Genomic DNA, 57,671 nt, shown 5'->3' with positions numbered 1-57,671 from the left:
CATAACTTTTGCTAATTCATCCCGCCAGATAAATTTAATCTTCCAAAGATTATTAAGAATTGTTACGATTTTATCGCGAATAGGTGTCAAAAAGTTGACGAGATTATGGGGGTTGTGCTACCATCAAATAAATCGCACCCAAGGGGTTACTATGTCTAGTCGCCAAAATATCGGCTAAAACCCCTATTCCGTCGCGCGAAAAGTTATTCTTCCAGCACAAATAAAAAATCACGATGCACGAGTTTTTCGGAGAGAGGCGATCGCCTTTTTTGACCCCTCTTGACAAAAGCGACATTTTGTGCATAGCCCGTCCTGAGACGGTAGTGGGAGGCGAAAATACTCCTAACTGGTGCTTTAAGTAGGTAAATATATGGATGCTGGATGCGATCGTCTATCAATGGTCCTTTTGGTTAACCTAGATACCCCATCATCAAACAGCCCAGCCCTTCTTGAGGGGTATTGGGGGAACCATTCAGCTCCCATTAGAGCCAAAACCGCTATATAATCTCAATCTCACCTTTTTCTGCCAGCGTCCAATCTGAAGCATTAGTTTTAATCAGTTTAGCCGGTCTAATCAGATTAAACTGCAACGGATTATTCCGGGTATTACCATGACAATCAAACAAAACCTTGCCCGAACTATCGTACACAGCCTTATCCATTTTTTTACTATATTTTGGAAATAGCCAAAACTCCGAACTATTTCCTGTAGTCGCAACAGCTTGGTATGAACCTTTGGTAGCGGCATTCAAAATTAGTGGTTGCGCGGTATTGCTACGGCGCTTATTGTACATTTCATCCGTTTCATCAACTGCTACTGTGGATACATTATGAGACCAGGAATCGTTATTATTATAGTCATTAACAATCTTTTGTATTTCAGGTGGCAATTGGTTTTTAATGGGCTGATTTTGCTCATAAACAGGCGTTGGATTTAGTAAACTTTCGATTTCAGATTCAAGTTTTGCTTTGTCAGATTCGAGCGTTGATTTATCGATTTTTAAGTTAAATATCTGATTTTCTTTGACCTGCAACTCTTTGCGATAAGAGGCGATTTCTTCTTCTTGTTGTTGTTGTTTTCGCTTTAAATCTTCAACCTCCTGCTGCAAATTGCTTGTAGTTGTCTGCCATTGAGTATAATTACTATTTTGCCGAGCCAAATCCTCGACCTGCTGTTTTAGAGATTGATTAGAATTATCTAAATTAGTGACTTGATCATTTAATTCTTGCTTTTGATTTTGTAGGGTTGCAAGTTGTCGTTCATAATCGGATGTCAACTGTGGCGATACTCCCCCTAAATTTTGGTTATATCCGGGAGTCTGATTTGCAGTCGCCGCAATACTATCCAAGGTTCGTTTTAACTCTTGCAGAGATGCGATAATTGCAGCCGAACTAGAATAGTTTTGAAAATATCCTGGAAGTAACCGTGACAATGAATTGTTAATTGAAGATTGAATATCATGAAGTGAAAATGAAGCACTATCCCCTTTTTTATAAAGACCTAATACATTGTCATTGATAATTTTTAAATCTTGTGATGAATTTGAAACCATGTTATTGAGCGTATCTTCAAGAGAGGCTAGGCGCTGGGTAATCTTTGTATATTCATTAGGAGGACGTGAGCTTTTTGTCTGTGGAGATTGAGGAGGTTGTCCATTTGGGGTCTGAGGCTGTCTTCTTGGTGGACTGATTAAACCAGGCTTGTATAAATAGATGAGTATAAAAATTATAACTAGAGTAACTACTATTATAATTATAGTGACTACTATAGTAGCCAAAATTTGCGGTACAGAATTATTGGCGTTGGTATCTTTCGATGGCGGTTCTTGAACTTGCTGAGATGCCGGATTCGTTTCTGATACAGAAGGTGACTGAGTTAATTGTTGGTTGGCAAAGGATTGTTGGATTTGACCCAACTCCATGTTGATGTCCGATAAAGATAATGTCAATGAATCTATATCTATATCGGCAAATTCTAGGGTGGAATTTAATCCACCATTTAAGCTATCAATTAGTTCCAAGATGCCATCAATTATATCGATGTTTGTTTTTATGATGTTCCTAGAAATTTGACTAATATTCAACAGTTGATTATCAGTCTCCCACCTCTCCCAACTCTCTTTAAACTCCGACCACCGACTTGGAAAATCTGCCGGAATAGGGCTAATATCATTCCCCTGAATACCCCTATTATCCATCTCATAGCTACGAGCTTTGAGACTTGATTCAAGATTCTGAATTGTCTGGGTTAGCTCCTCCAAAGTGTTCAAAGGGGCTGAACGAGCGTTGGCGTTTTCTGTAGCAGGAGAGATGGCGGGTCGTTGGCTGCTACCCCTGTCGGGCGGTTGTGATGTGCAGCCACCCAGAAGGCTGATAGATAAAACCGCCACGGAAAGTGTCTTCAAGAGAAGTTTCTGATTATTCATGGGTTGGATTTACTTGATGTTGTCGAGTAAAACTTTCAGGGCCAAAATAAACGGGGGTTCCTTGCGAATATCATCGACATTACCTGTCATATCCAGCAACTTGACATCAAGGGTTCTCTTGGTATCATGCAACAGCCTTTCCCGTTTACTTTCATCTTTATATACTTCTAGAGGCTTAATGCTTTGGATTCTTAAATCAGTTAATGCCTTATGAAAGTCCTCCAGAAAATTTTCTAAGTAAGTCAGTTGCTCAACCTTAAATGTATTGACTGTATCGGGAAGTCTTAGGCGATCTGTCCAATTAATTGGTTCTCCATTGACCAGACAATCTTCGCCAGCAAACGGCTCTTCATCTTCTTCTTCAAGCCCCATTAGCCGTGTTTCTCTTTGATCTAACACCAAACCACAAGCCACTTCTGCCTTGGGTCGATTGCTCAAAACCGTTTTTTCTCGTGTATCGGCGAAACCCGATCCTTTGCTTAACATCCGGCTGAATAAACGATGAGCCTCGCAGTCTGAATCAAACAGCCCCCCAGGTGAAAGCCAGTGGAAAATACGGCAACCATTGCCCCCAATATAAACGGGTGTATTATCTAGGCGATCGTATTTTCCTTCTAAGTGCAGAGCTTGTAAAATTGAGCCGACATAGTAATATAACCCAGAAATCCCGATCGCCGTTCTCTGTAAGATGTATTGCAAGTCCGGATCATCATCTATCAAACCTCGCTGCTTCCTCAGCCATTCTTCCCCTTTACCCGACAGAACCGCATTCAACTTGGCATAAAAGGCTTCCTCTTTGGTTCCCTTGGCGAGGTCGTCAATATTATTCTTAAATTGCTGCTGGACAAATCGGGGTTTCTGTTTGACGAATTGGGAGAAGAGCAAATTCCCCGCCAACAAAACAGAGCATTGGTGAATGAGTTGACGCCCCACCCAAATGGAGATATCAGAACTGCCTCCCCCCATGTCAATGCAGGTGGTATAAAGCAAGTCTTTTCCTTCTTGAGCATCAAAGTAGTGGGCTAAGGCAATACTTTCCGAGCGGTAATATTTTCCTTCCCTCGGAGGTAATGGCTCAGATTGGAGTCCGGTTTGGCTGGGTAAATCTTGAATGATTCTTTGCCAATTGGCATTATATTGGCTTTTATCGTTGGGGGAAAAGGAAGATGGGTAGGAAAACGTCCATCGGAGGATTCTCACCTGATTCATGGTCGCTTCGGCAGCGATCGCCAAAGCTAAATATTCCAAAAATCGTAGGTTGTCGTTGAGGTTGTCTCGTTTCCACTTCAGGTCTGTTTTAATGTCATCATGATCGGGATTATACATATCCAGATTTTGGGATTCTGGAATATAGATCCGACCATCAAAAATTCGTTGTTGTTGTCCTCTCGTTCCTTGGGTTGTGAGTACCGTTGCCAGGGGGAACTTCTGGGGAGTAGGAGAGAAGAAATATTGATAAAGTAAAGCCGAACGCTTCCCCTGGATGGCTGTTACTTGCAGATTTAAGGGCGATAGTTCCAGAGGTTTTGCTGTCTTGTTGATGCTATAGTAAACGTTGGTGAATGAAGTGCCAAAATCTACCCCTACAGTCCAGGTTTTATTGGGGTTTCCGTCTGGGATTCTTGGTGGCGTTCGCAAGAGGATAACTCCCAAAATTAAGTCGGGGTCTTTTTCTGATTGGCAGGTCACAAATCCGGGAAAACTTGGCAGTCGGCTCAGTTGAAATTCATCAATAACAGGGGGATGTACTGCCTCTACATTCGGAAACTGTACTCGGAAAGTTTTATCTAATTTAGAGAAGTAGTAAAAGGCATAATACTCTCGCCATCCGGGGGCTTGGAAATTTGGCCAAACTTCCAGGACTGGAACCTCCTTTAAGGCATGGTCTTCGATAATGGGATACTCTCGCTCAATGCGATACTCTCCCTCAGACAAGGGCAGAGTGAGGCTGACTTGTACTCCCGGTGTCGTTCCAATTTGAGTGGGTTTCAGTTCAATTTTGCTAATTAGTTCCTCTGGAGTAAAGTAGTTGAGGAGTTGGGGATTGATGGGAAGGAGGGGAGTGAGGTGATGTTCGTTGTTCTCCGAATCTAAATAGATTACATTTTCATATCCCTGGGGCATTAGTCCGCCGGGTAGTTGATTGGCTTCTTCGATAAAATAGAAGTCTTTTAAAAATATGTCGGCGACGCAGAGATAATCTTCATTGGCTTTGAGCTTTCTTTTAAACTCCTCTAGGTTGAAGTTGACCAAACTGGTGTCGTAGATCCAGATATCTTTCTCTTTTTTATGAATCCATTGATCGGTCAGGGTTTGGCGATCAGGAATAATGTATAGAACTTTTTGACCAATATTCGTTCGGGGCATCAACTTGATGCTAGAAGGCATGGGTTTCGCCCCAATCGGGGTATTAAGTGCTTGTAATGGTCCTCCCTCAATGGGAACACCAAAATAATTACCTTTTTGAGAGGATCTGAGGCGTTGACCTGCTGCTGGCGAGGCTCCCAGGGCTGTTGCTAAGTCGTCTTGAAATTCCTCAACCAGTTCTGTGATTCTTTGGGCATAGACTCCTGAACAAGTTTGGACTTTAGTTTTCAGGTTATTCAGCCACAGCCACAGTTGTGTTTTTTCGTCCTCTGTCAGGTGATCTTCTGGGGTAAGGGGCGATCGCAACTTTCCTTCCTGCCACCAAGGCAAGCCAGTCCAGTCCCCATCAGCACTCGGACATAGGAGGGTACTGGGGGAAGTCATCCCCACTGGGCGATCGTTCCATAAAAACAGAAAAATCTTTGTCCAAGGATTAGTTCTACCCCCATCTAAGGAATAAACACTCCTGTTTCGATTGGGAATCAGTTCCAGCAAAGAACTGATCAATTTATCTTGAGGATGCAGAGTCAAATCTAAAAATTTGGCGCGAAGGTCAAATCCTTGGACTTCTGCCAGAGCGATCGCCGCTAACATTCCTTTCCATTGGTCTTTAAAGGCTGCACGGAGGGGATGGGGACTATTGTCCGTCAGCATCGTTTCGACCCACAGGGGACGCGCCCAGATATCGGGAATTGAACAAACATTTCCCGTTTCTTTACCTTCTGGCAAGGCGAGGCTGTTCGCCAGGCTATCGAATGTTACATCGGTGCGACGTTGCCACTGTCCATATCCGTCCGTTCCGACAGACGCACCGGGTTTTAAGGGAGGCAGAAATAATTGGGTTGCAGGTTGAGCAGGATTTTGTACCATGATAATTCAATGATGAAAACTGAATGATTTACAAATCGCGATCAATAATTTTATAGAGTGATTTTGCCAGACCAATTGCCCCTCTATTATCGGGCGTATCTATATCCCTGGGGTTGAGTTTAGATAAAATATCGTTTATTTCCTTGGTTTTCTGGTCTGGAACTAGGTTAGAAAAATCCTTTCTTTTCATCTTGATAGAACCATCTGTGTTCAAAATAGAACCATCTGTGTTCAAAAAAACCTCCCAATTAAACCATTTAATCGACGGTTCAGAACGGCCGATCGCACCCAGCCATTGCAAGTAATTGGTACACCAATCGCTAATGGTTTTAATCTTATCTTGTTCGGTCGTATCTTTTAGCTCTTGGGGTTTAAAGAATTTGAGAGACCAGACTACTTCTTTAGGTTTTTCCCGAGCGTGTTTGAGCTCGGGGGCGATCGCCGCCAGCCATGTCAAGGCGAATCGAGTCGCCGCCACCACCCGGCTTCGCACCAGATTGAATTCGGGAATATCGTTCCAAGTCAAGGCCTCCGGTTGTTCTCGATTCAGCAGCATCACCTGACGTTGTGCAGGTTTGTTTGTCACTAGAAAATCCCGGAGTGCTAACGCCCCATAAAATTCCAGAAAATGGGGAGGATTCCGCTGATTGTTCCCTCCGGGACTAAAGTTTTCTACAGATGAAAACCTGGGCAGTCCGAGCATATAAACACTATCAAACTTGAGTTCAGTTTGGTTGGCATAGTACCGCAAAGCTGCCTCCGTTTGGAGAATAAAGTCCTGCGATCGCGCAAAGACCGTTTCATCTTGCAACTTCTGGGGTGCATTAAATTGGAAGTAGGGGAGCAAGAGCAAGCAGCCAAATTTAATTTTTCCGAGTAAATTTTGCCCATCCGGTCCCAGCTTGTTGGCCAGCAATCGCCCCAGGGTGGGCAACCCAGCCGCCCCGGTACCACCAAAAATCGAACCGCACAAAAACACCTTCGGTGACTTCCCGCCTTCTGATCCGAGACTGTTTGCATTAATCTGTTCGATCAGAGCGTTCCAGTTGGCATCCTCTCTCCCTTCTTGGGTCAACTGGCTGATAATAGCCGCACCGATGGCGGGTCTGCCTCTAAATCCTTGCGTGAGGCGGAGTTTGCGTTCATCCTCCGTGTAAAGAACATCAAACAAAAGTTTTCTCTCGTCTTGATCTTGATTGTATGGGAAGGTATCTTTGAGGGTCGCATCCGTCCGTTCAAAAACAGACCATGCTCCACCTTGAATCGGATCGATGTTTGAACTCATCCAGGGTCGGGATGGATGGACATTAAAATGTTGGCGACAGTTTTGGTAAATCGTCCGGGTGGTGTTAGTAGCGGAGGCATTGCCATTTCCCGTATCAGGATCGATTAACAAAATTTGCAAATCTTCGCTCTTCTGGTTATGGGAAAATAAACCCACTGCCGCAGCATGAATCATGGATTCAACCAGTTTGGCTCCCGTGCCACCAATAGCAATAATATAAGCAGTCATCAGTTTAGTATATCCTCAAAACACGGCGAATTTCAAAGGCTAACGGCACCACATGGGCTAGGTTTGAAGGAGTCGATACGGCAGTGGAAAGCCAGAACGTCAACACCATATTGAGGAGCAGGAACCCCACCAACCAGGGGAATGCCGCTGTGCTGCCTTTTCCGAATATCCAGATACTGCCGATTAGACTCAGCAGCGGCATCAGCAGCACAATCCACCATTTCAACATCGCCGATTTGGTGTCTTTCCTCGGGTCGAAATGTCGCCTCATTTGGACAGCCATGACGTACCAAATCATGCTGGCAATTAATGAGACTACCCATACAATCAGGGAGGCCCTCTCAAAGATACTCGCAACCCACCTTGTCGGATCGACATCCCATAAAGCAATAGAGCCATGCCTAAACAGCCAGCTTTGAATGGGAACTACAATAGCGCCCGCCGCGATCGCCAAAAACCATCGCAATATTTCTAGCCCGCGACCTTCCAGATTAATCATTTTTGCGAAATTGCTAAAGCAGTAATTTGTACTGTCTTGAGTATTTGGTGATATGATTTTTATATCATGGTACACAAAATCTATTTTTTATTTTGTATATTTTGATACATTTTATATTTCGTAACACAAAACAGGGCCTAGAAAAAGCGGGAGTTCTTACCATGCTGAAAAAGGGATGTCAAGTGGCAATGATGATTTTCTGTCTGTCTCTGGCTGCTTGTGCGCCAAACCAGATCACCAAAGATTGCGACTTGCCGGGGATATGGGTGGAAACCCAGGAGGTAAGCAGTTCGATTACCCCCATTATCCAAATTGATGGTACTCCCTCTATGCAAGGATTTGTGACGATTCCCACCAGTCGCTACATTCGCACTCTCAGGCTAATTGATACGGTTGTCACCACGGCTTTTCCTAATTCTCAACCACCTCAATACTACCGTTTTGGCATGGCAAGAAGCCGATTCACGGATGAAAGCTCTTCCTTAAGTGCACAAAAACCGTGGTTTTATGATCGTACCCTTGAACAATTGTTAGATGCTGATCTGGATGTGGCGATCGCACCTGTGGAAGGCAACCCTAGAGAGCAAATTTCCATTATCATAGTCGATCTGTATCAGCAACATGGGGAAATTTCTAGAGTTCTCAATAGCTTGAGAGTCAACTACTTGGACAAAGGACTCGCTGTCGGCATTTTAGCGGTTAAGAGTGAATTTGATGGAATCGTCTATGATATTGGACTGAACCATGAACGGTTTGAGTACCGGACGACACAAAATCAACCGGAAGGTTTCCAGCCTTTTTATGTTTTGGTGTTGTCAACCTATGAAAATGTAGCCCGTTTTTTCGATCGCATAAAAACCGCCAGTCAGAGTGAAGGTTTAAACTTTACAGATGATAAGTTTGTGATTTTTTATCCTCGCTTTTTATCCGAACCATTGAGATTAAATATCGACCCCAATCCGGGCAACTTTAATGTCGATGGTATTCGACGATTGCATACCATCAATGATGGCAACGTCATGGTTTCAGTAAGCGATCGCCAAACCACAGAAATTTTGATGTTGACGAATCCCGACATCCAGGACAAGAAGATTCCCTATCAAATTCCTTATCAAGGTTTACCTTATTTACTGCCGATTAATGATATCCAAGTAGAAGTTTCCCCAAGCATCTATAACTCCGAGGATAGGAGTTTTGTTCCGTTTAATTCCAATCCCCTCCAATTCCATAACTGGAATATCGACAGCAATAAATTGAATTTCGATATCAACTTTAATACCAGGGTTATGACCAGTGGAGTTTACTGGTTTACCGTCGATTTATCACCTAAAAGTCTGCAATCACCCCCTTGGTGGACTGAATGGAATCTACGGGAAAATGAACCCTTCAAGGGGGGTACAACCTATAATTTATTGCCTTTTATGGAAAGCTTAAAAAAGCTGAACTTAGAACTCCACCAAAATACAGGAATGGGTCGATTGTGCTACCTTATTCACCAAAATTTTTAGGGATGCAGTTACCTATAAACAACCCAATCGCCTGATACTTTGTTAGCCAGATTAAGCATACCCCTAAAATACTCCTAACTGGTGCTTTAAGTCACGAATAGCCGCGCTGGTATTACGCTGATAGGCAATTTCTAAACATCCAGCCACGACATCACCAACGTTCACCTCTGGAAAGTATTGGCTTTGGGATTTCACCTGATACTCATCCCCTTGCAGTTGGTAAATCCACAGTTGTTGTTGACGAAATAACCACAGCTCCGGGACTCCATAGGGGAGATAATCCAGAACATCTGAATAGCTGGTGACATCGATTTCCAAGACTAAATCCGGCGGCGGGTCGTTGCACCAATCAATCCGTTCCTTACCCGAAACTGCACGCCAATGGTTAATATAAAAGCAATAGTCCGGTTCGATGCCGCTTTGTTCTGGCAGTTCCATGGTCACTGGAGTAAACGAATCATACTCCCGCCCTGTCCAATCGAGCAAGACTTTGATGATGTCTGCAATCAGACTGGCATCTCGTCCGTGTTTGGGTAGGGGAGACATCAGCAACACTTCTCCAGAACGATACTTAATTCGGGGAATAGAACCGTCACCCCGGCTCAAACATAATGTCTGATAATCCTGCCAGGTTCCCGGTAGCTTGACGACACTGCCTGCTGGTAGTTTAATCTCTTCGGGAGAAATGACTGCATACATGATTGGGTCCCTCAAAGGGGGTCAACTATTACCTTCCAATGTTAAACCTTTCCCCAGACCCTAGAATTATCCCCCCAAAGATGTCTGGTCGGCTATTCCATAACTTTTGCTAATTCATACCGCCAGATAAATTTAATCTTCTCAAGATTATTAAGAATTGTTACGATTTTATCGCGAATAGGTGTCAAAAAGTTGACGAGATTATGGGGGTTGTGCTACCATCAAATAAATCGCACCCAAGGGGTTACTATGTCTACTCGCCAAAATATCGGCTAAAACCCCTATTCCGTCGCGCGAAAAGTTATTCTCCCAGCACAAATAAAAAATCACGATGCACGAGTTTTTCGGAGAGAGGCGATCGCCTTTTTTGATTCCTCTTGACAAAAGCGACATTTTGTGCATAGCAGGGGAACCGAAAGGGCGAAAAGGGGACTGGGAGGGCTGTCTAGGGTAATCTTCAATGGTTGATGATTAATTGCGATCGCCCTGTTCACCCCTTCACTCTAGCGCGTACCTTCGGGTTGAGCTTTCCCCCCCAGAGTGTTTTAGAAAACTTCTCAGGCTGAACTATCCAGTCGGGCGAAACAGTTAAAAGCCGCCGGAATTTATCATATTTAAGCACTGGGTATGATGACTTTGATTTCAGTCTGCCAATTAAAATCATCTGCATTAAATGTATATGGTTTGCTCAGTTGATACCATAGATATCACTTCTGGCGATCGCGTCTTTTGCGCCAATATCGGCTACCAACCAATCAAATTCTCGTTCTATTTCTGGCAATTCTCCTCTGGGGATATCTTGGGGGTGAATTAAATGGGAGGAGAATGCGTCCTTTTGTCGGGCTACCAATCTGAACGCCGCCACAATTTCTTCGATCGCTGTAATTTGTTGAGGCGTGAGGTCGCTTACATCAATGACTTTAGGGTTCATCGCGGGTTGGGAAATGTCGAAAATTACCACAGTTATTATGGTAGCAGTTCTCCAGACAGGTGGGAACCATCAATCCCATCATAGCGATCGCGCCTCCGTAGTTATTTTGACTCATCTCTGTCTCCGCTGGTCTGCTAATTACATAACTTATGCTAATTCATCCCGCCAGATAAATTTAATCTTCCAAAGATTATTAAGAATTGTTACGATTTTATCGCGAATAGGTGTCAAAAAGTTGACGAGATTATGGGGGTTGTGCTACCATCAAATAAATCGCACCCAAGGGGTTACTATGTCTACTCGCCAAAATATCGGCTACAACCCCTATTCGGTCGCGCGAAAAGTTATTCTCCCAGCACAAATAAAAAATCACGATGCACGAGTTTTTCGGAGAGAGGCGATCGCCTTTTTTGACCCCTCTTGACAAAAGCGACATTTTGTGCATAGCAGGGGAACCGAAAGGGCGAAAAGGGGACTGGGAGGGCTGTATAGGGTAATCTTCAATGGTTGATGATTAATTGCGATCGCACCCCTTCTACAACGCGGTTCATTCCGACAGAATTAGAGGCTTTAAACAGAACGCGATCGCCCGGTTTAAGGAATGCGAGAACCTTGTCAATCATCAGTTGATGAGCTTGGGGAGAACCGAGGTCTTGAATATCAATAAAATCGATTACCATAGCGCCCTCAGCCATAGCTTGAGCCTCAGCCAAATCAGCCAAAATAAATAAACCATCTAAATTGAGCCTTTGAGTTTCCGCCCCAACTTGCTGATGAAATTCAAGCGATCGCTCACCCAACTCCTTCATAGTACCCAACACTGCGATATGACGATTACCGGGAGTTTCCGCCAACAATTTTAACGCCGCCAAAGTTGATTCTAAACCCGCATTATAAGTTTCATCTAACAACAGAATATCCTGAGCCAGGTGGTAACGTTTAGCCCGTCCCTGTGGCATTTGTAGGGATAAGCCGGTGCTGAGGGGTGCATAAAGTTCTTCGGCGGAAGTTTCCCAACCAGCGATCGCCCTAAGCACAGCCAAAGCCGCCAAAAAATTAGAGGCATTATGGGAACCCGGTAAAGGTAAAGGCAACTCTATACCTGCCACGCGGATAGTTTCATGTCCTAATAATTCCCCCTGTAAAATCCCCCCTTCCAAACCATAGGTAATAGTTGTTCCCGACCAAACTTGAGTCGCGGTTGACATGAGGCGGCGGTTATCATGATTAAGCACAGCGATTGATGTATCGGGCATTTCCGCCAGCAATTCACACTTAGCACGAGCGATCGCATCTTCCGAACCCAAACGGCCGATATGAGCAGTTCCCACATTGACAATTACCCCCACCGTAGGACGGGCTATGCGAGTCAAGTCAGCAATTTCTCCCGGTCCGCGCATAGCCATTTCAATGACAGCAAAATCATGATCCGAGCGCAATTCTAGGAGAGTTTTCGGGACTCCTATTTCGTTGTTGTAATTCCCGAAGGTTTTGTGAACCTTACCATGATGAGAAAGTACAGCGGAAATGAGTTCTTTAGTAGTAGTTTTTCCCACGGAACCCGTCACGCCAATTATAGGAATAGAAAAGCGATCGCGCCAACTGCGTGCGAGGGTCTGATAAGCGCGTAAAGTATCAGCCACTGGAATTAAGGGAAATTCCGGGTGAGAGACAGCAAATTCCCGATTAACCACCGCACAAAGGGCCCCTTTAGCGATCGCCGCCACGACAAAATCATGTCCATCAAAGCGATCGCCCTGCAATGCCACAAATACCTCTCCCCGTTGGAGGGTACGAGTATCAGTTGTGATACCAATCACAGGAAAGTTATTAGACACATCACAGGATACTTCCCCATTTACTGTTAAAATCTGCAACAGTTGGGTCAGGGTAAACAGCTCAGACATAATTTATCGCATCTACTCGCATCAATAGGAATAAGTAACCAAAGATAATTTTGGCAATCACCCAGAGGTTATAGTCAAGATTACCATGGTTGCATTTAGCCCGAAAGTCATGATAATCTGTGGATTCCTATTATCCCCAATTATCAACTTGGTCGTGCAGTCTAAGTTTGCCATAGCAACTATATAACCCTGAGTTCAATGAATAATATAGCAGGCGATCGTCATAATCGACCGATATCCCCCGAAGAACAGCAACTATATAATCACTGGCTAGAGCAGGTGGAAACCGAAAGTACAGATATCCTGGTTGAGCGCTTTCGGTTGCTTTTTATTCAAGGAACAGGCTACCCCGATCATCACATAGCGCAAGTGATGCGGAAGTTGTTACGGGCGAAACACATTGAGGGTGACTTTAATTTTATCATCAACCGATGTTGCTACATTCTGAGCAACAGATGGCACACCAACCCAGAACGCCGAGCAGCTATTTATCGCTTAGTTCATCTCTTTGATAGCCAAAAGTCCGTTTCTGCTGCGCCTTCTGCTATCAAGTCCCGATACATTCAGCAACTATCTTATTTAGTTAACAACTTCCGAACCAGCCCCCAGTATCAAACTATGAAACGGTTTGCTGAGGTTTTGTGCGAGCCATTACAGTCTAGCCCCAATTTAATTGAGACTCAACCCCTGAGAACCCTAATTCCCCGTTATCCATACTTATACCGATATTGTCTAATTAGCGATGATAGTCCCTACGAACATCAACAAATGATTCAGACAATTAAGCTACAGAAACAGAAAAAATTTGAACTGGAATTGTCTAAATATGCCTTGTATCAAATCAGACAAAACGCGCGCTCTGCTAAAGGACAAGAACAGACCACTACCGCCACCATGGCTGCGACTAACCCGACACTCCTGAGCGACAAGGAGCTATTTTTGGCTCTGCAACAATTTGTCGGTAAAGTTCAAGGGTCAAATACCTATCGAGACCTAGCCCATAGTTTGATCTCCCATAGCAATTATAACCAAACCTTTAGGGAGTTTAAATCCGATTTATATGAATACCTCCGTGATAACTCTTTTAAGTCAAGTTACCTGAACAGACAATTTTACGAAAAACTGTATAAGCAGTTACAAAATACTATCCCCCAAAGTGATGATCAACCTTTTAGTGAGTTCTTAATGTTAAGAACCTGCTCTCAACTGTTAAACTACCTGGTGGTGGAAAGCCCCCAAAAACCTCAGCATTTTGTATTTATCGATCTGATTGCCAATATTGGTCCGACCCTTATGGTCAGCTTGTTACTGAAAATTGTGCTGCTGTGTCGTCAGGTGAAGCCTTCCCTAGAAAAACGGTTCGCAGTGCTATTCAACCATTATGAATCATCCTCTACCCAAGGGCTACAGTGGCTGGTGAAGGTTCTGGAAAACTTGAATGTGGCTTTGACTACCAATTTTGGCAAAGTTGACCTGTCCTTTATTCGCTAGGGAAACCAAAGAACAGGGGGAAGAAAAGGCGATCGCATAGTGATCAAAATCATTGTTGTCGATCAGAAATTTTGTGATAGAATTGTCGGCGTGAGTCAGCTTCGGTTCTGTACTTCCCAAACGGTTACAGATCTACTTACAGATTCTGCCTATTCTGTGTCGGCAGGTATTGCTCCGAAACTGAGTTATGTCAAGCGTGTTAATGTTGGAGTCATTCCATGTCGATATACGTCGGTAACTTGTCCTATGACGTTACCCCAGATGATTTAAGCGAAGTTTTTGCTCAATACGGAACAGTTAAACGGTCAATGATCCCTACAGACCGAGAAACTGGGCGATCAAGGGGCTTTGGCTTTGTGGAAATGGTTAACGAAGATGAGGAAACTAAAGCCATAGAGGCCCTCGACGGGGCGGAATGGATGGGTCGTTCTCTAAAAGTCAATAAAGCCAGACCGAGAGAAAACAATAAACAGCGCGGAGGTTTTAAGCGGGATTATTAGTAAAGATAAGCCACAATAATAGAGAGACGGGTTTTGCGGAGTTAGCAGAACCCGTTTACTTTATCCCTCAACTGTTGTCAACCCTGGGTTTCTCTACCCATTGTTTCCGATGAGCATAGATCAAGAACTAGACAATACTATTTCGACTTTTGCTGATATTGAGGCTGAGTTAAACCTGCGTCATGCTCAAGATGTCCTGCGGGACTTGGTGAAAAATCTCGACTTGACCTCCTCAGAACGTCAGGGACTCGAATCTGATCTCAGTGGTTTACAACAGATGCTTGATAAACTAGAGCATACCTCTATACAAATTGCTGTTTTTGGTATGGTGGGGCGTGGTAAATCTTCGATTTTGAATGCCTTATTGGGTCAAACAGTATTTGCTACGGGTCCCACCCATGGTATTACTCGCACTACAGAGGCTAAACCCTGGCAGGTGGAAGGAGAAAACCCTACCGGCGCAATGTCTTATCGTATCTCTCAGGTGGAACTTATTGATACACCCGGTATTGATGAGGTTGACGGTCAGACCCGCGAACAAATGGCGCGTCAGGTGGCGGAAAAAGCTGACTTATTATTATTTGTGATTGCCGGCGATATCACCCAGGTGGAATATCAAGCCCTCTCCTGGCTCCGAGATGCCGGAAAACCAATGCTTTTGGTATTTAATAAGATTGATCAATATCCCCCTGGCGATCGCCAAGCTATTTATGAAAAAATTAGGGATGAGAGAGTGCGGGAATTACTCTCTCCTGATGAAATTGTCATGGTAGCCGCTTCTCCCTTGGTGGCTTCGGCGGTGCGCCGCCCTGATGGTAGTTTTCAAACTCAATTGAACCGAGGGGAGCCTCAAATTAATGACCTCAAATTAAAGATTCTCGATATCTTACACCGGGAGGGTAAATCTTTAATCGCCCTTAATACTATGCTCTATGCGGAAGATGTTAATGAGCAGGTGGTGCAGCGCAAACTCGAAATTCGCGCCGATCAAGCCCGTAGTGTGATCTGGAATGCTACCATTACTAAGGCAGTGGCGATCGCTATTAATCCCCTCACCGCTATTGATTTGCTTAGTGGGGTGGCTATTGATATCACCCTGATTTTAACCTTATCCAAGCTCTACGGCATCCCTATGACCCAACGGGGAGCTTTAGATTTACTCCAGAAAATTGCCCTCAGCATGGGCGGTATTGGAGCCAGTGAGTTGATTACTAATTTGGGCCTGAGTTCCCTTAAAGGTTTGCTGGGAGTTACAGCGCCTGCTACCGGGGGCGCAACCCTCGCTCCCTATTTGTCTGTTGCTGTGACTCAGGCGGCGGTGGCGGGGGCCTCTACTTATGGTATTGGTCAGGTCACAACTACCTATCTCGCTAACGGTGCTTCCTGGGGAGACGATAAGCCTAAAGCAGTAGTGAGGCGGATTCTGTTATCATTGGATCAAGCCTCTATTTTGGGCCGTATTAAGAACGAACTATGGATAAAATTAGGGTTGGAGGCATCAAATTAGCCGTAGCGCAGGTATTCTCCATTATGGATGAACTAGCTGACTTCACTCTCTAAATATGATGGGTAGTATTCCAGAGCAAACCTTGAAAGCAGATATTTTGGTGGTTGATGATCAGCCGGAAAATCTGCATCTTTTGTCTTCTTTGCTTCGACAGGTTGGTGATCATGTTAGACAGTCTCTTAATGCCGAGATGGCTCTGACTTCTGTTCAGGCTAAATTGCCAGATTTAATATTGCTTGATGTCCGCATACCTGGGATGAGTGGCTATGAGTTATGTCGCCATTTAAAAAATAGTGAAAATACTAGCAAAGTCCCGATTATTTTTTTGAGCGCCCTTAATGATATTGACTCGATTATGGCGGGTTTTCAAGTGGGCGGTGTAGATTATATTACCAAGCCTTTTCATAACTCAGAAGTCCTGATCCGAGTTAATACACAACTGCGACTTTATCAACTGCAAAAACAACTGGAACTGCAAAATCAATCCCTCCAAGAACAGATCCGCCTCAGTCAGATATATTTACACGATCGCCAGGTAGCAGAAGCACGGCGAAAACTCTTAGAAAAAGCGATCGCCGCTACCCAAAATGGCGTGGTGATTACTGACCCTAATCAACCAGATAATCCTATTATTTATGTGAATGCTGGCTGGGAAAGACTCACGGGTTATGCAGCTAATGAAGTCATCGGTTCTAACTGTAGATTTCTTCAGGTAAACCAACGAGATCAACCCGCCCTAGATGATATTCGACGGGCGATCGCGGAAGCCGAAGAATGTCGCGTCATTCTCAAAAACTATCGCCGAGATGGTACAATTTTCTGGAATGAATTGTTTATTTCTCCAGTCAGGAATGAACCGGGAGAATTAACTAATTTTATTGGTATTCAAACTGATGTCACCGAGCGCAAAAAATCCGAAGAAGCCCTAGAAAGGTCAAGAATTGCCCTCAAAAAAACCAACCAAGAATTACAACGCCTCGCCCTTGATGACGACTTAACTCAAGTAGCTAACCGTCGCCGTTTTAATGAATATTTAGCCTATAATTGGCATCGTTGCGCTAGGGAACAAGAACCGATAGCTTTAATTCTCTGTGATGTAGATTATTTTCAACCCTATAATGATACCTTCGGACATCAAGCCGGAGATGATTGTTTACACAAAATAGCCAGAGCAATTTCTGGCGCTATTCAACCGTTCAGTAGATTTGGTGGCTCGTTATGGTGGCGAAGAATTTGTGCTATTATTCTGCCGAATACACCCATCAACGGTGCGATGAAAGTGGCTGAACGTATCCGTAAGCAAGTGGAAAATCTCCGTATTCCTCACCCCAGTTCTAAAAGTAGTAATTATGTTACCGTCAGTCTGGGTGTCGCTTGCCAAATTGCTCATTCTGAGTTATGCGTAGATAGTTGAATCGCTCAGGCTGACGAGGCTCTCTATCAAGCTAAAAATCACGGTCGGAACTGTACTGTTATGGTTGAGTCTCCCAGTTGTGAATTGTTAAAAATTGACGATAGCAATCCCATGGGTTTACCACCCCATGCAAATATCACACCCTTATTATAGAATAGGGGATAGTTTTTTGTGCTGTGATTAAAATAATGCCTAGGCTGTCTATTTGCACTCTCTCACCTTTAAACTGGCTCAAACGGTATTCTGCATTACCATTTTTCATGGTAGTTACGATTATAGGTTTAGAGACTTCTGTGGCTATTCCTGAGCCGATAAAACCTGATTATGAACAACAGCAAAGTCCCTTCAGCGGCACTAATAAAATTGTGGTGGTCGGAGATAGCATTACCCAAGCGGGGGGACAGTATGGGGGTTATGTCTGGTTGTTCAGACGCTACATTAACACTCTGTATCCGGGAGAGTCTATTGAGATTATTCCTTCGGGAGTTTCGGGAAATAAATCAACTGATGTAGAAGCTAGATTTAATCAAGATGTACTCTTACACCGACCCAATTTAGTGGTGATTAATGTGGGAGTTAACGATGTGATGCAAAGTTTTCATAAATCTTCGGAATCCGAAACAGAACCCTCTCCTTTAGAAGTCTATCGCCAAAAATTAAGCGCTATGGTCAAGGCGGCTAGAGCCAGAAATATTCGAGTTTTGCTCCTGTCACCTACGATTATTTATGAAGACTTAAACAGCCGCGAAAATATCCGTATGGTTGAATATATTAATGCTATGCGAGATGTGGCTGCTCAACATCAAGTACAGTTTCTTGACCTACATACCCCCTTCCGCCATATTATCATGACTTATCAGCGCTATGGAGGGCGATCGCAAAATATTCTCACCCGTGACGGTATCCACCCTAACCACGCCGGACATCAAATTATCACCTATATTCTGCTGCGGGGTTTAGGGGTTCCTGAACAGCAAATTCAGCATTTAACCTTTGACTAAACTCTCCAAATAGGTCGGCAAATTCTAGATAATTAAGGCAGTGGAAAAGTTCCTAAAATGCGATCGACTCCCGTCCCCCTGCTGTTCTCCCCGTCCGACACATAATCCCCATCTATGTCTACTAAAATTACACCAGCCTGGAAGTAACATTGCAGGTCGGCTTCCTGTCGTTCTTCCGAAACCAAAATATTGATATCCCCACTTTCGATCGCACAATGAAACCGGACATTTTTCATTTCTTCGGGATAGGTATTTAACAATTCTTGGGCATATGGTTGAGAGTCCGGCCAACTGCTAAGAAAGCGATTTTCTTCTCCGGGAAAAGGCAGGGTAATTAGGGAACTTCCTTCTCGTGCGCCGTTGTCGTCAACTTCCCGATTCCAACAAGCCAGCACCACCCGCCGCCCCCCATTACGATGTTCGTACACCTGTAAAGATAAAATGCGATCGCCTTCACAAGTTAGATTAAACTCCGGCCAAGTTTCTGATAAAGCGTGGAACAATTGATCACAACTGATGTCATCGCAGGAACCGGGTATATTGCTATGGGGGGGACCGGAGATGGCGATCGTCTGAACAGTCAAAAACAGCGAACCTATAACCCAAATAGACACCGGAATCAGACTTTTAAGTTTCATAGTTACATCCCCACACCGTATCCTCTAGAATTGGTCTTTGTTTAGCACAAACCCATACCAGAGTTGGGAAGCTCTCCTACCATATTAGCCCCTACTTAGAAAAGTATCGTGGGGTACTGGTTTCCTGTCAGTCTTCGGAGGAAAATGGGGTGAACGGTACTTATGGCCATTTCCCTTTAGATCTGTTTGCTACAGCCTAGTAGGGGTCACCCCCGGTCGGGCTGAAATTATCGAGGGGTGTGGACTACTGGTTAAATGGGTGAAAACCGGGAAAAATGGTTCGGGTATCTCGGAACTGCTGGGGTGTCAAATATGAGGAATTTTAGGGCATTATAGTAAAGAGTCCTTATAAATTGGTATAATCACAGATTTACCATTGGGGACTTGACCTAGACTGAATAGTATGACATAATGTGAAGAGATGTAAACCTAGCTAAGTTTAAAATAAGCATCTCGACTGTCCTTAGAGAGGATGACTAAGGCTGTCACATTGGGGAAGGTTGTGAGCGATCGCAGTTACTAAATTTGCAAGTGAGTCTATGGATCTCAGTATCTTGGGGTCCCGGCGTCCAAATAAGACACTAAAAACCTCGTGGCGATAAGTAAAAGGAATTTAGCTTCAGAACATCAGGAAAACATATCTACCAGAAGGCAAGGCTTTCAAGGAACCGATCATATATATAACGGAGGACATATTGACTATCCTGACTGTCTATCTCACTCCTTGCTAGGGGGTCGCTGCCAGTTTATTAGCTGTTTAGGGAGGGTAAAATTGACTATGGCAACTGCTAAAACCACACAAACTGAATTAACATCGCGGAACCCCCGCTCTGGTGCTTCCATGGATGCAGTGCGGACTTATTTGCACGAAATTGGTCGAGTTCCACTTTTGACCAGAGAAGAAGAAATCATCTACGGTAAAAAAGTACAGCAGATGATGAGTCTGTTGGAAATGCGCGATGAGTTAACCAAAGAACTCGATCACGATCCTACGGCGGCGGAATGGTCAGCGAAGGCGGGATTGAGTGAGTCGGAAATGACTGAGATCATGAATCGCGGTCGTCGTGCGAAGCAGAAAATGATCGAGGCGAATTTGCGACTGGTGGTATCTATCGCCAAGAAGTACCAGAAACGGAATATGGAATTCTTGGATTTAATCCAAGAGGGAACTCTGGGTCTGGAAAGGGGTGTTGAGAAATTCGATCCTATGCGCGGGTATAAATTCTCAACCTATGCTTACTGGTGGATTCGCCAAGCCATTACCCGTGCGATCGCCCAAAACTCTCGGACTATCCGTCTGCCGATCCATATTACAGAAAAACTGAACAAAATTAAAAGAGTTCAGCGGGAATTGTTTCAGCAGTATGGTCGCAATGCCACTCCCACGGAAATTGCGAAAGCATTAGATTTGGAACCGTCTCAGATTCGGGATTATTTGTTAGCTTCCCGTCATCCGGTTTCCCTTGACCTGCGAGTTGGTGATAACCAGGATACGGAACTGCAAGATCTACTGGAAGATGAATCGGCTTCTGCTGATAACTATGTTACCCAACAACTGTTGCGGCAGGATCTCAAAGACCTGATGGCGGATCTGACTCCCCAGCAGCGGGAAGTGTTGACTTTGCGCTACGGTCTCAATGACGGTAAGGAAATGTCCTTATCCAAAGTGGGAGTACACATGAACATCAGTCGTGAACGGGTGCGCCAGTTGGAAAACCAGGCTTTGAACCACCTGCGTCGTCGTAAAGCCCAGGTACGGGAATATCTGGCCAGTTAATCGATGATGAACATTGACCCGGCTTCTACCTAAGCCGGGTTTTTTAGTTATTATACGAACAGCGTTTGGGAGTGGCAATTTTCACGAATGCCTGATTATCAAACTTAGGAAAGCCAAGCCTCATTTTGGAAATGGCAAGTCTGACTGATTATTGGGAGGCGATCGCCTCTTCTATTTCCCCGGATTTAATTTCGCCGGCATCCTTTGGGCGTTTGGCGGCGGTGGGGCGACATTTCCCTAGTGCGATCGCCTCTTTGGTGGGGTTTGAATGTCGCCTAGCAGACCCTAAACCCCAAGCTGATCTGTTTTTGCGGGTGGTTCCAGAAACCGGAGGTCGCGACATCCTCGCTGGTAGCGAAGCCGTGGAAACGCTTCCGAAATTATATCATTTGTTGGCGGGTTATGACACAATTCCCTCGCTGTCTTCTCGGTTAATTGACCATCCAGTATGGCGAAAAATTAGCCGATTTTGCCAGGAATGGTCTAACCCTGATACATCCTTTTATCGGAATGTTAATGATTTATGGTTAGAATTTGATTTAACGGGGGATTTAACGGGGGATTTAACGGGGGATTTAACTACGGATACAGCAATTCCGGTTCCCAGTGTATTTTGGGGTTCGGAACAGGTGGCGGATTTAGAAAATCATCTCAATTGGTGGCTAGACAGTCGGTTAACTTCTGCACAAAGACAAATTATTCATCAGACTTTCCAGGCTTTACCTCCAACGGCAAAATTATTTCAAAGTGGGGTTTTATTAAGTCGAAATTCCCAGGCTATAAGATTTTATATAGCTGATATTTATCCTACACAAATATATCCGTATCTTGACAAACTTGGATGGTTAGGCGATCGCTATAGTATCGGAGCCATTTTATCTATGCTATCTTTGGGAATAAATAAAACTAATTTACAGCTAGAAATAGATGGGAATAGTCTCAGTCATCAAATAGCGGTGGAATGCTATTTAGAAAACCGAAAAGCCTGGCAAACATTTCTCGATGGTTTAGTGAAAACAGGATTTTGTCTACCTGAAAAACGAGACGCAATCCTGAGTTTTGGTGGCTTGACCCATGAGAGAGATTCCCCGGAAAAGTGGCCGGAAACTTTACGGCGGCGATCTCAACTTCTGGGTAGGGATTGGGAAAGTGTCTTATTTCGGAGATTAGCTTATGTAAAACTAACTTATCGCCCCGGAATACCTTTAGAATTTAAGGCGTATTTAGGGGTTCAACCTGGCTGGATAAATACCAAATCTTGGGGAGTAAAATTATAAATATGCGAGCATTTATAGAAGCGATCGCCAATCATCCAGAATGGCAGGAAAAAATCATGGCGGCTGACCACATTCAAGACTTGCTCAAAATTGCCACATCCGCTGGATATAATATCACCATCAAAGAATTAGAAGCTACCCTAACTCAAGATTTTGGTGAACTGGTCCTTGAGTTAGACAATAGCCCTGGGATTTCTTCTGGTTACGCCCGCATTTTGCTAACTCAACTGATAGAATCGATCTGTTTTTGTAGTTAAAATACCCATTGACCATCAACTTTGGGTAATATATCAATGCTAATTTTCCGTAAAAATTGTGAATTTTAGTTAACATTTATGCAGCCTATATCTGGAAAACCTTATAATGATTAGGGCTAAAAGCCATGATATCGTCGATTGTGTCTTGAAGTGGCAAACCCCTAAAGGGTTGACTAATCAGGGTTAAGGGGGTAAAAATGTCGAAAATTAGAACCAAAGCGCCACAACTATCACCCACAACCAACCGAGTCCAGACCAAGAAGACTTTACCGCGTGGGCGATCATCATTTACCTCTGAAACTGAAACCGCCACCAGCGAAACCTTGACCGAAGGGCGATCGCCGTTTTTTTCTCCCCCAACGCCACCAGAAATTCAACCCCAATCTTATCCGGTTTCTGGCTACCAATTTAACCGGGTTTCGATCCTGGAGTACACGCCAGCCAAACTGCAACCCAAACGGCTGATAACTCCCCCAGAAGAGGAAGACAGGGAAGCAGAAACCGATATCGGTGGAGAAGAGATAGCGGAAATGGACGAACTCGCGCCGCCGTCCGCCCCCCCACCGGAGGAAAACCCACCCAAACCGCCGGACACGCAACTACAACGTCAGCCAAAAGGAGGCGGTTCTTTTGTGGCTTCTTCTCAGATCGCCAATCGGATTATACGCCGCAAAGGTCGCGGCATTCCACTTCCAGACCCGGCCCGCGAGTTTATGGAGTCTCGGTTTGAAAATGATTTCAGTGGGGTTCGTCTTCACACGGATAGCGAGGCGGTTCAACTAAGTCATAATTTGAGGGCGAAAGCATTTACTCACGAAAATGATATCTATTTTAACGCGGGACAATATAACCCGAATTCGGTGGGAGGAAGGCGGTTATTAGCCCATGAATTAACCCATACAATTCAGCAAACAGGGGCGAGAGTTCAACGGAAATATAAAGGCGATCGCCCTCGAAAAATTAACCGAATGCAACGGAAGGCGATCGGCAGAGTTCAGCGTTCGGATGAAGAGAATGTTAGTATTAATTTAAAACCGCTATCGTCGACAATATCCTCTTTAGGTAGTTCTCCAATTCAGCGTTCGGATGAAGAGAATGTTAGTATTAATTTAAAAGCCTTTTCTGCCAATTCTGGGGGGTTATCTTTTCAACCTCAACTGATAGTTGGCGCTCCTGGAGACAAATACGAACGAGAAGCAGATCACATGGCTGATCTGGTAATGTCGATGAATTTACCTGCTATATCCCCACCGATTCAACGGGAGGAAGAGGAGACAAAATCGGTAGTTTCTCCGACTATTCAACGCATCAATAGCCACCGTCCCCGTCGGCGTGCGGCTGTTCCCTATAGCCTTCTTCATTCTACGGAAGAAAGTGAGGATGAACAAAATGTTAATATTACGCTAAAATCTAAAAAGACTAAAAATAATCGTCGATTCAAACCGAAGAACAAACGCGGTGTGCCGGGTGCATTTGCAGCGAGTCAAGATATTGAAAATAAGCTAAAATCCAAAAAAGGAAGCGGCAATCCTCTACCAGAGGAAACGCAAGAGTTTATGGAATCGCGGTTTGGTCAGGATTTCTCAGAAGTGCGAATTCATACTGATGGGGAAGCGGCCGAGATGAATCAAAACCTGGAAGCTAAAGCATTTACTCACGGTCAAGATATTTATTTCAATACAGGGGAGTATCAGCCGGACTCGGAGAGTGGGAAAAAATTATTAGCCCATGAACTGACTCATACTATACAACAAACTAAGCCGAAAGCGAAGTCTAAATCGAGGCAAGAACTTCGGGAAAAAACACCAAAACTTCAGCGGAAACCCGATTTTTTTGGGATGGGTTTAAAATCCAAGCTGGAGCAAAAAATCAAGAAAGAACGAGAAGAAGAACAAAAAAAATACGAAGCGGAGAAAGAGAAAGAGAAAGCAGAAAAAAGTGAGGATGTAGAGGCAGAAAATGCCGACAAAAAACCGGAAGAAAATCAAGAGCAAAACCAGAGCAAAAAACCTCTTAAAAAAATTAATAAAAAGCCTAAAAATTCATCTCAAAATAATAATTATTCACCAGATGAAGATGTGAATAATCAGACGATAGTTCAACAGAAGAAAAAAGAAAATTCCCCAGAAAAAAATGAGGGTAAAGACGAGAATCAAGATGAAAGTAAAGATGAAGGTAAAAATGAGGAGAAAGATGAGAGTCAAGATGAGGAGCAAGATGATAAAGGCAAAAAGGAAAAGGAGAAATTAGAAAAAGACAAAAAAGGTGTCAGTGACAAATGGGCAAAGGAAATAGACAGTAAGAAAAAAGAGGGCGGAGATTTTTCGGAAGCTCACAAGACCCAGAAAAACACGGACAAACAAGCAGATAAAACCAAACAACTGCTAGACGCTGAGGATGAAGAAGCAGCGAAAAGTCAAGGAGAAAATTTAGAAAAAGAGTCGGATAAAACGACTGAATCAGAACAGCAAAAAGCGGGTCAAGAAGAAAATAAAGAAGAAGCGACTCAAAATAAAGATTTAGAAGAGGCGAAAAAAATCAAAGCACAAGGGGATGCTGAAGCTGCTCAAGCGGAGGGAGAAGCGGAAGAGAAAGCTGAGGGAGAAGCGGAAAAACAACAGAAAGAAAATAGTCCGGAAGATGGCTTTTTAGAAACGTTGGGAACTCAGGAAGGATTACGGGATCCTGGTGTTGTGAAAGCGCCAGATTTGAGTGGTAAACCTGCGCCGCGATCGCCTAATGCTGATCCGGCATTTCAAGCGGCAGTGACACAAACGGAACATCTAGCAGCGGAACAGAGTCGCCACAAACCAGCCCAGGATAAAGCGAGAGAGGCACAAGATGCCTCGGTAGATACTGAGCAGCAAATGCGAGAAGCCGAAGCCTCGCAGTCGGAAGAGGCTTCCCATAAAGAAGTACAAGCGTTTAATAAAGAAGAATTTATCAGTAATCTTCTGGCTATTTTAGAGCAAAATAAGCCGGAAAGCCAGAAAGATGTGGAAGGGGGAAAAGGTGCATCTGAAGCTACGGAAGATATCCTAGAAGAGATTGAACACAGTAAGGACGACTCAGGGGGTGAACTGGAAGAGTCAGCGACACGGGAGCCAGCACCGGAACTGGAGGAACCTAAGATTTCAATTCCCACGCCAGATCCAATGGAAGAAACCGGAGAAGCGCCGATTCCAGAAGCGATAGATGCGGAGGCGACTGTTCCGAAATCTCAGTCAGAAGAAGATGTTGAAAAGCCTTTGGAGGAAACTCAGCAGGCGTTAAGTGAATTAATTCCCGAGAAGCTACAGAAGAAGTTAATTGTTGGCGCAGCGGGTGATCAATACGAACAGGAAGCCGATCGCATGGCGGAAGTGGTGATGAAGATGCCAGAGGGGGCAACTGAATCGCCAGAAGAGGAGGAGATAGAAGGGGAAACTGAGGGGGTTCCGGTGAATACGGGGATGGTGCAATCCCCACGGATAATTCAACGGAAAGAAGAAGGATTTACGGCGGAAAAACCGACTCAAGAAGGGCAGGTACTTCTTGATAAAAATCGGGTGGAATTGTATGAATCGGAATCGGGAATAAATGTTTCGGGTGCGGTGGAAAAAGCCGAAGAAAATGTTGAGGAAACGGGGAAAAAATTTAGAGAAAAAGAAGAGGGGATTCAGGAAGAAACTCTTGATGTGCAGGCGGGGTCGGTTCTTGACTCTCAAGAACAAATGTTTGATAGCCGATCGCAGGAATTTATTAATGTCGCTAATACCCAAGCTGAATCCCAACATAAGGACGAAAAGGAACGGGCGAGAGTTACCCAAGAAATTCAGGCAATTTACGACACAACTCAAGTGAATGTTAATGGCATTCTGGAACGGATGGATGCTAGGGTTAATGCTGAATTTGAAGCCACCAATAAGAAAGCTAGGGCAGCATTTGAAGCGAAACAACAAGAATTATTTGCCCAGTGGAAACATGATTATTATTATAGGAGAAACCCGCTGTGGTTACCTTGGATAGAGATTAAAACGGGTTGGGCTTATGTGAGAGTTCGCTTTTATCTGAAAAGATTTTTTAATAGCCCGCTGTGGGCGATCCATAAAATTGTTACGGGACTCCCGGACGAAGTGAATAATATTTATGCAGTGGCTCGGGAAGTATTTATTGAGGAACAGAAAGCGGGGATATATCGGATTGCGGATATTGTTGAAGAAGAATTGACGAATGCGAAAAATGCGGTGCAAGAAGGACGCGATCGCGTCAATGATTATGTGGCTAATTTGCCGGACAGTTTGAAAGCAGTTGGCACGGAAGCGGCCGATAATGTGCAGGCACAATTTGATAGTTTGGAAAGCAGTATTAGTGATCGACAAAATCAACTGGTTGATGATTTAACTAAGAAATATGAAGCGAGTGTTCAGGAAATTGATAAACGTATTAAAGAGTTAAAAGACAAAAATAAAAGTTTGATTTATAAAGCCCTAGCAGTTATTGTCAAGCTGGCGGCGTGGATTCTGCGACAGGTTTTGCGAATTGTGGAGCCAGTCATTAAGATGATTCCGGGGGTGGGAAATCGAGCGGGGGATTTTTTGGATGCGCTTGTTGACGACCCCAGTGGCATTATGGATGCTCTATTTAGTGGGGTGGGTGAGGGATTTAAAAACTTTGGTAAAAATATTGTAACTCACCTGAAAAATGCTTTCTTTGATTGGCTATTGGGAATGGATATGCCGATCAAGTTTCCCGATAAGTTTGATTTGCGGGGAATTCTGGATATTATCCTGCAAGTTTTGGGTTTGAATAAAGATTATATTTTGGAACTGGCATCTGTGGAATTACCAGATTGGGCGAGCGATATTTTAACGACTCTGATTGAAGAAGGTCCGGGGGGGTTAAAAGAGTTTTTGACATCGGTACCGGAGAATTTTCCGCCTTTGGCGTTGAGCTTTTTTAAGGCGATCGTGGAGTTCCCCAGTAAAGGGGTGATGGTGTTGTGGGACTTTATTAAATCCGGTTTATCGACGATGAAAGAGCTGTTTATGAATAGCATCATGTTTCAGGTGGTGATTCCTCAAATTGTGATCGCGGGGATTCAATGGGTTTTGAGTTTGACTAACCCGGCTTCTGGAGTGATTAAAATTGCTAAAGCCATTGTTAATCTGCTGATATTTTTTATAAATAATATGCAGATGATCAGGAATGTCTTAGAAGCACTGGGTGAGGTGATGGATGCGATTATATCTAAAATTATGAGCCAAATTATTTCTCGGGCGGTTGAAGCGGCATTGGTGGACATTCTGCCCTTGGTTTTGGGGCTGTTAGCTAGTGTTTTGGGTTTAGGAAGTATTCCCAAGAAGATTGAGAAAGTTATTACTAAATTAAGATCTCCGGTTGATAAAGTTGTGGGCGGTGTTTTTTCGTCGATCGCTGATGTTTTGAAGATGCTCGATCCGACAACTTTGATCATGGACTTTGTGGAGGATAAACTATCTTCAGATGACGAAAAAAACCAGGATAAGTCTGGGGAAAAGAATCTGAAGAAAGTGAATAAAAAATTAAAAAAGAAAATCCGGAGAAACCCGAAATCAAAGAAAGTTAAAAAGGCGCTGAAAAAATATAAGAAGAAATATCAACTTAAATCCCTGGAAATGGAAAAAGATAAAAAGACCCTACAAGGCAGGGAATATCTGATTGTTGGTGTCGCTGAAACCAATAATAAAAGTAAAGTCCAGAAAAAAGAGGCATCAGGAAATGTTGAAAATCAGACAATAACGCCGGGAATGGAAACGGCTTTAGAAAAACAGCAAAACCAAGGAGAACCTCTATCCACTGGGGTTCGGGAACCGATGGAATCTGCTTTTGGGTTTAATTTTGGGCGGGTTCGCATTCACCGGGATACGGAAAGCGATCGCCTGAGTCGTTCTTTGAATGCTAAAGCGTTTACCACAGGAAGAAATATTTTCTTCCGTCAAGATACTTATGCTCCCCATAGTTCTGAGGGGAAAAAACTCCTAGCCCATGAACTGACCCATGTGGTGCAACAGTCGGGAGAAAAGCCTGATATTCACCGTTTCTTTGCATCAGATACCTACAGTCGAGAGGTGATTCCGGTGGTTCAGATGAGTCCCACGAAAATTCCGACAATTCAGGCGAAGAAAGACAAGAAGAAAAAGGTCAAAATTAAATCTAAGGTGAAAAATAATAAGTTAAAAATGAATGTAATGATTGAAGAAGATAATATTTTCAATCAACTTAAAAATGCACTTAAAAATATATTGTCAGACTTACTGAACAATGATAAAAATATAGAGAATCCAGAAGTGATGGAAGAGGTGAAATTGTCGCCGACATTAATCAGTAATGTAGTTGAGGCGATCAAGACGATTATCAATCAGAATCCTGAAAAAACAGCGGTGAGCAATAAACTGGAAGAGGTGCGAGTTAAATTTGCTCTGGAAGTGGTCAAACTTGTACGGGCTGCCAACATTGGGGATAGCTTTGCTTACGTTATTAGTATTCGGGGTCAGGGTAAATATTTAGATGCCCAAAAAATGCAGGCGTTTCTGAAGCGACTGGCTCGCCAGGCGGGTACACCTCATGATATGGGTATGGAGCAAACTAGAGGCATGAAACCTAAGTTGCCAATAGACGATCGCACTATGTCTTCTAGTAGAGAAAGGGGGCGATCGCCAGTTATCCCCGCCAAGGTTGAATCGAAGGAACTCAACGGTCAACCAAAACCCAAGTTTGACATTACCACAAAGGTCAAGCCAATCAACGCCAACAGTATCGAAGTGATCGTTAGGGCTAACCCAGAGGCACAAAATGAATCACAACCAGTCAGCAAATCCCCCAATTCCTAATCTGTTACCCAGTCCCCAGCACCCAGTCCCCAGCACCCAGTCCCCAGCACCCAGTCCTCAGTCCCTAGTTTATAGTCTCCAGAGTCTTTTATGAAATTTCCCCGAAAAAATTATATTTTGGTTCAAATCAGCCCAAACCCCTATACAGCAGCAGATACAGCCATTCACAATCCAGGTGAATTGCCACGGGAGAGAAATTTTAAGGAATTTAAGGTTATGTTTCTGTTTGTTAAGCGCTATGCTATAGAACAGATGGTCTCAAAAAATCAAATTTGCTGGACAACCTCTCGGTTGTTAACCAGGGTAAATTTGGGAACATTAGGAGACCTTACCTACATGCTATGGTTCCTAGATGCCCATAAAAAGGCTTAACGCCGGACTAAAACTCATTTTAGTGATTAGAGTCAAGACATATCTGTGTTGGAGTTGGGCAGCCAAAGGAACCGGGCGAAAAACAATCATATTGGAGATTTGATGAGTCAATCCTTTGAAAGCTTAGGTATTTCCGAACAACGCGCTCGCCATTTAGAAACACTGGGTTTCACAGAACCCACCCCGGTTCAAGTCCAAGCTATACCCGAAATGCTATCCGGTCGGGATGTTGTGGGTATGGCACAGACAGGAACTGGTAAGACTGCTGCCTTTTCGCTGCCCATTCTCGAACAGATTGACGTTCATGCCGCTGGTATTCAAGCCCTGGTTTTGACTCCCACGCGGGAACTGGCGATGCAGGTCAAGGAAGCTATCCGCAATTTTAGTGATGATAATGCCCTGTATGTGCTGACAGTTTATGGCGGTCAGTCCATTGACCGACAAATTCAGCGACTGCGACGGGGAGTTCAGGTTGTAGTGGGAACCCCAGGGCGTATCCTAGACCTACTCAACCGAGGTGAACTGAAACTAGATTTACTGCGTTGGTTGGTGTTGGATGAAGCAGACGAAATGCTGAGTATGGGCTTTATCCAAGATGTAGAAAAAATCTTAGAGTCCGCCGACTCTGAACATCGTCAGACGGCTTTCTTCTCAGCAACGATGGACCCTTCCATCTCGAAGTTGGTGCGGCGACACCTCAAGTCCCCTGTGACTGTGAAGGTGGAAACTCCCAAGGCTACCCCCAAACGGATCGAACAGTCTGTTTATATGGTTCCTCGTGGATGGTCTAAAGCCCGCGCCCTGGAACCGATTTTAGAACTCGAAGATCCTGAATCGGCGATTATTTTTGTGCGAACCAAACAATCTGCGGCTGATTTGACTAATCAATTGCAGGCGGCAGGTCATAGTGTTGATGAGTATCATGGTAATCTGAATCAGTCTCAACGGGAGCGACTGTTGATGCGTCTGCGCCGCCGTCAGGTGCGTTGGATTGTGGCTACTGATATCGCAGCCCGGGGTCTGGATGTGGATCACCTTACCCATGTGATTAACTATGATCTTCCTGATCAAGTCGAGAGTTATGTTCACCGCATTGGGCGTACAGGTCGCGCCGGTCGGGAAGGAAAGGCAATTACTCTAATTCAGTCTATCGATCGCCGTAAGTTGCGAAATATTGAACGTCACCTGCGCCAAACTTTAAGCATTCAGTCAGTCCCCAAACGGGCGGAAATTGAGGCTCGTTATATTGACCGACTCAAAGACCGGGTGCGGGATGCTTTGGCTGGGGAACGTATGGCTTCATTCTTGCCTATTGTCTCTCAATTAAGCGAGGAATATGATCCCCATGCGATCGCAGCCGCAGCTTTGCAACTTGCTTATGATCAAACTCGTCCGGCTAGTATCGGAAGGGATGATTATGACGATGAAGACGATGCTGTTTCCAACAAACCTAAGCTAGTTAAACGCCGCCGCCCAGCTTCTGTTTCTAACAACAGTTAGATGGCTAATTCCCCAATCGGCTTTAATTAATGTGGAGATGCGATCGCCTGGTCGCGTCTCCCTCTATTTGGGGGGCAAATATTGAGGGTTAATTACATGAAAAAAGGTGCATTTTCTGCGGGTGAGACCTGGCGGCGCTGGGCTACTTTACTGGCTATTATCGCGGCTTTTGGGGTGAATATATGGACTAATATTGCCCCGATTAATGGTTTAACTGTCGGCGATATTTCCAATACTTTTTTTGTGAATACCAAGATAATTCCGGCTAATTATGCCTTCTCTATTTGGGGGTTAATCTACTTAGGTTTATTCGGGTTGGCTATTTATCAGCTACTCCCTAGCCAACGAGATAACCCCCGTTTAGCCCAGATGGGTTACGGTTTAGTTTCCGCAAGTATAGCACAAATTATCTGGATATTCTTGTTTTTATATGGGTTATTTCCCCAGTCAATTTTAGCCATGGTAGCGATTTTATTATCGCTGATATATTCCTATGTAAAATTAGATGTAGGTCGGCGGCGGGTTCCCAAATGGGAATCTTGGTTAATTAATATTCCGCTGAGTGTATATTTAAGTTGGATTAGTGTAGCCACGGTAGTAAATGTAGCGATCGCCTTAACTTCGATTAACTGGAATGGCTGGGGTATTCCTCCCCAAGTCTGGACGGCGATCATGATGATTGTAGCTGCGACTATTGCTATTATCATGAGGGTTCGCCACCAGGAAACCGCCTATTTATTGGTGACAATTTGGGCTTTAATAGCGATCGCGATCGCTCAAGATAATGAACCATTAATTGTAACGATCGCCTTAATGTCGTCCCTGGTGATTTGCCTATTTTCTTTAGGTTCAATCAATCATAGAAAATTGACAATAGACAATGGATAATTAAACTCCCTCCCCCTTTCCCAGAGGGAGAGAGCCGGGGGGGGGAGGGGGAGGGGGGGGGTCAAAGAACCCTAGCCCTCAACTGAGCCACAGGGAGACACATCATTTTTTTCCAGGTAGGGACATAGGCACGTTGGTTAAAGACATCATATTCGTTGCGTTCAATTTCGTCTAATATTTGTCTATAGAGCATTAAGGCCGTCCAAACTGGCCAGCGGATATCAGGATGAAGGGCGGCGATACCTTCTTCGGCGAGGGTATAGAACTTACGAGCGCGCTGTATTTGGAAGCGCATCAACTCACGCCAGCGTTCATCTACTATGCCATTAAATAAATCCGCTTCGGTATAGTTAAACAGAGCCAGGTCATCCAAAGGCAAATAAATCCTACCCCGTCGAGCATCTTCCCCCACATCTCGGAGAATATTAGTAAGCTGGTTAGCAATACCGAGAGCGATCGCCTCTTCTTTAGGATAATAAATAGACTGGTCACGATTCCAGGGAACACTGAGATCAGGTTGAGCGGTACCCATAACCGCTAAAGACATCAACCCCACCGTCCCCGCCACCCGATAGCAATACAAATTCAAGTCATCAAAGGTGTTGTAGCGATTCCGGGACAGGTCCATACGTTGACCGGCGATCATATCTCGGAAGGGTTGAATATCGAGGGAAAAGCGACCGAGGGTATCAACCAAAGCCACATCAACCGGATCAATAGGATGTCCAGCGAAAATCAATTCTAGTTGTTCTTCCCAGCGGTCGAGAGTTTCCAGAGTAGTAGAACTTGCCATCGGACCATCTACCAATTCATCGGTGCGGCGACACCAAACATAAATAGCCCAAATAGCCTGACGCTTGGCTTGTGGCATCAATTGAGTACCCAAGTAAAACGTCTTAGCATACTGTGCGGTAATTTGGCGACAGAGTTCATAGGAATCTGACCGGGTTGCCGGAGTTCTCATGCAGGGGGATTTAGAGAGTTGCAGCATTCGTTTTTTTTCAAGCCTGAGCTATCAGCCATAGGTTGTGCAGTTAGCAAAACGTCATTAGGGAAATACCCTAGAGACGTTTAAGAGATTAGGGGACTTGGCTAGTCCTCAAGTCTTGTTGAATGGCCTGTGCTGTCAGCTTACCAGAAAGCACAGCACCTTCCATACTAGCGAGATAGCGTTGCATGGTGTAATCCCCACTCAGATAAAAATTAGGGATAGGTGTTTTTTGACTTGGGCGGCAAGCCTGGCGGCCAGGAGTAGCTTTATAAACCGATCGCGGCGTTTTCACCACATGATATTTGAGCAACTTAGCAGGTGATGGGAAATGTTGAGGAAATAGCTTTTCCAGTTCAGCCATAGTAGCGGCCACAATATCCGCATCTGAGTTACCAATCCAATCAGCAGCGGGAGCCAAAACCAACTCTAACATTGAGCGATCGGGGTTAGCATATTCCTTACAGGTATTGCTCATGTCCGCATAGACACTGAGCAAAGGTGATCGGGAAAACAGCAGGTGATCAATATCAGTCAACTTGCGATCGAACCACAAATGAACATTAATCACGGGAACCCCTTCCAATCCCTGAAGTTGCTTAAAATAATCAAGCTCCTGCCAAGGTTTAGGCAACATCAACTTGAGCGGGTCAACAGGCATAGCCGAGACATAGACATCAGCCGTTAGCACTTCTTCCGGCGCACCATTTCGCCCCGGAATCAGGAACCCCTCAACACAGCCGGACTCATCCACTAAAAACTCCTGAATCGGAGCATTTAATCGCACCTGTCCGCCTCGTTCCGTAATATAGTCTACCAGAGGCTGACACAATCTTTCCGTTGGCGACCCATCAAGAAAAGCCATTTTCGAGCCATTTTTTTCTTGGAGGAAGCGGTTAAGGGCGGTTAGAATGACAGTGGAGGATATTTCTTCTGGCCCGATAAAATTGAGAGCCTTAGACATAGCAATAAACACCTCTGTTTCCACCCTTGGGGGAACATTTTGTTGTTTAAGCCATTCCGAGAAGGAATATTTATCCATCTGTTCGACATAATTTTGGCCTTGAATCATGGCGGGAATTAGTCCCAAGCCAAACCTAATTTTTTCCGGCCAGGTGAGCATATCATTATTGCGAAGAATAGCGACTATGCCATTAACGGGGGCTGGAATATCGGGAAAATCGAACCGAGAGTAGGTTCCGGGCTGATCTGGTTGGTTAAAGATCATGGTGTGTTCTTTCCACTGCAACCGATCCTCAATGTCCAACTCTTTGAACAATTGGAGCATATTAGGATAGGCTCCAAAAAAGATATGTAGTCCAGTTTCGTACCAATCCCCGTCCTCATCTTTCCAAGCGGCCACTTTGCCACCGAGAACATCTCGTCTTTCCAAGACAATGGGGGTATAACCCATATCGGTTAGGTATTTGGCACAACTTAGGCCAGCCAAACCCGCTCCCGCGATCGCAACTCGCATTGACAACCCTTTCAATCACTTGCTTGTATTTCGTTCTCATTATAGGTTACATCTCGTAACATTCTGTCGATAAAATTAGAATCTCCCCCATTTGGGGCGACGACGATGGGAAGCGATAAAATTAGAAAAGATCTACTAGCCACACCAACAAGACAAGGAGAACACCAACGAATGGGTAGAGTAGTCGGCATTGACCTGGGAACAACTAACTCTGTTGTAGCGGTCATGGAGGGCGGTAAACCCGTCGTGATTGCCAATTCTGAGGGGATGCGGACAACACCCTCTGTCGTTGGCTTTACTAAAGAGGGGGAAAGGATTGTCGGACAAATGGCTAGGCGGCAGGCTGTTTTGAATCCTCAGAATACCTTTTATAACGTCAAGCGACTGATTGGGTCAAGATATGCAGACCTAACCCCGGCATCAAAACGGGTTCCCTATACTATGCGTCGAGAGGAAAATGGTAATATCCGCCTCAAATGTCCTCGACTAAAGCGAGATTTCGCACCGGAAGAGATTTCCTCCATGGTACTGCGGAAATTAGCAGAAGAAGCCAGCCGATATCTAGGGGAGGAGGTGACTGGGGCGGTAATTACTGTACCCGCCTATTTTAATGATTCTCAAAGACAGGCGACCCGCGACGCTGGGAAAATTGCCGGATTAGAGGTAAAACGGATTCTCAATGAACCGACGGCGGCTTCCCTCGCCTATGGACTGCAAAAGCAGGATTTTGGCACTATTCTGGTGTTTGACCTAGGGGGGGGAACTTTTGATGTGTCGGTCCTGGAAGTAGGAGATGGGGTATTTGAGGTTAAATCCACTAGCGGGGATACCCAACTGGGGGGGAATGATTTTGACCAAAAAATTGTCGATTGGTTAGCTGAGAAGTTTCTGGAAGAACAGGGAATGGATCTCAGACGCGATCGCCAAGCCCTTCAGCGCCTCACAGAAGCAGCGGAGAAGGCTAAAATAGAACTATCTGGGGTGGGGGTAACTGATATCAATTTACCCTTTATTGCGGCGGACGCAGACGGACCGAAACACCTAGAAACTCGACTTTCTCGGGGAGAGTTTGAGGGATTATGTGCTGATCTGATTCAAAGGTTACGCCGCCCGGTTAAACAGGCTTTGGTGGATGCCCAAATTTCACCTACCCAAATCGATGAGGTGGTATTGGTGGGAGGGGCCAGCCGGATGCCTATTGTACAGCAGTTGGTGCGTAGTCTGATTGACCGTGAACCAAATCAGGGGGTTAATCCTGATGAGGTGGTCGCCGTGGGGGCTGCTATTCAAGCGGGTATTTTGGCGGGTGAAGTGCGCGATATCCTGCTATTGGATGTTACACCCCTATCGGTGGGATTGGAAACTATTGGGGGGGTGATGAAAAAACTCATACCCCGCAATACTACTATCCCGGTGAGGCGATCGGATATTTTCTCGACCTCTGAGAATAATCAAACTCTGGTGGAAATTCATATCCTCCAGGGGGAAAGGGAGTTAGCCAAGGATAATAAGTCTTTGGGACGGTTTAAGCTGACCGGTATTCCACCCGCCCCTAGGGGTATCCCTCAAATACAGGTGGCTTTTGATGTTGATGCTAATGGTATCCTCCTGGTGACGGCTTTGGATAAAACCACTGGTCGCGAACAAAGCATTACTATTCAGGGTGCTTCTACTCTGTCTCAGGGGGAAGTTAATCAGATGATTCGGGAAGCCGAAGAGTTTGCAGACCAAGACCGTCTACTGCGGGAAAGGGTGGAAAAACGCAATCGCGCCCAGGCTTTGACTTATCAAGCGGAAAGACAGTTAAGGGAGATTGCCCTAGATTATGGGATGCAGTTTGCTCAACGTCAACGGGGTCGTATTGAGACTTTAATTAGGGCGCTGCGGGATAGTCTGGAAAGAAATGACGATCGCGGTATTGATCAAATTGGGGCGGATCTGCAAGATGCGCTATATGATTTGAGTCGCGAGGTGTCTGTGTTTGCTACCCAAGATGATGATGATGATCTGTTTGGATCGATTCGTCGCACTTTTGGCGGTGGCGATCGCCGTATCCGTGACCCCTATGATATGCCTCCCGCTGCTGGCCGCGGCTATCCCCGTTACGATAATAACATGGGAACGGGAACTGGTCGCCCTGGTCAAAGATATTATCCCCAAAGTAATAATTGGGATGATGATGATGACGACTGGCTGTAAGTAATCAGGGGAGGCTGTGGGGTGGGGTTCCCTCCTCCCTTTTCTGGGATTCTGTGACTGATGAGTTTATATTGTGATTAAATTATGCAAAATTTTCGGAATTATTATCAGATTTTAGGGGTTTCCAGAGATGCTTCTACTGATGAGATAAAAAAGGTCTATCGCCGTTTGGCTAGACAATATCATCCCGACCTAAATCCGGGGGATAAGGAAGCAGAAGAGAAGTTTAAGGATATTGGTGAGGCTTATCATATTCTGTCGGATATGGAAAAGCGATCGCAGTATGATGAGTACAGCAAATTTTGGAAACAAAAGGGTTTTTCTAGTGCCAAAAAATCCCCCGTCAGCGGCTTTAAGACCTGGGGAAGTCGGGTGGCTAATGGTCGCACCCAAACTCAAACACCGGAGGTCGATTTTGGGGAATATGCCGATTTTAATAGTTTTATTGATCAACTTATCGGACGGCGGCGGGAAGTGCGGACCGTTACTAATGATACACCCCGCGTCACTTCTTCTGACCCCTATAAATCCCCTAATACTAGGGTAATCCACCGGGTTCCGGTTCGGGAAAATCGACGGGATATTGAGGCGCGCTTGACTTTACCTCTGGAAAAGGCTTATACTGGAGGAGCAGAACGTATCCGCCTAGAAGATGGGCGATCGCTTGAGGTGAATATGCCGCCGGGAATGTTTACCGGTCAACGTATTCGCCTCAAAAATTTGGGCATTCAAGGGGGGGATTTATACCTGAAAATTACGGTAAAACCTCACGACTTTTTCAGGTTGGAAGAGTCTAATATTATCTGTGAGGTTCCAGTAACTCCCAGCGAAGCCACCCTAGGGGGAGAAATAGAGGTTCCCACTCTTGACGGTTGGGTGAAAATTAAACTCCCAGCGGGGGTAGTGTCGGGTCAATGTCTGAGACTAGCTAATAAAGGCTATCCTAACGAAAATGGCGATCGCGGTGATCAGTTAGTGGAAATTCAAATTGTCGCCCCCAAACAGATCACCACCCAGGAGAGGGAATTATACGAAAAACTCCGAGAAATCGAAACTTTTAATCCCCGTGAAGATCTCCCTGTTTAGCCACCACCCACAATGGTGACAATTTCCAGGATATCACCCATTTCCATAGTCGTAGTTTCCCAAAACTGTCGGTGGAGAATTTCCCCATTATACTCCACCGCCACCAAACGGGGATTTAACCCCAAATCTTCCAAAAATTTAGGTAGGCTAGTATCTGGGGCGCAAGTTTGCGCCTCTCCGTTAACTTTCAGGGTGATAGTGCGATCGCTCATATTTCCCCATCCCAATATTATCAATTACCAATTATAGCCCGGTTTCTCCCCCAGACTTCAAGAAACCGGGTTTCTCAAAGAAACCGGGTTTCTAACCCCAGACTCAAAGAAACCGGGTTTCTAGGGTAGAACCCAATTATTAATTATTAATTATTAATTATTAATTATTAATTATTTCGGATAATTGCCAAGTTTTTGATAATTTCCGAGATGCCCTGAATAATTAATAACACAAAACTAACTATAATTAACGCCTTAATTGGGTAGCGGGGTAAGCCGCCGGGGTCGGGGGAGACTTCCCGAATTAGCCAGGAGTTGGAGACAGCCCCCCAGGAGTAGAAAATAATCATCACGGAAAAGGGAATTAAAAATAAGGCGGTTCCCAATAAGTCAACTAGGGCTTTTTGCTTAACATTTAACCGACTTTGAATGACATCAACCCTTACATGATCATGATGTTTGAGGGTATAGGCTGCACCTAATAAAAAGATGATATCAAAAATATACCACTGGGTTTCTAAGAGTGCATTAGAACTTAAATTTTGCCCGATCGCCCTACCCACATACCTACCAATTACATTCCAGGTTCCTACTCCGATCATGACTAGGGCTAACCAGGAAACCACCCGCCCTAAATAATTATTCATGCGATCGATGAATTGGGATACAATTAGCAGTCTATCCACTTTTTAACTCTCATAGGTAGGGGGTTGACAAGCTCTGGGAATTTGTGATAATATATGAACAGTTACATAATATAAATCTGTGCCTAAATTGTAAAATTGTTACTATTCCCATTATCTAAAAGTATAGCAGGGGGTGGCGGAAAAAGCAAGCAACCCCCCCAGAAAAAATTTTTTTCGCAACAAAAGTTAACATTTAGTTACAAAAGTTAACATTAGAGGTAGGTGGAGAAAAGAAAAAGGTGATCGTTTTTTAGGTTGAGTTGGGAATGCTAATATGTAGGTGAGGACTAATGCTCCATAAGCCTATAACCCTCGAACCGAGTTTGTGAATGTGATCGATCGCACAGGAGAAAGGCGATCGCTAACTCACCATTAACTCAGTCGATTTGTGATAATAGAAAAAGGTGTACCCTAGTTGCCCTTGGCGGGGATAACCGGGGTACTTAGTCGCCTAGTTGTGGGTAATAATACCACAGCTATGAGTGTATTTATATTTATCTCGCCGTATTATTTATCAGCCGGTGTATTCAGTTAAACTCTAAGGTCAGGAAGTCGTCTTATGCACAATCAGCATAATCACAGAAAACCTAAGTTACCTATTCGATTATGGTTAGGAGAGATCCGGAAGTTTGGTAACCGGGCTATCGGGGGCTTAAAGCGATCGCTCCTGGGAAATTGGTTGAATATGAATAGGGGCGATCGCCAGCGAGTAGAGGGTTTTGTGTTGCCGACAGTAACCATGGTGATGTTAGTGGTGGTACTGTTAACGGTGGCGATCGCATTCCGAGCCTTAGACCGGGCGCAGGTAGCGCAAAATGTGCGGGTTAGCCAGGAAGTGCTGTTAGCGGCGACACCTGCCCTGGAACGGGCCAGCGCCAAACTGGATATGGCATTTGAAAGAATAGGACGGGCAGCCCCTGCTGAAGCTGAATTAATGGGAGAGTTGGGGAGACCTAGAGAACCGAACAGACCGGACTTTTATAGCTTTAAGGATGAAGAACGACTGACCCTAGAGTTTGATATAAACGAAAATGGCACTATAGATCCTACTATAACGACTCCTGAAGGTCGTGTTATAGAAAATCCAGAAAGGATAGATACTGCCTGGGGATTTGAAGAAGATTTCAATGGTGACGGCGAAGCAGATAGATACAATATTTACGGAATTTTCTTCCGCCATCCTCCCTACAACGCCCCAAATTGGTCTCCAGGCCCCAGAACTCCCATAGATGCCAGGGGCAATCCCCTGCCTAGTTTAGGCAGTCGTCGTGAATGTGAGAATATTGGTTCGGGTTCAGATCGCGAGGGGTGGGATACTGCCGCTGGGGATTCGCTGCAAAAACCGTTTTTTATCTATTCTGCCAGTATACCCGTCAGTGGTAGGGGTTTTGCTGCGGTGGAAATGCAGGAAGATAGACGAGCTGTGCCTATAACTGTTAATGCTGTGGTCTACGACGGAGATTTAGACATTACCCCTGGTCTAGAACTCAGGTTGAATGGCCGGATTATGGTCAATGGCAACCTGGTTCATGTTAATGACAACAATGCAAGGATTAACTATTATCAGGTGAGTAGCCCCGAATCTTGCTTTTATAAAATGGAAAACAGCAAGATTTTAGTGGGGGGAAATGTTGGCTTCGGACAAGCGTCATTAAACCAGGATTCTACTGGGCAAGCCAGAGTCCATCTATTCAGACGTGGTGGACATACGGTTGAGAATTTTACAAGAGCTAATAAGCCGGTGAATGCTTTTCCAAATCAGATGGCTACTAACCAATTGGAGTATGCGGAGAGAATCAGTGGCTTAGTGTTCCAGCAGAACTGTGAATCCCCTAATACTGACCCTGATGAAGTTAAGGAAGCCGTGGAGGAGGGAACAGATAGGCAGACAGCCCTAGAAAACTACTTCCGGGCTAGAACCCGTCGGGTTCCTAATGTGGAACAAGAAGATTACACCGCCCCCGACTGGGACCACCCCCAAGGATGCAATCAAACTTATGATAAACGGGCTCGAGGTTCCGGCAATGACCTGCGACCGGTAGATGAATGGATTTATCCCTACAATATTAGAGGGGGGGATGCTACTCAATCCATCCCCACCGTCCCTCTGAACGGCTTAGAGCTGAGAAATGATGGTAACAACAGATTACATATACCTGCTACTCACCCGGATATGGTGAAAGAGAATCAACGAGAAACAAGGGTTGGCGATCGCATTTTGGTGGGCAATGGTTTACCTGCTAGATGGTATGACAGTAATAGAAGGGGTGACAATAAGTTTCACGGAGAGGGTACAGCACAATTTATCGAGGATAGGGAGTGGCATCAAGCTCCTTCTGGTGAATCAGTTCGCTTCCGCCAGACTCGAATGTTTGATATGCCAGACCTGGGGGATACGGGTCGCAACGGTTTTTGGGAAAGGGCAGCAGCCAGAGAGCCGACAGAGGAGGAACGCCTTATAGGAGGACTGCGGGTAGTTACTGGCGCGGGAATTTACTGGTGGGACGAGGAATCGGACGAGGAATCGGACGAGGAATCGGACGAGGAATCGGACGAGGAATCGTTTTTGCCTCGGCCCAAGGGTGGTAGGGATGTGGTTTGGCCGGATACCATGCCGATGGGATGGGATGACCCTGAAGATGAACCTGATCAAGGCTATCAAAAGGGAGACCTGCAAATGCGGGCTACTGTGGTGTATCACTATACAAAAACTCCCTGGGAGCGGGGCGATCGCCAAGAGCCTATAGCCTGTATCAGTAGTTACTACGACCCCACTTTCTACAGAAGCTCTACCGACAACACTGGTAAAAATAAAAGTGGCTTGCCTTGGGATAGTAGTGCCCAAGGTCAATCTGAGAACGGCATAGTCTATGCCGCTCAAATTGAGGATATCGGTCGATTAACCCCAAGCGCAACCCCTCATAATCCCCATGATGATGTACAATCTGGGGGTACTGGGGGTGAGGATACTCCGGGGGCGGCTCTGGAACAGAAGCTGGAATATCAAGCTAGTCTAAAATTCCCTGATGGGCGTGAGGTGAACGAACCCCTGCGTGTAGCCATAGAGAAATTGCCTGAAGACCGCACTCTAGCGGATCAGTCGGCTATTGATGCCGCTGTATGTGCGATTAAGATTCTGACGGATGAGGCAGGGCCTCCCAGACCAGATATTATTGACCATGGTACGATTTATGAAAGAACTTTACTGGATGGTCGCCAGGTGAAATCCCTGGAGGATGATAACGATTTCCTTCCTGATGGTAAGGGCGATTATGATCGCGCCATAGAAGACCGCCAACCTCTGGAAATTCGCACCACGGTGATTGACTTAGACAAGTTACGCAAAAAAGCGATCGGTAGCAATGAGTATTTATTGCCCTACAGTGGCATTATCTACGCCACCCGTGATGATGCCCTGATAGATGATAGCACTCCTCGCGATCGCATAACCAGTCCGGTGGACTTTGTTGTGGACGAAACCCGCCGCCCCAACGGCATCATGTTGATTAATGGTCAAAGGTTAGACCGCCCACAAGGAAGCGATCGAGAAAGAGGGTTAATCCTGGTTAGTAATTTGCCTGTGTATGTGAAAGGTGATTTTAACCTGCGCCAATTTGAGGAGTTTACCGAACCTTTAAACGCCAATTGGAGTAACTTCTACACTCGTAGCACTCCAGATAGTCGCTTTGCTGACCCCTCAGAAGACCGATGGCGGCCCGCCACGGTTCTGTCTGATGCGGTAACTCTACTTTCTGATGCCTTTAGGGAGGGATTTCGTAACGAAGGCGACTACAACCTCCGCAATAACATGGTTCTTAGTTTTGATTATAGAGAAAATCGAGATCGCGGACACTTAGATCCAGTCAGATTACAAGATGGCTATGATTTTGGCCAAGGTGTTACCCAATTTGATGAGTCTCACTTCGATTTTGATCTAGATGGAGATGGTAAGATTGATAAGGATAACGTGGGACCAAATGACCTGACTCTGGAGGCAGTGCGTAGGCTTAATGGCTTCTATGACAACAACTTTGTCACCAGTGCCAGCATTTGGGGCAACAACAGGGTAGGAATGTGGATGGATGGTGCTTTCCAAGAAAGAAGTTCCTATCTAACCAACTTTGTCACTCCTGTTCAACTTCGCAACGAAACTCTGGGCATTGAATATGTGATGGAGATGTGCCGTAAACCTCTAGTTTCCATGTGTAATCCAGAGGAGTGGGTAGTCAGTGAAGCTGGTGAGAGTTACGAGTATGCATCGGATCAAATTGGCGAGAACTTTATATACAGTAATAACGACGACACCCCCACTGTAGGAACAACTGTACAAAGAATACTGCCATCATGGGAACGCATCTATCCCCGTCGTATTGCTTTTCTTCGTGATGGGACACACAAACTTGTGCGAGATAAAGAAGGTCATCCTATCCCCTTGGGTGTTGTTGGTGGCAAATACGACTATTCACCCTTACAGAATGCTGAAATTTGTCTGGATAGTGATGGAAAAGCATACTCGTACTCGTTCATAGAAGATAAGTGTCCAGAGGAAGATCCTGAGACTGAGAATCCAATTATCCTAACTCCTGTTGACAAGGTGACCACACTAGCAGCCGGCGCACTGCGCTTTCAAATGGACGGTGATGTGCCGAAGGTTCGTTGGGAACCTGATAATGACAGTCCTGATGATGTACCTGATGATGTACTTTATGCACAGCCCATGTGGGAACCTGTGGTGCAACTTAATACAGTAGATTCCGCGAGCGACGAACGATGGCTACAAACGCCTCGCTCAAATACTACTTTTAACCTGATTATTGCCAGTGGTGATTCTCCAATCAGGCAAACCAATGGTAATGAAACTGAACTCAATGGCGGTTTGCATAACTTTACCCGTTTCCTGGAAATGTGGCAGGGCAGAACGGTCAATATCAGTGGCTCTTTTATGCAGTTCAAACATAGTGCATACGCCACCGGACCAATGATGTCAGTTTTGAATCAGGATAGTGCCCACTTGACCAAGTTCGGACCACCCTTAACAAGCGGTAACCGTCCCTACCGGAGCGCTAATGACGGTGGTCAAACTACCTTCTACCGAGCCCCTAACCGGAACTATGGTTATGATGTGGGTCGGATGATTTTCCCACCTGACCTGTTCGGGTCTCGCCTAGTGACTCCCAGCACCGAGCCTACAGATAAATACTTCCGAGAAGTGAGTCGGGATGACCCCTGGGTTCATACCCTGCTGTGTGGCAAAGAAGGGGAGAACGGCCCAAACTTTCTCCCTGATGAGTTGCTCGATAAGTTAGGCCTTCTTGATCAATGTCCTTTAGACCCTGATAGGTTCTTCAAGCGTCGAACCTAGTCCAACCGAGTAGCCCATAACTGACCATCCTATTTAATCATGTTGCATTCTGAGCCGAACCATGTTCAACCCCAAACTATCCCCCAAGTTCTCCCGGTCCAGTGAATCTGGCTACACCCTGCTTGAGTCCATCATGGCTATGGTGGTGGTCAGCATCCTGATGGTGGGCATTTCTCCCGTGTTGGGTTTTGCCTTCGCCACACGGGTACAGGCTAGGCGCATAGAACTAGCCAGCAGAGCCGCTAACAGTTATATCAGTGCTGTCCGTGCTGACCCAACCAATGAAGACTTGGTGGATTTAAATCCCGGTAACCCGAACGCTGGACCAACCAGTCCAGACGACTTGTTCTGTGTGGATAATGACGGAAGTGGGGGATGTGAAACCGATAGCCCCACGGATATGATTGTTCAGGGAATTGGCATAAATTGCAGCAACGAGCTAGAGGATGGTTATGAGTTGATTGTCAGGGTGTATCGTGCTGACGCATTTGCCCAATCGGAAGGACCGAGGGGGTCTGGTCATGTAGCGAGTTCCAGGGTAGGTTTAGCCGACCCCAGAGACCCCCTAGTGGAGGTGCGAACGGAGATTAGCCCCAGTAGCAATAATGTCTTTAGTAGTTTACAGAGACGTTTAGCAGAATGTCGTGAAGATTAGGTTTGGTGATGGTTCCCATGGAGTGCAAAAGTAAGATTATCCCGGTAGAGAGGTAGTTATGCTGTCCCTAGTTCGGTTTTGGTTAATTTGTGTATTGAAACCTAGGTCAAAAAACACCCAGAGGAATGACTTAGGCTTCACGATGATTGAGTTATTGGTTTCGGCGGTTGTGGCTAGTATGATCATCACGCCCATCTTATTCTTTGTGGTGGATGTTTTACAAACCGATACCCGGGAAGAAATCAGAGCCAGATCGGAACAGGAGTTACAGACGGCAGCAGATTTCATTCGCCGCGACCTCTCCCAAGCTATCTATATCTACGACGGTCAAGGGGTTAATGCGATTAGGAGCCAACTTCCTGATTCCCAGAATGTGGTATTGGTGTTCTGGAGACAGGAGTTTATCCCCAATGCTGTTCCCCCCTGCGATGATCGTGGTGACCGTTGCAATGATGCCCAAGTTTACTCTTTAGTTGCTTACTATTTACAAACAGGTGCTTCTGATACTTGGTCTGGTCAGGCGCGTATTTCTCGCTTACAAATCAACGGTGGTGTTGTAGATAGATTCAATCAAAGCCCAAACTGCAGAGAAACACAATGTTATATTGCTGGACATGAACCAGACCCAGGTTTTGATCCACCTCCTGACCGTGAAAGAATGAATGAATGGGAAGCCAGCGGCACTATTACACAACCACGAGAAGTTCTGATTGATTACATATATCCAGGTGTCGTCGCAGGTCTAGCCGATGATCACTGTAGAACAGCTCTTAACTTAGATAATGCAACTGAAGCTAACCTACTATCTGGAAATAAGGGTAGTGGCTTTTTTGTATGTGTAGACTCCCGTAATCCACGTAATACAGCAGCTTTAGTTAACCTGAGAATGAATGCGGCAATTCGCATTGATCCGAATGCTAAAGAATTCAACGAGGATAGGCGATCGCTTTTTCCAGAGACGAACTTTTTGGTTGAAGGCTTAGGTCGTTATAATTAACCGATAAAATCAGGGAATTTATAATAAAAGGAACCTATAAAATGAGTGTTTTAATTAACCCAAAATCGGTCAATCCCAGGCGCACCAAAAACCAGTCCGGCTTCACCATCATTGAGATTTTGGTGGTAGTTTTAATGGTTGGCATTGTGGGTGCGATCGCCGCTCCGACATGGATAATGTTTGCCAATAGACAAAAGGTTCGCACCGTTAACGACCGGGTTTTTAACGCCATACAACGCGCTCAAAGCGAAGCGCAATTAACCAGTAGATATCGCTCCCTAGAATTTGGTGAGCCTCGAGGTATACCCGCATATCGAATTTATTTGACCTCTGAGGGACGACCGAGCGACGATAACGCGGGTTGGCAAACTCTCGATGTCAATGGCGAGATTAAACAGGGACAAATTACCCTGCGAGTTGTCGCACCAGGAGGCGATAACATCCTAAGGTTTGACCATCTAGGAGTTGTATTAAATAGCATAACCGAAGATAATCCTTTTTGGGTAGTTGTATCTTCCGCTGATAATAGCGTGACACATTGCGTGGCTGTCAGAACGACACTACTATCGACGGCGAGACGGGAAGGAGATGATTGCCCTGATTGAGTAGTTCTAACTAGCCAATTGTAACACAAAAAATTAATTATCTACTGAATATTTTACAAAACTTTACCCCCAATTTACGAAAACATAGTTTAGAATACACCACCAAAGATATCACCCGTAACGAGGCCTTTTACGAGTGAGATTAGTTGTGTATGCTGCGGTTAGCTGACCTACACGACATCTATCCTTGTGACCCAGGTTAAATAATGGAAAATACATTAATTAAGCACTTGCTTCTGGTTCAGAAACAGGCTATTAATTTAGTGGCTGAAAAACCAGTTAGCAGTGACTCTCCGGGTGCGAAATCGCGAAAATCCTCTACAGAATCTGGGTTTTCTTTGTTAGAAGTGTTAGGGGTGATGGTGATTATATCAATACTAGGTGGGATAGCGGTTCCGACTTGGTTAGGTTTCGCGAATAACCAGAAACTGCAAACCTCTATCCGGCGACTCAACTGGGCTATCCACTCAGCCAAAAGTGAGGCTATACTATCTAGTACATCATGGCAAGCGAGTATCAGGGAATATGGGGGACGAGTACAGGTAGCAGTCCATCCCGCGAAGACTCCCCCTGGTCAACTCCCAGAAGGTTCATGGACTAACCTAGAACCGGGGATAGAAATTGACAACCGGGAAAGGAACACCAGGAATAAATATGAAACTACCCTGCGAAGAGTAGACCCCGACACCAACCAAGTCCGAAACGCGGGGACGGTGTACCGAGTTTTATTCAACTACCAAGGCTGTCCGGTCTATAACCCGTCTAATTTCTGCACGCAAACTTCTCTAGCTGCGAAGGGACGCATTGCTATCCATCATCCTGAAGTTCCAGGTCAAAAGCGATGTATCATCATTTCGACGCTGATAGGTGCGACTCGCATTGGTCAGCAACAGCAAAGACCGGATCAAAATGGCTACTATTGCCATTAATTAATAATTAATAATTAATAATTAATAATTATTAATTGGGTAGCGACCCTGTGACCGAGAAACCGGGTTTCTTTGAGAAATACCGAGAAACCCGGTTTCTTTGAGAAACCGGGTTTCTTAACTTCCAGGAGAGAAACCCCCTGTGACCGAGAAACCCGGTTTCTTTGAGAAATACCGAGAAACCCGGTTTCTTTGAGAAACCGGGTTTCTTAACTTCCAGGAGAGAAGCCAGGTTTCTTGACTCAGGAGAGAAACCCCCTGTTACCGAGAAACCGGGTTTCTTTGAGAAACCGGGTTTCTTAACTTCTAGGAGAGAAACCGGGTTTCTTAACTTCCAGGAGAGAAGCCAGGTTTCTTAACCTACGGCGACCAATGGAATTTTCGGCCTAATAATTCCTCGAGTTTCTGGTTGTGGGGACGGAAAAAGTCGCCTAGGGTCTGACGTAATGTTTCTGGTATGGGATTATAGGAACCTGCGGTATATCGGGGGTATTCGGAGAGTTGATGGTCGGGAAGACCTAAAAACTCAAATACCTGTTTGAGGGTGTTCTGGGGGTGGTTATATAATTCTTCACTGGTGAGGATTAAAAGCTGTTCGGGAGGGAATTTTTGCATCCACTTTTCCAGAAAATAAACATACATTCCCCGCAGTAGATAACCATATTGACATCCCCAAAATTTGCGTTCGGTTTGGGTGGGGTCGTCAATGGTATCGAGAATGGCAATTTCATCTATCATGGCTTGCTCGAGAGTCCGCTTTTCTTGACCCATCCAATTTCGGTGGTCTTGATATTGAGAAAAAGCCCGATCTACTGGATTTCTGAGGGTGACAATTAGCTTGACTTCTGGGAAGGCTTGCGAAATGCGATCGCATACTTTACTATCGACTATATAACTAGGGCTGGCTTCTCCGGTGAGAAATTCGCCGCCAGGGGGAATGGGGGGAAAATGGGCGAGATACCAGTCTAAGCCTCGGTAATATTGCCACATGAAAAAATCGACTTCTTTATGGAGGTTAGGAATTATCTGGGGATGATGACAAAGGTATTCATAAAGGGAGGTTGTGCCACCTTTTTGAGCGCCAATAATTAGGAAATTCGGACCTTGAACTGATGCGGTTTCCCAGTGGTTGCTAAAAAATTCGGGGCGAATGATTTTGGTTTTGGCTAAGACTCCCTGTTTGTAGGTGGAAATGGCGGCGGAAATGTCGCCTATTTCGGTGAGTAAATCACCATAATTTATGTAGGGTTCGGGATAGTGGGGAACCTGGGAAATTGCCTGCTGATAACCGGAGGCGATCGCCTCTATTTGCTCGGGTTGTAATTTGATAAAACTATAGGTGCGTAAATGCCGCAGTTTTATATATGCTATTTCCCCGTCTGGTTGGGCTTTAATAGCGTCTAAATAAGCGGCAATTGCCCCATCAATATCTTGCTGTTGTAAGAGGGTATCACCCAGGCGAATATAGACTTCTGGGATTTCTGGATCAATGGCGATCGCTTTTCGATAAGCATCAATCGCCTGGGGGATTTCTCCCTGTTTAAACAAACAATATCCCAGATTATTATAAGACCAAAAACAATCGGGATTGAGATTAATTGCCTGATTAAATACCTCAATCGCCTCTGACCATTGGCGCAGGTTTAGTAATGCTAAACCCAAACCATAATATCCCCAGGAATAGTCAGGTTTAGCGGCGACCATATCCCGATAAATGGCGATCGCTTCTTCATATCTACCCCCTAAAAGTGCATCTTCGCCAGTTTTTTGGTCTCGCGATAAAATCTCGGTCAGCCGTTGATGTGCTTCTGGTTGTTGAGGGTTAATGGCGATCGCTTTCCGGTAGGCGGCGATCGCTTCTTCGGGCTGATTTTGCTGGCTGAGTAAATCGCCCAAGTGAAAGTGAGACCAATAGAAATCCGGGTTTAATTCAATTTCCTGGCGATAGTTGTCTATGGCTTCGTCAATACGCCCTAATCGAGTTAAAATGACTGCTAAATGGTGATAAGACCAAGAAAAGTCTGGCTTGAGTTCAATGGCTTTCTGATAGGCGGTGATAGCTTGTTCATCTAGTTTGGTGCTAGTCAGTGCTTGACCCAAACCGATATAATAGATATATATATTGGGCTCCAATTCAATGGCTTTCTGATAACTGGCTATTGCCAAATCGACCTGATTTGTGTTATGATATGCCTGGGCGAGTTTATAGCGAGCGACTGCCAATTGAGGATGAATAGCGATCGCCAAATTATACCAAGCGATCGCGCCTTGGCTATCCTGGTGTTTCTCCAAACTCTCACCGACAATCAAACCAAAATTTGGGTTAACAGAACCAGGATTTTCGCTAATTATCTGATAAAGTTTTTCCGCCTCAGCTTGGGGTTGTTGCAAATGTTGCCAAATGCTGCCTAAACTGGTATAGGCGGCGGCTAAGTTAGGGTCAGCCTCAATAGCCTGTCGATAACAATTCGCCGCCAGTTCCCATTGTTGAGACCCAACATAATCATTTCCCAAATTCAGACAAACTACAGCTTGATTAGCAGTGGACATAGACAAGTTTTCAAAAAGCCATCAATTACATGATCCACAAAAGGCGGGTTAATTAGTCTTCTAGCCCCCCAGGGAGAAACTCAAGTAACCCCCTCCTACATTATCGATTATTTGGGGTTGGGATGCAAGGTTTCAGTTGGGTATCAATGCTTTTAATGTGGTCAATAAACCAATCGCGCAAGTCTTGTTTGATGCTGAGAACAATTGAGTTAAAGTTATCATGATGTTCGACGCGACTTTTAATCATTTCAAAACTGATCACAAATCGTTTATGTGCGTTCTGATTATTTTTGGCGACGGGACATTTATATAAATTCATGCAGGACTCCTCATATTTGAAATGGTTATTAATATACATTTCCAGAAATTTGATAGTTGATTGAAGTTCCTGGGGGCTGCGGTTCTGTTCCAGGTTAGCAATCAATAAATCCATCTGGTCGAATAGTTGCTGATGTTGAAAATCAATCAAGGGGATGCCAATTTTCAAAGAATCATTCCAAGTGGGAGTCATATATTTAGCCTAATTAATCAAGTAGGTTGACCATGAACGATTGACCAAGTTCTTCCCATACTACTATAGCAAACCCCAAGAAACCGGGTTAGAGACACCCGGTTAAGGAGATAATTATGATTGTGCAGCCACCAAGCGATCGCGCGCATTTTGCAAGGCTAATTTAACCTGTTCAAAACCGGTGCCGCCGTAGCTATTCCGGGCGGCGACGACTTGTAAAGGTGCGATCGCATCATAAATATCGACATCAAATTCAGGGTGTAAAGACTTCCACTCTTCTAGGGTAAGGTCTTTTAAAAGTTTCCCGGACTCCAGACAAGTTCTGACCACCTTACCCACCAAATTATAGGCTTCCCGGAAAGGAACCCCCTTAGTAGCGAGATAATCAGCGACATCAGTAGCATTCGAGAAATCTTCCGCCACTGCTTCAGCGAGACGTTGTGGGCGAAACTCCATCCCTTGGGATAACAAAATAGTCATCGCCTCCAGACAGCCTTTCACAGTTTTGACCGCATCAAATAAGGCTTCCTTGTCCTCCTGGAGGTCTTTATTATAAGCCAAAGGTAAACCCTTCATCAGGACTAATAGCCCTTGTAGATGTCCAAAAACCCGGCCAGTTTTACCGCGCACCAATTCAGGAACATCGGGGTTTTTCTTTTGGGGCATAATACTAGAGCCAGTGGAACAGCTATCAGTGAGGGTGACAAAACCAAACTCCTGGGAAGCCCAAAAGATAATCTCCTCGGAGAGGCGGCTGAGGTGAACCAAAATGAGACTAGAAGCACTGAGAAACTCGATCGCCCAATCGCGATCGCTCACCCCATCCAAACTATTAGCATAAACCCGGTCAAACCCCAATAATTCGGCGCTATAGTGTCGGTCAATGGGAAAAGTAGTCCCCGCCAAAGCACCGCACCCCAGAGGGGAAGTATTGACCCGTTGATAAACCTCTCCCAGACGTTCCCAGTCGCGGTGGGTCATTTCCACATAAGCCAGTAGGTGATGAGCCAAACTGAGAGGTTGCGCCCGTTGTAGATGAGTGTATCCTGGTATGAGAGTATGGACGTGATTAGTAGCCAGATCCAATAAAACCCCTTGCAAATCAAGAATCTGGGTGCGGATTTGTTGAATTTGGTCTTTCAGGTAAAGGCGGGTATCAGTTCCCACTTGGTCATTACGCGATCGCCCCGTATGGAGTTTTTTACCGACATCTCCGGCAATTTCGGTAAGTCGGCGTTCAACGGCGAAATGAATATCCTCAGCATCGACACCGGGGTTAAATTGACCCTGGCGGTATTCTTGGCGAATAGTCTCCAAGCCATCAACTAAGGCTTGTCCTTCTTCGGGGGAGATAATCCCGGTTTTGACCAACATTTTGGCATGAGCGACGGAGCCAGTCAAATCATACTCGATTAACTCAATATCAAAGCCGATACTGGCGTTAAAAGTAGCGATCGCTGGATGCAAAGCCTTTTCAAATCGTTGGCTCCAGGTTTTAGCTTCAGTCATAGTCCTATAATCTGTAAATTAGCCATAAATGTCTGAGCAGCAAATTTAGGAAACCCTTTAGGGTAAGAGGCTTTTCGCCCACCACCCCATCCCCAAGCCAATCAAAAAAGCCCAAAGCTGTCCGGTTTCCAGTAAATTATTCCAGGTATTCGTAACGTTAGTCCATAAATCAATATTTACCCGTTGACCGAATAGCACTGGTAGGGTCGCGCCGACTTCCCCCCACCCCCATGACCAGTGAGGGGTTAAAATGAGAATATGGCTCCCAGGGTTGCTGCAAGTTTCTACAAACATGGATAAAACATCAACGGACATAATCGGCATTCTCCCCGCTTTAAGAGGGTTGCACCTGTAGCACAACCAGAGTCATGTCATCAATATTACTGTTACTCGGACCGATAAACTTCTGAACTTCGGCAAATATATAATCTACAATGCGATTGGGAGTCTGGGAGTTTTGACAAGCCCATTGAAAGGCTGTCTGTAGGTTATCTTCATCAAAGCGATCGCCCCCTTGATTCGCCGCATCAGTAAAGCCATCAGTATAGTAAATCACAGTATCCCCCGGATGCAGTTGCACTTGGGCTTGGTAGTAACGGGTATCAGCATCAAGACCGATCAACATTCCCAAAGTATCTAACCGACGAATACTGTGGCTTTGTGCTTGCCATAATAAAGGGGGATTATGGGCGGCGTTACTATAGGAGAGAATTCTAGTCTCCGGGTCATACTCCGAATAAAACAGAGTCACAAACCGATTAGAATTTTCTAAGTCAGCATACATCACCCGGTTAAGATGTTGCAGAATCTGGGCGGGGGAATGGCGGTTGAGAACTTCCGCGCGTAACATTCCCCTAGTCATGGTCATAATTAACCCGGCTGGGACTCCTTTTCCCATGACATCACCAATGACAATACTCCAATGTTCCGATGATGTCTGACCGTCGCTAACTTCTCCGGAACCGGGATGATTTTCATGTTCATGTTTGTCAAAATTCGAGGGGATAAAGTCGTAATAGTCTCCCCCGACTCGGTTGGCGGTTTGACAGCGTGCAGCCACTTCTAAACCGGGAATTTTCGGACATTTACGGGGAAGTAGGCGCAGTTGAATTTCTGCACCAATTTCTAATTCTCGGTCTAGGCGTTCTTTTTCCCGCAATGAAACTGATAGTTCATCATTAGCGATCGCCACAGCCGTTTGATCAGCTACCAGTCTAATTAATTTCTGGCGGGTTGGTGTCCACAGGTAATCAGGAGCATGGCTGAACACATACAACCGCCCCCGTGATACATTATTAACCAGGATTTCCGTGCTAAAAAGTTTTACATCCTGCCCCAAGCAACTACTCACCTGATCGTCTAGGTTTGCCACGTATTGGGGCGCGAGACTCTCGGGAACCACTCCCACCGTTATGGTATCATTAGGCTGGGATATCACCTGTCTGGTAGCCGCCTCTAAAATGGCGCGAATATCCTGACACTGACGACCATCTTGGCAGTGTAGGCGTTGAAATCTCACCTGACCGTTAGGTTTAAACAGCACCAAAGCACCACCATCAGCATCTGTCACTCGACTAGCAACTAGGGGAGTTAATTCTAAGAACTGATTGAGATTATTAAAGCTACGGAGGGCAAAACTTAGGGAACTCAGCAACTCATTAATATTTTGCTGTTCCCGATGGAGTCTAGCCACCATTTGCTTTAAGTGAGAGGCTGATGTCACATCAGCATCTGAGGAACTTGAAAGGGAGTCTGAAGGTTGTTCTGAGCGTCTTGGAAGTGGCACAGCAGTCATATTATTAGTATATATTTTTTGAAGGTTAGAGTGCAATAGTAAGTCCAAAAAAATGAAAGTCTCTCTGCCAAAAGTCTGGTTTTCTGGCAAGTATCCATGACAGATTATCCCTGGCTACACTGCAGGGTACTGCCATCTACAAAATCGGCAATTACCACCAGTAATCATGAGCTACCCTCCCCCAGTGGCTAATATTTACCCTAGGCGATCGCTTATCTGGTGTTTTTGAAGATGGCAATATGTGGGAATCTGCTCTATAAAATGATTAACTGTTCCCCATGATGACACTTAAATAGCCATATTGGCACTTTAACAGAGCTTTAACCACTTAACAGGGCTTCGATAAACTCGTAGCTTGAAAAAGGCCGCAGGTCTTCGATACTTTCCCCAACACCAATAAAACGAATCGGTAGACCTAGCTGTTGTACAACAGCTAAAGCCACACCACCTTTAGCAGTTCCATCTAATTTTGTCAAGACCACACCGCTAAGTTGAGCAACTTCGGCAAATACTTGGGCCTGGCGTAGTCCGTTTTGACCTAAAGTTGAATCAAGGACTAGGAGGGATTCTACCTTAGCATCTGGTGCTTGTTTGTCTATTACGCGACGAATTTTGTTAAGTTCCTCCATCAGGTTCTTTTTGTTCTGCAATCTACCAGCAGTATCAATAACTAGCAATTCGGTCTCGCGGGATTTAGCAGCAGCGATCGCATCATAAACCACGGCGGCCGGATCTGTATTCTTTCCAGGATTAGCAATCACCTCTACGCCACTACGTTCGCCCCAGACCTTTACTTGTTCGACTGCTGCCGCCCGGAAAGTATCCCCAGCCGCAATTAAAGTCCGGTAGTCTGACTTTTGGGCAATATGGGCAATTTTCCCGATGGTAGTAGTCTTTCCAGCTCCATTGACCCCGGTAATTAACCAAATATTCAATTGTTCTTTTTCGGGGGCAAATGTGGGACTATAGCCATTTTGATAGGGTTTTTCCAGGAGATCTCGCAGAAGTTGTTTTAAATAGGCGATCGCATCTTCCGGGGGTAAAGCATCCTCTAGCAGGCGGTTTTGTAGCGCCTCAATAATCACGTCAGTAGCTTCTACACCCACATCAGCTTGCAGCAATAAAGCCTCAATTTCTTCTACCGCCGCCTGATTTAGGGGTCCCTGACCAACGATCGCTTTTAATTGATTGAGCAAATTACGGCGAGTCCGCCCTAAACCTTTCCACAGCTTTTGTAGCCAGGTGATTTCCTCTACTGCTACTTCCTCTGGTCTACGTCCCTGATTAGCCAAAACTTCCGCCGACCACAGGAACATCTCATCAAATACTAGATCCGTCGATTCTCCCTCACCGCTGGCTGTGGTTTGCCCCCCTTCCGGTTCCGGTTCGGAAATAGCCGTTTCTTTTAATCTCTCAATTCTCGCCTGTCGTTCCGCCTGGGTTCTCGCCCAAATTGGCAAAGACTCATCAATACTCTCTTCAACAATCGCTACAGGTTCAGCGGTTTCTCTAACTTCCGCCGTCTCTGCGACTTCCTCTGCGACTTCCTCTGCGACTTCCTCTGCGACTTCCTCTGCGACTTCCTCTGCGACTTCCTCTGCCACTTCCACAGGTTCAGTCGTTTCTGTTAATTCTGCGGGGGTTTCCTGAGCCTTGATGGTACTTGTTTCGGCTTCTGTGGGAGGGGAGACATCATCAATAGCATCTTCTGTGGGGGCTTCTGTGGGCTGGTGTTGTTGCTGAATATTTTGATAAGCAGCCTTAGCCCACTGTAAATAATCCTCATTAGCGGTTGTAGGCTGAGGCGGTTGTTTATTTTCGGGTTCGTCGGGAGTTGTTGAGGGTTCAGCTTGTTGTGTATCTTCTGCTGAGGGGCGATCGCTAAACTGGCGGCGGAACCAATTAAAAACCATTTTACTAATTACTCAAATTTGACAACAGATTTAGGTGTTGGTGAGGCGGGAATTTGTAATAGCAGACCCACAGCATCACCGAAATTTAGACAGTTGAAGACTCAGTTTTGAGGTGGTCAACAACACGACGGAGAACCCCGTTAATAAATCGGTAACTGTCCTGGTCGCTATAACGTTTAGCCAACTCCACCGCCTCATTAACGGCAATTTGTTCTTGAACCCCCAGATATAACAATTCAGTTACAGCAATCCTTAAAATATCGCGATCGATGCGAGGGAGTCTGGATAATTGCCAATCAACCATGGCTTCTTCTAGGGAACTATCGACAGCTTCCCGGTGAGTGTTAAGCTCGACCAAAATTTTGACAGCATAGGAGTAGACATCTTCCTGACTTGCCAATTGTACCAATTCCGGCAATTCCACAGCAGTAGATAAACGATTAATGGCTGATTGAGTCAATGCGATCGCCTCACTAACCATTGTCCGGGCGCTGTGCAAATCCGCCGCCCTAGTTTGGCTACTCAAAAGGCGATCGTTACCCCGTTGTAATTCGGCCATAGCCGTCTCTAGGGATTCTTGTCCTTCTGTGGTTAAGGTACGGACAGCAGCGAGGACCACATCTTCCATTTGCTGAGTCTCAAGCTTTTCGGGAGTTGATGGCAGTTGGCTCATCCCCAAAAGGGCGAGTTCACGGGCTGTTCTACGAGCTTGCATATTGGTTTAGTATAAATGTCTTAGTTTAGCAACAAAGTAGTGGCTGGGATAGATTCTAGCAAAAAATCGGTTTCCAGCTCACCCCAAGCAGCTTTTGTGGGTTAAGGACAAAAAAGCCGGGAAAACCCGGCGGAAAGTTGTCAATTTTCAGACACAAATCAATAAGCCAGTTCTACCAACTTGAGACTGAGATTCCACATTTTCTCAGCTCTTTCCTCATCTCTAGCTTGGGGCGAGACCCGTTGCACAAAAGACTGTCGGCCTTTTTTCTGGCGATTTCCCCAACTCCAGTAAGCACCAGACTGGCGATATTCCTCATCAAGGACCACAGCAGCCACTCGTTCTCCAGCCAATTCCTGAGACACATAGCCCTTGGTAATGTATTTCTGGAATATAGGAAATATTTTCTGGAACAGGGGATAGTGATTGCGGAACAGGGGCGTATCCGCGACGCAACCTGGGTAAAGAGAGGTGAAAGTGATACCAGTTTCCTCGTGATAGCGTCGGTGCAATTCCCGCATAGTTAGGACATTGCAAACCTTACTATCTTTATAGGCTTTGACGGGTTCAAATTTTTTGCCGTCAATCATAGAAACCGGTTCTCGGAAGCCCTTAGCAAACCCTTCCAGGTCTCCCAAATCGGGGCGGGGTGGAATTTTGCCACCGAGTTCGTCGGGGTTATGGGTAACCGTTCCCAAAATCACCATACGCTTATCCTCAGCGGGAGAGCGTTTCATGTCCTCCATCATCACATTACAGAGGAGGAAATGCCCTAGGTGATTGGTGGTCATGGTCAACTCATAGCCTTCTGGACTACGAAGGGGTTCTTTTATGAGGGGCATATAGATAGCCGCATTACAGACTAACCCCTCCAAGGTTCTACCCGTAGCCCGGAATGAGTTGATAAACCGTCGGACACTCTCAAGGGAACCGAGGTCGATATGAAGGATAGTGCGGCTGTCTTCGGGAATCCCTAATTCTTGGGCGGCGGCTTCTGCCTTTTCCAAGTTACGACAAGCCATGATCACATGAGCGCCCCTATCGGCGAGGGCTTTGGCGGCGTATAAACCAACCCCCGAAGAGGCACCCGTGACTATAACCGTTGATTTTTGATCCTGTACCATTTTTAGTTAAAACTCCGTTGATCACCGTCAGTTTTCTAAGTAATTATTCCGACGGAGACCCTGGCTGTTATTGATTTAGCGAGGTATCCTAGTAGGGGTCGAGAATGGAGTCGCCTCCATCCCCTCCCATTCAAAACCGGACGTGAGACTTTCACCTCATCCGGC

Annotated in this window: 43 protein-coding genes; 21 read left to right on the top strand and 22 right to left on the bottom strand. The window is 45.2% G+C overall.

Annotated elements, in window-relative coordinates:
- Positions 1-203 precede the first annotated feature (203 nt).
- From ACTIE0_RS01860 to ACTIE0_RS01840, 5 genes are all read right to left on the bottom strand, one after another.
- A complete protein-coding gene (locus tag ACTIE0_RS01860; protein ID WP_192808280.1) occupies positions 204-398 on the bottom strand; it encodes a hypothetical protein in 195 nt (64 codons plus the stop codon).
- 99 nt (positions 399-497) lie between these two features.
- Positions 498-2,426 carry a hypothetical protein gene (locus tag ACTIE0_RS01855; protein ID WP_006670332.1) on the bottom strand — a complete coding sequence of 643 codons (1,929 nt, stop codon included), beginning with the start codon at positions 2,424-2,426 and terminating at the stop codon, positions 498-500.
- Between the two features lie 9 nt (positions 2,427-2,435).
- Positions 2,436-5,663: a hypothetical protein gene (locus tag ACTIE0_RS01850; RefSeq protein ID WP_006670333.1), complete on the bottom strand. Its 3,228-nt coding sequence runs from the start codon at positions 5,661-5,663 to the stop codon at positions 2,436-2,438.
- A 28-nt stretch (positions 5,664-5,691) separates the two neighbouring features.
- Entirely contained in the window at positions 5,692-7,176 is a 1,485-nt protein-coding gene (locus ACTIE0_RS01845) for a hypothetical protein (RefSeq protein WP_006670334.1), read from the bottom strand.
- A gap of 4 nt (positions 7,177-7,180) precedes the next feature.
- A complete protein-coding gene (locus tag ACTIE0_RS01840) occupies positions 7,181-7,675 on the bottom strand; it encodes a hypothetical protein (protein WP_039933649.1) in 495 nt (164 codons plus the stop codon).
- A 161-nt stretch (positions 7,676-7,836) separates the two neighbouring features.
- Between ACTIE0_RS01840 and ACTIE0_RS01835 the strand changes: the two genes are divergently transcribed.
- On the top strand, positions 7,837-9,183 hold the full coding sequence (locus tag ACTIE0_RS01835; protein ID WP_006670336.1) for a hypothetical protein: 1,347 nt from the start codon (positions 7,837-7,839) through the stop codon (positions 9,181-9,183).
- Positions 9,184-9,246: 63 nt separating this feature from the next.
- Here the strand turns inward: ACTIE0_RS01835 and ACTIE0_RS01830 are convergent, their stop codons facing one another.
- The 3 genes from ACTIE0_RS01830 to ACTIE0_RS01820 all read right to left on the bottom strand — a co-directional run bounded on the left by ACTIE0_RS01830 (position 9,247) and on the right by ACTIE0_RS01820 (position 10,843).
- A complete protein-coding gene (locus tag ACTIE0_RS01830) occupies positions 9,247-9,882 on the bottom strand; it encodes a Uma2 family endonuclease (protein WP_006670337.1) in 636 nt (211 codons plus the stop codon).
- A 326-nt stretch (positions 9,883-10,208) separates the two neighbouring features.
- Complete coding sequence (locus ACTIE0_RS01825) at positions 10,209-10,376, bottom strand: hypothetical protein (protein WP_192808281.1); 168 nt, start codon at positions 10,374-10,376, stop codon at positions 10,209-10,211.
- A gap of 194 nt (positions 10,377-10,570) precedes the next feature.
- A complete protein-coding gene (locus ACTIE0_RS01820; protein WP_231296376.1) occupies positions 10,571-10,843 on the bottom strand; it encodes a hypothetical protein in 273 nt (90 codons plus the stop codon).
- On the opposite strand from ACTIE0_RS01820, the gene ACTIE0_RS01815 reads away from it, so the two are divergent.
- The gene (locus ACTIE0_RS01815; RefSeq protein WP_439516824.1) at positions 10,827-11,237 is read left to right on the top strand and encodes a hypothetical protein; all 411 of its coding nucleotides are present in this window, start codon (positions 10,827-10,829) and stop codon (positions 11,235-11,237) included. The genes ACTIE0_RS01820 and ACTIE0_RS01815 overlap by 17 nt on opposite strands.
- A 76-nt stretch (positions 11,238-11,313) precedes the next feature.
- Here ACTIE0_RS01815 and ACTIE0_RS01810 read toward each other — a convergent pair whose 3' ends face one another.
- A complete protein-coding gene (locus tag ACTIE0_RS01810) occupies positions 11,314-12,720 on the bottom strand; it encodes a UDP-N-acetylmuramoyl-tripeptide--D-alanyl-D-alanine ligase (protein WP_006625383.1) in 1,407 nt (468 codons plus the stop codon).
- A gap of 198 nt (positions 12,721-12,918) precedes the next feature.
- On the opposite strand from ACTIE0_RS01810, the gene ACTIE0_RS01805 reads away from it, so the two are divergent.
- The 5 genes from ACTIE0_RS01805 to ACTIE0_RS01785 all read left to right on the top strand — a co-directional run bounded on the left by ACTIE0_RS01805 (position 12,919) and on the right by ACTIE0_RS01785 (position 18,633).
- Positions 12,919-14,211, top strand: coding sequence for a hypothetical protein (locus tag ACTIE0_RS01805; protein WP_006625384.1), 1,293 nt, complete (start codon positions 12,919-12,921; stop codon positions 14,209-14,211).
- A gap of 218 nt (positions 14,212-14,429) precedes the next feature.
- Positions 14,430-14,711: an RNA-binding regulator gene (rbp, locus tag ACTIE0_RS01800; protein ID WP_006670338.1), complete on the top strand. Its 282-nt coding sequence runs from the start codon at positions 14,430-14,432 to the stop codon at positions 14,709-14,711.
- 109 nt (positions 14,712-14,820) lie between these two features.
- Positions 14,821-16,218 carry a GTP-binding protein gene (locus tag ACTIE0_RS01795; RefSeq protein ID WP_035759544.1) on the top strand — a complete coding sequence of 466 codons (1,398 nt, stop codon included), beginning with the start codon at positions 14,821-14,823 and terminating at the stop codon, positions 16,216-16,218.
- A 55-nt stretch (positions 16,219-16,273) separates the two neighbouring features.
- A complete protein-coding gene (locus ACTIE0_RS01790) occupies positions 16,274-17,632 on the top strand; it encodes a diguanylate cyclase (protein ID WP_006625388.1) in 1,359 nt (452 codons plus the stop codon).
- Positions 17,633-17,820: 188 nt separating this feature from the next.
- Positions 17,821-18,633, top strand: a complete 813-nt coding sequence (locus ACTIE0_RS01785) for an SGNH/GDSL hydrolase family protein (protein WP_231296377.1) — start codon at positions 17,821-17,823, stop codon at positions 18,631-18,633.
- A 32-nt stretch (positions 18,634-18,665) separates the two neighbouring features.
- Here ACTIE0_RS01785 and ACTIE0_RS01780 read toward each other — a convergent pair whose 3' ends face one another.
- Positions 18,666-19,271: a hypothetical protein gene (locus ACTIE0_RS01780; protein ID WP_006625390.1), complete on the bottom strand. Its 606-nt coding sequence runs from the start codon at positions 19,269-19,271 to the stop codon at positions 18,666-18,668.
- Positions 19,272-19,300: 29 nt separating this feature from the next.
- Here ACTIE0_RS01780 and ACTIE0_RS01775 point away from each other — a divergent pair, with 29 nt between their 5' ends.
- The 7 genes from ACTIE0_RS01775 (at position 19,301) to ACTIE0_RS01745 (ending at position 32,193) form a co-directional block, all read left to right on the top strand.
- Positions 19,301-19,471: a DUF1824 family protein gene (locus ACTIE0_RS01775; protein WP_318286283.1), complete on the top strand. Its 171-nt coding sequence runs from the start codon at positions 19,301-19,303 to the stop codon at positions 19,469-19,471.
- A gap of 578 nt (positions 19,472-20,049) precedes the next feature.
- Complete coding sequence (locus ACTIE0_RS01770) at positions 20,050-21,048, top strand: RNA polymerase sigma factor, RpoD/SigA family (RefSeq protein ID WP_006670625.1); 999 nt, start codon at positions 20,050-20,052, stop codon at positions 21,046-21,048.
- 131 nt (positions 21,049-21,179) lie between these two features.
- Positions 21,180-22,325 carry a hypothetical protein gene (locus tag ACTIE0_RS01765; protein WP_006670626.1) on the top strand — a complete coding sequence of 382 codons (1,146 nt, stop codon included), beginning with the start codon at positions 21,180-21,182 and terminating at the stop codon, positions 22,323-22,325.
- A 2-nt stretch (positions 22,326-22,327) separates the two neighbouring features.
- Positions 22,328-22,582 carry a Nif11-like leader peptide family RiPP precursor gene (locus tag ACTIE0_RS01760; protein ID WP_006625393.1) on the top strand — a complete coding sequence of 85 codons (255 nt, stop codon included), beginning with the start codon at positions 22,328-22,330 and terminating at the stop codon, positions 22,580-22,582.
- A gap of 197 nt (positions 22,583-22,779) precedes the next feature.
- A complete protein-coding gene (locus ACTIE0_RS01755) occupies positions 22,780-29,433 on the top strand; it encodes an eCIS core domain-containing protein (protein ID WP_439516823.1) in 6,654 nt (2,217 codons plus the stop codon).
- Between the two features lie 474 nt (positions 29,434-29,907).
- Complete coding sequence (locus tag ACTIE0_RS01750; protein ID WP_006670629.1) at positions 29,908-31,305, top strand: DEAD/DEAH box helicase; 1,398 nt, start codon at positions 29,908-29,910, stop codon at positions 31,303-31,305.
- A 96-nt stretch (positions 31,306-31,401) separates the two neighbouring features.
- Positions 31,402-32,193, top strand: a complete 792-nt coding sequence (locus ACTIE0_RS01745; protein ID WP_006625399.1) for a hypothetical protein — start codon at positions 31,402-31,404, stop codon at positions 32,191-32,193.
- 61 nt (positions 32,194-32,254) lie between these two features.
- Here ACTIE0_RS01745 and crtB read toward each other — a convergent pair whose 3' ends face one another.
- Positions 32,255-33,184: a 15-cis-phytoene synthase CrtB gene (crtB, locus tag ACTIE0_RS01740; RefSeq protein ID WP_006625401.1), complete on the bottom strand. Its 930-nt coding sequence runs from the start codon at positions 33,182-33,184 to the stop codon at positions 32,255-32,257.
- Positions 33,185-33,272: 88 nt separating this feature from the next.
- Positions 33,273-34,658 (bottom strand): 15-cis-phytoene desaturase, encoded by a 1,386-nt coding sequence (gene pds / locus ACTIE0_RS01735; protein ID WP_006625402.1) that lies wholly within the window; start codon positions 34,656-34,658, stop codon positions 33,273-33,275.
- Positions 34,659-34,829: 171 nt separating this feature from the next.
- Between pds and dnaK the strand changes: the two genes are divergently transcribed.
- Both dnaK and ACTIE0_RS01725 read left to right on the top strand, forming a co-directional pair.
- Positions 34,830-36,857 (top strand): molecular chaperone DnaK, encoded by a 2,028-nt coding sequence (gene dnaK / locus ACTIE0_RS01730; protein ID WP_039933833.1) that lies wholly within the window; start codon positions 34,830-34,832, stop codon positions 36,855-36,857.
- 84 nt (positions 36,858-36,941) lie between these two features.
- Complete coding sequence (locus ACTIE0_RS01725) at positions 36,942-37,943, top strand: DnaJ C-terminal domain-containing protein (protein WP_006625406.1); 1,002 nt, start codon at positions 36,942-36,944, stop codon at positions 37,941-37,943.
- On the opposite strand, the gene thiS is transcribed toward ACTIE0_RS01725, so the two are convergent.
- Both thiS and ACTIE0_RS01715 read right to left on the bottom strand, forming a co-directional pair.
- Positions 37,940-38,155: a sulfur carrier protein ThiS gene (thiS, locus tag ACTIE0_RS01720; protein WP_006625407.1), complete on the bottom strand. Its 216-nt coding sequence runs from the start codon at positions 38,153-38,155 to the stop codon at positions 37,940-37,942. The two genes, ACTIE0_RS01725 and thiS, sit on opposite strands and share 4 nt — an antisense overlap.
- A 167-nt stretch (positions 38,156-38,322) precedes the next feature.
- On the bottom strand, positions 38,323-38,841 hold the full coding sequence (locus ACTIE0_RS01715) for a TRAP transporter small permease subunit (protein ID WP_006625409.1): 519 nt from the start codon (positions 38,839-38,841) through the stop codon (positions 38,323-38,325).
- A gap of 559 nt (positions 38,842-39,400) precedes the next feature.
- On the opposite strand from ACTIE0_RS01715, the gene hpsA reads away from it, so the two are divergent.
- From hpsA to ACTIE0_RS01690, 5 genes are all read left to right on the top strand, one after another.
- Positions 39,401-44,203 (top strand): hormogonium polysaccharide biosynthesis protein HpsA, encoded by a 4,803-nt coding sequence (gene hpsA, locus ACTIE0_RS01710; RefSeq protein WP_006670632.1) that lies wholly within the window; start codon positions 39,401-39,403, stop codon positions 44,201-44,203.
- A 61-nt stretch (positions 44,204-44,264) separates the two neighbouring features.
- On the top strand, positions 44,265-44,858 hold the full coding sequence (locus ACTIE0_RS01705) for a prepilin-type N-terminal cleavage/methylation domain-containing protein (RefSeq protein WP_039933830.1): 594 nt from the start codon (positions 44,265-44,267) through the stop codon (positions 44,856-44,858).
- Positions 44,859-44,916: 58 nt separating this feature from the next.
- Complete coding sequence (gene hpsC / locus ACTIE0_RS01700; RefSeq protein ID WP_006670634.1) at positions 44,917-45,855, top strand: hormogonium polysaccharide secretion pseudopilin HpsC; 939 nt, start codon at positions 44,917-44,919, stop codon at positions 45,853-45,855.
- Between the two features lie 41 nt (positions 45,856-45,896).
- Positions 45,897-46,460, top strand: a complete 564-nt coding sequence (locus ACTIE0_RS01695; RefSeq protein ID WP_006670635.1) for a prepilin-type N-terminal cleavage/methylation domain-containing protein — start codon at positions 45,897-45,899, stop codon at positions 46,458-46,460.
- Between the two features lie 206 nt (positions 46,461-46,666).
- Entirely contained in the window at positions 46,667-47,389 is a 723-nt protein-coding gene (locus ACTIE0_RS01690) for a pilus assembly FimT family protein (protein ID WP_006670636.1), read from the top strand.
- A 360-nt stretch (positions 47,390-47,749) separates the two neighbouring features.
- On the opposite strand, the gene ACTIE0_RS01685 is transcribed toward ACTIE0_RS01690, so the two are convergent.
- The 8 genes from ACTIE0_RS01685 to ACTIE0_RS01650 all read right to left on the bottom strand — a co-directional run bounded on the left by ACTIE0_RS01685 (position 47,750) and on the right by ACTIE0_RS01650 (position 57,506).
- Positions 47,750-49,939, bottom strand: a complete 2,190-nt coding sequence (locus tag ACTIE0_RS01685) for a tetratricopeptide repeat protein (protein ID WP_006669543.1) — start codon at positions 49,937-49,939, stop codon at positions 47,750-47,752.
- A 100-nt stretch (positions 49,940-50,039) separates the two neighbouring features.
- The gene (locus tag ACTIE0_RS01680) at positions 50,040-50,450 is read right to left on the bottom strand and encodes a bacteriohemerythrin (RefSeq protein ID WP_006625418.1); all 411 of its coding nucleotides are present in this window, start codon (positions 50,448-50,450) and stop codon (positions 50,040-50,042) included.
- Between the two features lie 114 nt (positions 50,451-50,564).
- A complete protein-coding gene (gene argH, locus ACTIE0_RS01675; RefSeq protein WP_006625419.1) occupies positions 50,565-51,959 on the bottom strand; it encodes an argininosuccinate lyase in 1,395 nt (464 codons plus the stop codon).
- 57 nt (positions 51,960-52,016) lie between these two features.
- Complete coding sequence (locus ACTIE0_RS01670; protein ID WP_006625421.1) at positions 52,017-52,274, bottom strand: hypothetical protein; 258 nt, start codon at positions 52,272-52,274, stop codon at positions 52,017-52,019.
- Between the two features lie 19 nt (positions 52,275-52,293).
- The gene (locus ACTIE0_RS01665) at positions 52,294-53,754 is read right to left on the bottom strand and encodes a PP2C family protein-serine/threonine phosphatase (protein ID WP_006669546.1); all 1,461 of its coding nucleotides are present in this window, start codon (positions 53,752-53,754) and stop codon (positions 52,294-52,296) included.
- A gap of 320 nt (positions 53,755-54,074) precedes the next feature.
- Positions 54,075-55,667: a signal recognition particle-docking protein FtsY gene (ftsY, locus tag ACTIE0_RS01660; RefSeq protein ID WP_006625423.1), complete on the bottom strand. Its 1,593-nt coding sequence runs from the start codon at positions 55,665-55,667 to the stop codon at positions 54,075-54,077.
- Positions 55,668-55,752: 85 nt separating this feature from the next.
- The gene (nusB, locus tag ACTIE0_RS01655) at positions 55,753-56,382 is read right to left on the bottom strand and encodes a transcription antitermination factor NusB (protein ID WP_006625424.1); all 630 of its coding nucleotides are present in this window, start codon (positions 56,380-56,382) and stop codon (positions 55,753-55,755) included.
- Between the two features lie 158 nt (positions 56,383-56,540).
- Positions 56,541-57,506 (bottom strand): protochlorophyllide reductase, encoded by a 966-nt coding sequence (locus ACTIE0_RS01650; protein ID WP_006625425.1) that lies wholly within the window; start codon positions 57,504-57,506, stop codon positions 56,541-56,543.
- Between the last annotated feature and the right edge of the window lie 165 nt (positions 57,507-57,671).

Origin of the sequence: Limnospira sp., assembly GCF_051859755.1 — a bacterium.
In the GTDB taxonomy this organism is placed as follows: Bacteria; Cyanobacteriota; Cyanobacteriia; order Cyanobacteriales; family Microcoleaceae; genus Limnospira; species Limnospira fusiformis.
Note: the sequence above shows the minus strand (reverse complement) of the source record. Positions and strands in the feature narration are given on the sequence as shown.

Excerpts from the sequence above, each read along its gene's own strand:
- ACTIE0_RS01855 (WP_006670332.1), bottom strand. The coding sequence starts at position 2,426 with ATGAATAATCAGAAACTTCTCTTGAAGACACTTTCCGTGGCGGTTTTA.
- ACTIE0_RS01850 (WP_006670333.1), bottom strand. The coding sequence starts at position 5,663 with ATGGTACAAAATCCTGCTCAACCTGCAACCCAATTATTTCTGCCTCCC.
- ACTIE0_RS01845 (WP_006670334.1), bottom strand. The coding sequence starts at position 7,176 with ATGACTGCTTATATTATTGCTATTGGTGGCACGGGAGCCAAACTGGTT.
- ACTIE0_RS01840 (WP_039933649.1), bottom strand. The coding sequence starts at position 7,675 with ATGATTAATCTGGAAGGTCGCGGGCTAGAAATATTGCGATGGTTTTTG.
- ACTIE0_RS01835 (WP_006670336.1), top strand. The coding sequence starts at position 7,837 with ATGCTGAAAAAGGGATGTCAAGTGGCAATGATGATTTTCTGTCTGTCT.
- ACTIE0_RS01830 (WP_006670337.1), bottom strand. The coding sequence starts at position 9,882 with ATGTATGCAGTCATTTCTCCCGAAGAGATTAAACTACCAGCAGGCAGT.
- ACTIE0_RS01815 (WP_439516824.1), top strand. The coding sequence starts at position 10,827 with ATGTCGAAAATTACCACAGTTATTATGGTAGCAGTTCTCCAGACAGGT.
- ACTIE0_RS01810 (WP_006625383.1), bottom strand. The coding sequence starts at position 12,720 with ATGTCTGAGCTGTTTACCCTGACCCAACTGTTGCAGATTTTAACAGTA.
- ACTIE0_RS01805 (WP_006625384.1), top strand. The coding sequence starts at position 12,919 with ATGAATAATATAGCAGGCGATCGTCATAATCGACCGATATCCCCCGAA.
- rbp (WP_006670338.1), top strand. The coding sequence starts at position 14,430 with ATGTCGATATACGTCGGTAACTTGTCCTATGACGTTACCCCAGATGAT.
- ACTIE0_RS01795 (WP_035759544.1), top strand. The coding sequence starts at position 14,821 with ATGAGCATAGATCAAGAACTAGACAATACTATTTCGACTTTTGCTGAT.
- ACTIE0_RS01790 (WP_006625388.1), top strand. The coding sequence starts at position 16,274 with ATGATGGGTAGTATTCCAGAGCAAACCTTGAAAGCAGATATTTTGGTG.
- ACTIE0_RS01785 (WP_231296377.1), top strand. The coding sequence starts at position 17,821 with ATGCCTAGGCTGTCTATTTGCACTCTCTCACCTTTAAACTGGCTCAAA.
- ACTIE0_RS01780 (WP_006625390.1), bottom strand. The coding sequence starts at position 19,271 with ATGAAACTTAAAAGTCTGATTCCGGTGTCTATTTGGGTTATAGGTTCG.
- ACTIE0_RS01770 (WP_006670625.1), top strand. The coding sequence starts at position 20,050 with ATGGCAACTGCTAAAACCACACAAACTGAATTAACATCGCGGAACCCC.
- ACTIE0_RS01765 (WP_006670626.1), top strand. The coding sequence starts at position 21,180 with ATGGCAAGTCTGACTGATTATTGGGAGGCGATCGCCTCTTCTATTTCC.
- ACTIE0_RS01760 (WP_006625393.1), top strand. The coding sequence starts at position 22,328 with ATGCGAGCATTTATAGAAGCGATCGCCAATCATCCAGAATGGCAGGAA.
- ACTIE0_RS01755 (WP_439516823.1), top strand. The coding sequence starts at position 22,780 with ATGTCGAAAATTAGAACCAAAGCGCCACAACTATCACCCACAACCAAC.
- ACTIE0_RS01750 (WP_006670629.1), top strand. The coding sequence starts at position 29,908 with ATGAGTCAATCCTTTGAAAGCTTAGGTATTTCCGAACAACGCGCTCGC.
- ACTIE0_RS01745 (WP_006625399.1), top strand. The coding sequence starts at position 31,402 with ATGAAAAAAGGTGCATTTTCTGCGGGTGAGACCTGGCGGCGCTGGGCT.
- crtB (WP_006625401.1), bottom strand. The coding sequence starts at position 33,184 with ATGCTGCAACTCTCTAAATCCCCCTGCATGAGAACTCCGGCAACCCGG.
- pds (WP_006625402.1), bottom strand. The coding sequence starts at position 34,658 with ATGCGAGTTGCGATCGCGGGAGCGGGTTTGGCTGGCCTAAGTTGTGCC.
- dnaK (WP_039933833.1), top strand. The coding sequence starts at position 34,830 with ATGGGTAGAGTAGTCGGCATTGACCTGGGAACAACTAACTCTGTTGTA.
- ACTIE0_RS01725 (WP_006625406.1), top strand. The coding sequence starts at position 36,942 with ATGCAAAATTTTCGGAATTATTATCAGATTTTAGGGGTTTCCAGAGAT.
- thiS (WP_006625407.1), bottom strand. The coding sequence starts at position 38,155 with ATGAGCGATCGCACTATCACCCTGAAAGTTAACGGAGAGGCGCAAACT.
- hpsA (WP_006670632.1), top strand. The coding sequence starts at position 39,401 with ATGCACAATCAGCATAATCACAGAAAACCTAAGTTACCTATTCGATTA.
- ACTIE0_RS01705 (WP_039933830.1), top strand. The coding sequence starts at position 44,265 with ATGTTCAACCCCAAACTATCCCCCAAGTTCTCCCGGTCCAGTGAATCT.
- hpsC (WP_006670634.1), top strand. The coding sequence starts at position 44,917 with ATGCTGTCCCTAGTTCGGTTTTGGTTAATTTGTGTATTGAAACCTAGG.
- ACTIE0_RS01695 (WP_006670635.1), top strand. The coding sequence starts at position 45,897 with ATGAGTGTTTTAATTAACCCAAAATCGGTCAATCCCAGGCGCACCAAA.
- ACTIE0_RS01690 (WP_006670636.1), top strand. The coding sequence starts at position 46,667 with ATGGAAAATACATTAATTAAGCACTTGCTTCTGGTTCAGAAACAGGCT.
- ACTIE0_RS01685 (WP_006669543.1), bottom strand. The coding sequence starts at position 49,939 with ATGTCCACTGCTAATCAAGCTGTAGTTTGTCTGAATTTGGGAAATGAT.
- ACTIE0_RS01680 (WP_006625418.1), bottom strand. The coding sequence starts at position 50,450 with ATGACTCCCACTTGGAATGATTCTTTGAAAATTGGCATCCCCTTGATT.
- argH (WP_006625419.1), bottom strand. The coding sequence starts at position 51,959 with ATGACTGAAGCTAAAACCTGGAGCCAACGATTTGAAAAGGCTTTGCAT.
- ACTIE0_RS01670 (WP_006625421.1), bottom strand. The coding sequence starts at position 52,274 with ATGTCCGTTGATGTTTTATCCATGTTTGTAGAAACTTGCAGCAACCCT.
- ACTIE0_RS01665 (WP_006669546.1), bottom strand. The coding sequence starts at position 53,754 with ATGACTGCTGTGCCACTTCCAAGACGCTCAGAACAACCTTCAGACTCC.
- ftsY (WP_006625423.1), bottom strand. The coding sequence starts at position 55,667 with ATGGTTTTTAATTGGTTCCGCCGCCAGTTTAGCGATCGCCCCTCAGCA.
- nusB (WP_006625424.1), bottom strand. The coding sequence starts at position 56,382 with ATGCAAGCTCGTAGAACAGCCCGTGAACTCGCCCTTTTGGGGATGAGC.
- ACTIE0_RS01650 (WP_006625425.1), bottom strand. The coding sequence starts at position 57,506 with ATGGTACAGGATCAAAAATCAACGGTTATAGTCACGGGTGCCTCTTCG.